Source organism: Dorea acetigenes (assembly GCF_025567385.1).
Classification (GTDB): domain Bacteria; phylum Bacillota; class Clostridia; order Lachnospirales; family Lachnospiraceae; genus Claveliimonas; species Claveliimonas acetigenes.
Genome location: NZ_JAOQJU010000031.1, coordinates 1 through 41,384, shown reverse-complemented (window position 1 = coordinate 41,384; position 41,384 = coordinate 1). Strand labels below are relative to the sequence as shown.

Genomic DNA, 41,384 nt, shown 5'->3' with positions numbered 1-41,384 from the left:
AACCTGCTGAGCTTTGCTCAGTTTGAAGCGGAATGGCGCTCCGTTCCTCTGGAACGGATGCGCAGTTCTTGCGGAATATGCATTTATTCTCCCTAATATTTTTCCATAAATTTCTTTATATTATTTACATAAGCGCCAAAAATATCAGTAATATATTGTTTATCAAAGATGTCAATAATATAATCCCATGAAATCTTCAAATATCCCAAATCATCTCTTACATGGTGATCTAAAACCACCTGCGGTGTTTGGCTTATCGCATATTCTTCTTTGAATGAATATCTTTTTTTTGTTACCTTAGACACATTCCCCTCCAGCATACAAGTAAACACTACTGGCATAATCGCTTTTCCTGCTCTACCTGAAGAAAGCATTTTTAATATATTGCTTCCTTCAAATTTTCTATATTGAACTAACCGCCACATCTGTTCTTGAGTTGCTCGAATAGCATCCAATAAAGAATCCGTTTTTTCTTGGTATGATATTACTGCATTGTTAGTAAATTCACCCAGTATCCCATTCACATCTTCATGCAATAACTGTCTATTAAACAATGTTACATTTATGGAAAGTCCTGGAGTTTCACTATATTGTGCCAGTGTTTTCATAAAAATTGTAGAAATTACTGCAGCAGGAGTAAAATGATAGTTTTTTATTTTCTGATATAATCGTTGTGTTTCTATAAAAGAAAAATCACATTCAATTCTATCAAATCTTACATTCTGCACTTCTGCAAATTTTTTCTGGTAATTCAGTTTGGGAAAGCTCGGCATATTTTTTACTTTTTCTTTCCAGTATTCTTCAGCTTCCAAATCTCCTTTATCTGTTTTTAATCTCATGTAATTCATAAAAGAGATTCGTGGAAATTTAACATCTTTTCCATAGTACAAACTGAAAATCTCGTTCAACAGTAATTTTGCACTCCATGCATCCAAAATAATACAATCAAAATCTACATGTAAAACACTTGTCTTTCCTGATGTTTTCCCAACGCAAAAATGGAACATGGGCCATTTATAATAATTATACCTATGATGACTTCTCTCTAGCCGCTTTTGCTCTCTATCATTCCCTTCATATAATGAATAAACTGGCACAGAATAATATGGCACATTATCTAAAAAACTCGCTTTCCCCTCATGTGTTACAATCAACCGTAATGCATCATTTTTAGAAATAACCAGATTTATCATTTGCTCAAGTCGTTCAACATCCAAAGATTCTATTGTATATTCGATGTAATAATGCGCATTTATATTTCCCAACTCACACCCAGCCGTTTGTCCCACAACATAAGCTGTTTGTATTGATGTTAATGGAATCACATTTTTTTCGATCATTCGAAAGAAATCTAAAATTTGACCTTTAGCCATTTTAAGAATCCTTAATGTTTCCGGTGCCAATTGTCTGTTTTTAGATCTGTATCGAATTTTCTCCCCTTCTCCCCAAATTTGAATGCCATTCTCTCTAAGTTGCTCCAAAAACTCCAAAATATCGGTATCATTATTAAATATGTATTTACTCATTACGTTTCCTCTAATATATATCTTTCGATTTTGCTGATAGTCGGATACTCAAATAACTTGCCGATATCCATAAAACACCCTATTTTCTCCGTCATTTGGTTAGTAATTTGTATTGCCTGTATCGAATTTCCACCTATTTCAAAAAAGTTATCATTTATATCAATATTTTCAATTTTTAAAACTTCTCTCCAAATTGCGAGTAATTGCTCCTGAAGTTGAGTAAGCTGTTTACAATTATTATTCTTTTTAAAAATAGGCTTTCTATTTTTTTCTGCAACAATCAAAATTTTATGAATATCCTTTTTCCCATTTGAATTAAGCGGAATAGCATTCGTTTTAATATATTCTGTTGGAATCATATAGATCGGAAGATCTTTTTTTAACATTTCCTTATAAAACTTGTCTATCCGGTCACGATACCTTTTTTCCTCTACTAATACAGCACATATGTCTTCTATCGCATTATCCCTTTTAAAAAAAACAAACGCTTCAGTTATACCTTGAATCCTTCGTAATGCAGCTTCAATTTCGCCCAATTCTACCCGATATCCATTGATTTTTACCTGATTATCCAATCTTCCAAGAAATTCAATATTACCTTCATTCCAATACCGTCCCATATCTCCAGTACAATACAATCGTTCCCCAGTTCTATCTAAAACAACAAACTTTTCTTCTGTTTTTTCATTATCGTTTAAATACCCCTGTGCAACGCCATCTCCGGCAATATAAAGTGTTCCCGGTACCCAGTCAGGGCAATCTTCCATATTCTGATCCAGAACATAATACTTCTGGTTTGCAAGCGGTTTCCCATACGGAATACTCTTCCAATCTTCCGGCACAATCTCTGGGATCTCGAAATGATTGGACCAAATACTGCCTTCTGTCGCTCCTCCAAGTGCAACAATCTCAACATTCTGAAACAGATTACGGATTCTCCCCGGAAGTGAAACCGGAACCCAGTCGCCACTCATCATTACCAACCGCAACGATTGTGAAGTTACCTGCCTTTGATATTCCTCATATTCTGCCAGCATTTCTACAAAAGCTGGCACGCTGTTCCATACGGTAATATTCTCATGATTCAACCAGTGAATCCAATGCGCTGGATCTTTTCCATATTCCTGATCCGGAAGAACCAATTTCCCACCTGCGCCTAAAACGCCAAAAACATCATAAACAGACAGGTCAAAATGAAGATTGGAGATTCCAAACGCCGTATCCTGTTCTGTAATCTGATAGCGTGCATTGATATCCAGTATTGTATTCACTGCATTATGGTGAGTAATCATTACTCCTTTCGGTATCCCGGTTGTTCCCGACGTATAGATTACATACGCAAGGTCTCCCGCCTTATTCTCCTGTGCTTTGTATTCAGAATCGGTTTTTAATCCAGACACAGAAATACAATCCCACTCGTGCAGCCATTCGGTATCCTGATCATACGCCTGATTCTGCACAAGAATGATTCTTGTTCCACTGTCACGGAGAATCTTTTCAACTCGTTCTCTCGGATTATGGATATCTATCGGAAGATATGCGGCTCCGGCAAACAGGATTCCATAAACAGCAACTACCTGCTCCCACCCTTTTTCCATAAATACAGCTACCGTCTCTTCTTTTTTTATTCCCATGCTCTTCAACTGCCCGGAAATGTAAAACGCCTCTTCTTTTATCTCCCGATAAGTCATCCGCCTGCTGCACGTTACCAGCGCCTCCTTATCCGGAAATTTGTCTGCCGCCTCCAAGAATAATCCATCCAACGTTTTCTCTTCAAATTCAGCCGCCGTTTCATTCGCCTGACGCCGTTTTTCTGAAATTTCCGCTGTTACCAGACTTGCCGTTTTTTCCTGCATGATCTCCGGATGAACTGCTAGCGTATGAAGCAGGCCGGTATATGCCCGGAACATCTCATCCAGCATTCCCGGATAAAATAATTCGTCCACGGAATCCCAAAACAGGCATAAACAGCCATCCATTTCAACCACCTGATGATCCAGCCACACCTGCGGCGTCTGTGAAATGTTATAGTTCAGTTTTCCAAGCCACTTTCCTTCATTCCACTGCTCCACGCCAAGGCCACTGGTAAACACTACCGGCATAATAGCGCCCCGCATATTTCCAGTCTTTTTCTTTAATTCGCGCTCCAGTTCAACCGCGCCATAAGCTGTATGCTCCAGATCTTCTGTAAGCTGCTTCTGAATTGCCTTTGTCCTTTCCGCAAAATTATTCCCTGCATTCTTTATCTCCAGCAATGTCAGTGTTGTAAAATCTCCAACCAGATTGTTCACTTCCGGATGCAATTGTTTCCGGTCAAACTGCGTCAGATTAAGTGTAAAATCCTTATTACTGCTCCACAAGCGGAGAGTCTCCGCATAAGCACTCATCAAAAGAACAGAAGGCGTTACCTCCAGTCTTCCCGCCGCGTCTTTTACAGACTGCCATTCTTTCTGTGACAGTTTTGCGCTCCGGCGACAGAAACGCTGCTCTGTAATCTGGCTTTCGTTCTTTGCAAGCGGCAGATCCGGTGCGTCCGCAAAAGTCTCCACCCGGTCTTCCCAATATTTTTTATCTTTCTCATAAGCAGAGGTAGACTTTATCTGCTCCAGTCCCAGCACGTAATCCCGGAAAGACAAAGTAATCGGCATTTCCGCTTTTTCATTTCGATATACTTCTGCCCACTCATTTAAGAGATGGAACATACTCCAGCCATCAAAGATAATATTATCAAAACTGATATGGATTCTATGCTTCTGGTCCTCTATTTTAGTGATTCGCACATCAAACAGAGGCCATTCATCTGTCTGAATTACCTGATGAGACATCTCTGCCCGTTTTTCATCCAATGCCTTTTCTTTTTCTGTCACTTCCAATTGTCGGATATCCGTCACGTCAATATGATACTGTGGAGTATTCTCCAGTATGCGCTGCATACCATCCGGCTGGATAATAACACGCATCATCCCATGCCTCTGTATCAACAGATTCCATGCCGCCTCTGCGCACTCAGTATCAAGGCCGTCTGCATCCAGTTCAAAATAACAGTGCGTTGCAACATTTCCCAATTCATACAATCCGCTTCTGCCAAGCCAGTAAGCATACTGCACATCGGTTAATGGGAACGGATGATATGCTTCCTCCAGATTCGGTTTGATCTGCAGTGTATCTTCTTTCTGTTCGGACTGTTCAATAGCTTTTGCTAGAGATTTTACGGTCAGATTTTCAAAAATCGTACTGATCGTTATTTTGCAGCCAAAGGTTTTCTGTACTTCCGAGATCAACCTTGTGGCAATCAGCGAGTCTCCCCCAAGGCTAAAATAATTATCTTCAATTCCGATATTTTCATATCCAAATAATTGTTTCCAGATATCTAAAAGCTTTTCTTCTGTTTCTGTCGTTGCCTTTGAAAATCGGATAACCGCAGTTTCTTCTTTAAAATCTTCCCGCAATTGCTTCCTGTTAATCTTCCCATTGGACAATGTTGGGAGCTGCTCCATGAAATGATAATTCTGTGGAACCATATACTCCGGCAGTTTTTCTGACAGATATTCCCTTAGTGCTCCATTATGATAGGACAGGACAGACGCCTGCTGTCTGCTGCAGCATATACATCTTCCATATCTCTCTGTCACAGCACAGTCTTCGCCCAATCCTGCCTCTGATAAACATTCTCTCCACAGCAGGCAATCTGGGGTAACCAGCCCTGCTTCTTTTCTCTTGTCCCGAATATCCGCAAAACCATTTTCCAAAAAAGCCGCTGTAAGTTCCTGAAGGTATGTCCTTACCACAAGGTCAGTCATCAGCAATATTCCGTTTGGCTTCAGTAATTCCGCTACTTTCTTTACCGCATCCGCAGCATCAATATTTCTATGTAAAGCATTTACCGATATCACAACGTCATAACTATGCAAGGACATCTGCTGCTTATCCATGCCTTCTTCCAGATTCAGCATCTCAAACTCGACTCTCTCATATCCCGCAAGTTCTTTCTCTGCTTCCTGCAGAAAATATTTTGAAGAATCCGCATAAGTATAAGCCACGCTTACATCTTCCAGTGCATTCAAAAACTGTCTTGTAATTGCAGTGTCCCTTGTACCAATTTCTATAATCTGGAGTGGCTCTTTTCTGCGTTCTTCTGCCAGAAGCCTTAATCCCTGCACCAGTCTTTCCACTGTTTCCTCGCAGCCCGGAATCCTCCGAAGCAGCATATTTGGAGCCAAAGCCGGCTCTTTCTGGTAGAATACGTCCAGCGGAACTTCATTCCCAGTAACCATATGCTTCAGATACGGCTTCAGTTTCTTAAAATACGTTTCCGTATCTCCAGCTTTTTCCGGTACAGCCACTTCCTTCCCGGTACGCGATAGTCTGCCGTCCTCTTCTCTCAGGATTCCTTCCTTCTTTAAAATTTCCAACCATCTTGCCACAGTATTCTTCTGTGTTTCCGTAATGCTCCCTTTTTCAAAAATTTCCTTCTGCGAAAGAACTTCCTTCTCTGATACAAAAATGCCTAACTCTATGAGTGTCTCCAGCATAAGCTGTACACATCTCTGGTCTGCATAGGCAAGGAAATTTTTGTATGCTGTCTTCCGTTCCTGCTGCATCTGCCAATTGCTGACATCATCCTTCAGTTCTTTCCAGCCCCCGCCAAAGATATCTGTGCCGTACAAATACGTTGTAACTTTAGAATCTTCCTGTAACGGCGCTCCGATATAAGCAGCCAGCGTTTTATTGCCATGACCATCACTAACTGTATCAACAACTGCATGAGCCACACCCGGAAACTCCTGAATCGCATGTTCAATTTCTCCCAATTCAATCCTGTGTCCGCGAATCTTTACCTGATGGTCTTTTCTTCCCAAAAATTCAATTGTCTCATCATCCCAGATTCTTCCGAGATCGCCGGTCCGATACCATCTTCCATACTGATCTGTGATAAATTTCTGCCCCGTAAGCGCAGAATCTCCCCTATATCCTTTTGCTACACCAAAACCGCCAATCCAGAGTTCGCCTTCTGCCCAGTAAGGGCAATCCCTTCCATACTCATCCACAACACGATATGCCTGATATCTGAGTGGCTTTCCATAAGGAATAGATTTCCAGTTTTTCGGCATCGGCAGGGTAACATTCTGATAATTGGACCAGATACTTGCCTCTGTAGCTCCTCCCATAGCGACAAACTGGCAATCCTCTGTCCATGCCGCAACCCTCTGCGGGAGATCCATCCCAATCCAATCTCCAGAAAGCATAACCGCCCTGATCGGCAGTTTCTGTTTCATGGATTCCGCCCGTATCAAAAGCATATCCAGAAGCACCGGCACTGAATTCCAAACGGTAATCTGATATTTCAACACTTGTTCCAGCCAGTAATCCGCATTCCTTCTCTCCTGCTCTGGAAGCAATACCAATGTTCCTCCTGCGCCTAAAATTCCAAAAACATCATATACCGACAGGTCAAAATCCATAGCTGATACAGCCAGCGCCCGATCTGCACTTGTCACATGGTACTTTTCATTAATATCCTGAACCGTATTCCATGCGCTTTCATGCGCAATCTCTACACCCTTCGGAACACCTGTAGAGCCTGACGTCATGATGATATAGGCGCTGTCCTTCGGCGACACCTCTGGCAGTCTCACATTTTCCTGTCCCTCTTCCATACCTTCCATCACAAGGATTTCCGTACCTTCCGGCCAGTCCAGTTTTTCGGATAATTCCAGATTCGTGACCACATAGCGGACTCCCGTCTTCTCATGGATTAACGCTCTCCGATCTTTAGGCTGGCTTAAGCTGACCGGAAGGTATGAATTTCCGGAAAGCAAAATTCCTAATGCCGCCTCGATCTGTTCTATCCCGCGCGGCAGGGTAAGTGCAACCGGGACTCCCTTAATATCCTTTTCTGAAATCCCTGCCGCCACTGCTGTCGCCCGTGCTTTTAATTTCCCATAGGAAACCGATCTTCCGCTTCCCGCATCAATAAGCGCAATATCTTCCGGGCAAACTTCCGCATGGTTCATAACAGCCCAATGCAGGCATTCCACACGCTCCGGCACTCCTGTACGCGCTGTATCTTCAATTTCTCTTTTTCTTTTTTCAGGAAGCACATCAAATCGCTGATTCCAGTCCTTCTTTCCCAATTCATGCAGAAGATTCTCAAAACACTCCAGCATATCCGGGATCATATTCTCCGGGAATAACTTATCCACGCTGTCCCATGTAAGCTGTACGCCATTTTCATCTTCATAACTCTGGAAGTCATTCCACACCTGCGGCGTTTGGGAAATCATATAGGAAAACTGCCCCAGTTCTTTCCGGAACGTATCATTTACCAACGGCGTTCCCAGATTGCAGGCAAAAACAACCGGCGCCACTGCCGATGCGTCTCCATACATCTGTGCAAGATCTCTCTGGACTTGCACGCCGGAATATGCCGTATACTTCATATCCTCATGGAGCTGCTTCTGGATCCTGTCTAGCAATTCTGCAAACGTCGGATTCCCTTCGCAGTCAATCTCCAGCAATAACAGTGTAGTGAAATCTGCTATCACGTCTTCCAATCCCTGCTGCTCTGTTTTCCGGTTAAAAAATGGAATATTAATAAGGAAACGATGATTCCTGCTCCACCGTTCCAAAACCGTCGCATATGCAGTAAGAAGAACCATTGCCGGAGTTGTCTGGTATTTTTTTGCCCGCATTTGCAAATGATCCCATTCTTCCTTTTCGATTCTCACAATCCTGCGGTTGAACACCGTTTTTTCCACTTCTTGCGGACGTTTTGCCAATGGAAGGTCAGGGCCTTTTGGCAAATGCTCTAAACGATTCTTCCAGTATTTTTCTGCGTTTTTCCGTTCCTCCCCTTCTTCCTGTTTCTGCCGTTCCAGATAGGAAGCAAAATTCCACCCTTTTGATTCTTTCGGCAGGTTTTCCCCTCGGTAAGCAGATGCCAAATCCCTCAATAAGATCTGCAGACTCTGTACATCAGCAACCAGAAGCGCCATATCCACATGAAGGCGTGCCTTATTTTCAGGAAAAAGCGTAAGCTCTATTCCTGCTACTTCGCCTTCCTCAATCTTTAACTTCCGATGGGATAAACGTTCTCTGACAGATACTGCCATTGCCTCTGCTTCCTCAGATGACATCCGGGAAAAATCATGAACCTTTATTTTTTCACAATACGGCTTATCCAGGATTTTCTGTGTTCCATCATCCAAAAAGCAGGCGCGCAGCATAGGATGATGATACTGCAGTACATTCCATGCTTTTTCCAGACGCTCCGGTTCTATGTTTTCCCCATCAAACTCCAAATATGCGTGACAGTCTATCCCTCCAAGATACTGTTCTTCATCCCTGCCAACCCAATATGCATACTGTACGTCTGTTAAAGGAAACGGCTGTTTCATATCCTTTTCCGGCGTTATCTTAGATTCTTGTGCCCGTTTTTTGCCCGCTTTTTTCTTCATGCTGCGCTGGATTAACGCCCACCAGCCTTCAAAGGTGGGATTTTCCATCAATGAACCGAAAGAAACCTTAACCCCCTGTTTTCTCCACTGGTTTACCAGACGCATGATCGTCAGGGATGAAAGCCCAAGCTCCAACAGATTTTCGGAATCTCCAAAATCTCTGGCTACCGGCAGTTTTTGTTTGATCTGTTCCTTTATCTCTATATATTCCATGCTACTGTCTCCTTCTACTTTTCCTGAGCCATCCGTTCTAATGCTTTCTTATCTATTTTCCCTACGCTGGTCAGCGGCCATGTTTCAACCCGTTCTATCTGATCTGGCATTTTATACGCCGCAACGCCTATTTCCCGCAGAAACCTGTGGATTTCCTGTAAATCGATCCCGGCTTCATCATCGGTTACAAGGAATGCGCATATCCGATTTCCAAGGGTTTCATCCGGAACGCCGACAACGGCTGCCTCTTTGATCTCCAGATGCCTGCAAAGGTAAGCTTCAATCTCTGAAGGCATGATCTTTTCTCCGGCGCGGTTAATCTGCTCTTTGATCCTCCCACCCAAACGCAGTCTTCCGTCTTTCGTCCACATAGCCTTATCGCCCGTCCGATAAAATCCGTCCGGCGTAAAGCTCTTTTTATTCGCTTCCTCCGCCATATAATAACCATCAATCGTATACGGGCCTCTGGATAATAATTCCCCAAAAACTCCTTCCGGTACGGTCTTATCCTCTTCATCCACAATCTTCACTTCATCCGCAGGAGACACCGGAGTTCCCTGGCATCTTGCGATCAGGGAACCTTCATCCTCCGGGCTAGTAAAGGACAGTAGCCCCTCCGCCGTACCAAATACCTGCATCAGTTTACACGGCCATTCTTCAATGATCTTATCCGCAAGGGAATCTTCCAGCATTGCGCCGCCCACCTGCAAAATCCGCAGGCTGGATATATCATAATCTTCATCCCATTCCAGCATTTCCATGCACACAGTAACCATAGCAGGAACCAATGCCGTTATCGTGACACCTTCCTCTGTAATTGCGTCAAGGATATCATCCGGGCTGGTCGCAGACGCAAGCACAACTTTTCCTCCCACGTCCAGCGTGCCTAAAAGCCCCGGGCAGCATAACGGGAAATTATGAGCTACCGGAAGAGACGCCAGATAAACGTCACTGCTATCCAGACGGCATCTCTTCGCGGACATGCGGGCATTATACATATAATCCGTATGGGTGCGCGGAATCAGTTTCGGAACCCCTGTCGTCCCGCCGGACAGCAAAAGCACCGCCGTTTCATACCCATCCACAGCCGGAAATGCTCCATTTTCTCCATACGTTTCCGCAATCATTCCACTGATATCCCCGGATTCGCTATCTACAAATATATGCCGGATACATGAATATTTCTCTTTCATCGCATTTGCCATCGGCACATATGAAAATCCCAGATATTTCTCCACCACAATATAAGCGGCCGGCTTTGCCAGTTCAATAATTCCTTCCAGTTCCGCCTCCCTGTGGGCCGGCAGCATCATGATTGGCACCGCCCCAATCTTGGAAAGCGCAAAAAACACGATCACAAAAGAAATCCTGTTCGGAAGCTGCACAAGCACTTTGTCTCCCTTTAAAATCCCTTTACGCAGAAAAGCTGCCGCAAGACAATCTGCTTTTTGCTTTAATTCCATATAACTGATCTCGTCTTCACTGTCCGTGACCGCAATTCTTTCTCCATATTTTTCCGCCCACCTATCAAGCTGTTCTCCAAATCCACATCTCTCCCAGCCTTCCAGATTCTCATATTTGCTCATATCTTTCTTATAACCCATTTTATCTGTCTCCTTTCTCATGCGCCGCCACATACGCAGCATATCCTTTGATCCTGACCGGATACAGAAACCAGTCCTGATCTTTCTTATCTTTTTCTGCAATTTTCTCGTTTCTGACAGAGAAGAAATCCATTCCTCTTCCTAATCCAATTCCAAGCGCCTTTACATATGCCTCTTTCGCCGCCCAGTACTGGAAAAACAGATCCGGTCCTTCATTTTTTACATCTTCCGCTTCTTCTGCAGTATAAAAATTTTCCGCTATCTCCCTATAGTCCGGGCACTCTGCCATCTCCTGCACATCTACTCCGATATCCATTCCGACAGCGAATACCGCCAGTATGAATTCACCCGAGTGCGAAATGTTAAAATCCACTGTCCGCTTTCCCGCAATCTTTTTATGATAAGGCTTACCCAGTTCATTGACAGAAAAATCAATCGTTTCCATATCTAAGTATCTTTTTAAGAGGATCCGCACGACAACCTTCCCGGCTATATAACGCATCCTGTCTTCAGGAAAACGGAATCTTCCGGCTTGCTCCAATTCCTGCCCACTCAGGATATATTCATGGTTCTTCCAGAAATCTGTCATTTCAGGCCAGCGGATACACCATATATGTATCTCATTTTCACGGATATAAAGTTTGTCTGCTGACAGAAATTCCTTTTCTCCGTATCGTTTAATCTCCATTTTTCATTCTCTAAAGCAGTCTCATGACCTCACTTATTACTTCGTCTTCACAATCCCTCAGATAAAAATGTCCTCCCGGAAATATCCGGTAGTTAAAATCATTGTCCGTATACTTTCCCCATTCCAAGATCGCACTCTCATCCGCTTCGTCGTCCTTTTCTCCGCCAAATGCAGAGATAGGTGTATGCAGCACTACTCCCGCTTTATCATAATACGTTTCATCCATGGTAAAATCCGCCCGCAGCATAGGCAGAAAGAAATCCAACAATTCCTGATTCTCTAGTATCTCTTTTGGCGTCCCTTCAAATCTTCCCAGTTCCCTCTTAAACGCTTCATCCGGAAGATGATAGATTGGATTTGGCTCCGGAATACTAGGAACCCGGCTGCCGGAAATAAACAGACATTTTGCAGTATATCCCGCTGCCTCCAACCGTTTTTCCAGCTCATAAGAGATCTTCCCACCCATACTGTGTCCCCATAAGGCATACGGTCCGTACACAACCTTTCTTACAGCCTCTTCCAGGTCATCTAACATAACCGACATATCTATATACGGTTTCTCCATGATCTGTTCTTCCCTTCCCGGAAGCTGAACTGGACATACCGTTACTTTCCCCTGCATCTTTTTCGCCCACTGGTTATAAGCAGAAGCACCGCCTCCCGCAAATGGCAGACAAAACAAGGTTATTTTCTCTTTACTAATATTTTCCGTATTTTTTATCAATTTCATATTCACTTTTATATTCCTCTGGCATAATGTTCTTTTTCTCTCTGTTTACCATCATTTTGTAATATGTTTTTCTCAATCACTTCTTATTTCTACCTGTAATTAGTTACATCTAACTCTTTGTCAAAAAAATTTTTGATCCATCCCAATATCAAACCGGACGCCAAAACAATATGCGCTACCATAATCCCGTTTACGATCAGGGAATATCCAATCACAGAAAAAACACCTGCTATCGCGCATTCAATAACTAAAATTACCCTCGCGCGCATCCCATAAACTTTTTTCTCTTTCGCATCCAACTTCTTGCTGCTGGCATCTACCGGCGCCATGATAAATATAACGCCAACCGCGACAAACCATATGATCCGCATTTGCCATATTACAGCCGGAGCAGACGCCAGATACAGACTGCATAGAAGGACAAGGATACCGGAAACAGCCATGCAGCCCCCTGCCTTTTCCAAATGAATCCCTCCGGCATACTGCCTTAAAACAGTAAAGGGCAATAAAAAGACTATCATCTCCATCCAATTCCCCGTTATGATGCCAAGTATGACGATGATAAGGTATATTACCACCCTGCCCAGCAGTACGCCGTAAGCATATTCATACAGCCTGCGGTCTTTCTCTTCAAGAATCCCATTCCTGCTTTGTAGTTCAAAAAGCCGACCAGCCATTTTTTTCCACACTAGAATTTCCTCATTTTCTTAACTTCTTCCGGCTCATCTTCCTGATAGTACAGCCAGTTGCACGCCAGATTTGCCGTATACGCCGTCAAGCAGAGTGCAAGACAGTTTACAGCTCCAAGCAGTTTGATTCCCATGTTTTTTCTGATTATTTTTTTCATAGTTACAAAGCCTCCTTTTTTCCGAAAGTTTACACAAAAATCGCCCTCTTTTCAATTACCGTGGCAAAAACGGTAACTTTTTGGGCGATTTTTGCACGTCCTTATTTGATTGTAAAGATCAGCTTAACAGAGAACTCCCGTTCTCCTGCCTCCACTCGCATAATTCCCGCATACTTTTTAACCAGTTTTCCAACCGTGTGCAGTCCGATCCCGTGACTGTCCGCGTCTCTTTAGGTGCTTATGTACCTGTCCTTGTCCTTTAACAGAGGGACGACATACCCATTGCAAAATTCCATGACAAGGAAATGCCCCGCATTTCCCATATACATCCTGCATTCCACATATCTGCCATCTTCTGTCTTTTCTGCCGCTTCCAGTGCGTTATCCAAAAGATTCCCTACGATCGAGATCAAATCCAACTCTTCCAGAAAATCCAGTCTGAGATCATTACCCAGAGTAATCCTATAGGATATATCCTTAGATTCTGCAAGAAATTTTCTTTCACATAGGATGCTGTTCAAGATCGGATGCTCACAATATACACTTTTTTGAAGATTCTGAATCCGGACGCCTAAATGTTCCATGATGTCCTTAACCTCTTGATTCTCTCCTTCTTCTATCAAGCCGGCTACTGTACAGATAAATTTATTTATATCGTGTAAGAATGCTCTGTTATCCTCATTAACCTTATTCATATACTGCAGATTGGCAATCTCCGCCCTGCTTTTCTGGTATAGCCGGTCCATCTTCTTCACTTCTTCTGATTTTTCTACAAACCTGTCAAATACTGTGAAAATGAAGATATTCGTCATTAACAGAAGCGAAGCTCCTACCGGAACCATAACCCTGTTCATTCCTTCAAAAGAAATATTTGAATAAAACACACATCCTAATATAATGATCGTAGCGGTTGGCAGCATGAGCAGCACAGTAAAAGTTTTATTCTCAATCGTCAGATAATCCCTTTTCCTTGTTACCTGATTAATGCATTTAATAAACAGAAATGTCATGGTACTCATCAGCAGGAGTGCTAATGTCTTTTCTATTTCAGTCCTGAAGCCCTCGGACGCACCAGTCACGCCATATGCATTCGTAAGTGCCGCAAAGAGAAATTCGGGAATAATTGCCAGCACATAATAGCAGCATACCGTAACCAGCTTCTTCCATATATTTCCCCGGAACACAACCATAGACGCAATCATATAGATTACCGGAATCATTACCATATTAAGTATTGAGGATTCCAGGCGGTTGGTTCCGAACATTGCCAGTGCTGCGATACAATATACGAGAAATTTTTCCCAGAATCTTTCTCTTCTGTATGGGAGTATGTTCTTTTCCAAGTCCTCCAACAGATACATCTGAAGAAGACAAATCAAATAATCTCTTATTATCATACCATGCCGTTCCTTTCCCCAAGAAATGTTATCAGTGCGTCGGCAAACTGTCCTTTTCTCGACCTCGAAACATTCAACTGGATTCCAAACGGCAGCAACGCAACGTTCTTTTCCAATCCTTCCACTTTTGCCAAATTCACAATATAGCTGTTGTGTGCATACTCAAATCCCCTTCCGGCCAGACACTCATACAGATCACTTAAAGATTCCTTGCAATGCATCTCTTCTATCTTTCCCTGTCTGGCAATGTATATCGTACAGCCCCTTTTCGCCAGACAGATATATAAAATGTCTTCCGTATGGATGCGCATTATCCTTCCCGCCGATGTAACTGTCACGGAAGAATCTCCACAGCACAATTTCACTTTTAATAAAATCATAGGTATTTCCTTTTTCAGACTTCTGTCATGCAGATCCTTCATGATGTACCGGAACGGTTGTCCAACATTAATGCTGTCAGGAGTCGGTTCAAAACAGCCGGAGCAGAACACCAATATCGCTGCTTCATTATATTCCCTCAGCTTCAGTACTGTTTTATTTCCATCCAATCCAGGCATACGCATATCCATAAAAATCAGATCATGCAAAATATCCGCATCTTCCAATAATTCTTTTCCTGATTCATATTCATAAAACCGTATCTCATTCGAAGACAGAATCCCTTCCGTTTCTATGACCGTCTTTATTTTCTCCCTGTATTCTTTATCATCGTCGCAAATTGCTATTTTACACATATTCATCCTCCAGTGTTAGTTTCTTCTAACCCTTTCCCATAAAAAAACCATCTTGCAGAATCTGAATCCTAAGATTATTTGCCTGTTCCTATAACTCCGGTTCCAAATCTGCAAAGATGGGATCTTCAAAAAATTCCTGTATTGTAATATCCAATCCATCGCATATCTTTTTAATTGTAACTACGCCAGCATTCCTGCTTTGTCCATACAAAATATTTTTCAGTGTTGAAGGCGGGACGCCTGAGCGCACCGCCGCTTCATTCACTGTGATATCTTTCTGCTTAATCAGATCGTTTAACCGATATATGACCGCTGTTTTTATATCCACGGTATCGACCACCTTTTTTTCTTCTATTTTATATAAATCGGCTTTAAAAGGTCGCCCATATATAGTCTTTTTGATCTATGCACGATATTTTTTTAACAGTTTTTCTTATTCTAGCAGAAATCCGCTAAATTTCTATATTTTATTAGATACATGAAACCCTGTGAGAACATTTCTGATCCTACGCAGGGTTTTCCACTTTGTTATAAAATTTTTATATTTTGCAGTATGCTGGATCGGAGTTATCATTCAACTTTCCTTCTGCTGCCGATTGTAAAAACATATTTTTACGAATAAATATTCAGCAGTTCTTCCGGAGAAAGCAGTGTAATCCAAAAGGAAAGAAAATCCTTTTTATTCCTTGTCACAATCGCATCACACTGATTCTCCTTCGTACAAGTTGCAAGTAGGCAGTCTTCAAAATCAGATACTCTCTGCAAATAAGCAGGCAGCACATCTTCGTTCGTCACTGTCAGCACTTTTGCTATGTCCAAAACGGAGCCAAGTGCCTTTCTATAAATTTATACCGTTCTTACATCCCGATCAGCTCCTCTCTCCAGCTCATCTTTTCCCTGCTTTTCTTGGATTTTTCTCTTATTGATTTCCAGTCGTTCATGAATAGATGGCTTCTTTGCCTTCGTAGTTGCTTTATTCTTTTCTGTTTGCATACTCGAAACTACCTTTTTCACAGCTTTGTCATTATCCCCTTTTGTCACATTCGCTGCTCTTGACGCTTCTACTCTGCTGTCCTGCTTTTCTGCAACCTGCCGTTCCTGCTTTTCCTGCACACTTTTTTCTTCCAGACTGCAAAAGCTCTGCAAATATGGCAGCACATGGTTCTGCATATCGGTCAGATCTTCCATACACTTCTGAAACTCTTCATTTCCCTTGTTTTTCAGATAACCAATCCAGCTTTCATCCGTAAGTTTCAGTTCATTTTGGAGTTTCAGCTGACTTAAAATACCGCCATTTCCTGTTCCAATATCTATTTTCCCTTTGAAATGTTGCATCATTTTATCGCCTTTTTCCGCATAATATATAGTAAAAAACATCTGGGCTGTTACCATCGGCTCATCCGTCCTCGGATTACGGTCTGCGTACCATTCCTTATCCTTCTGTGCAGTACGGGAATCCAGATCTGAGAGCTTCTGACAGCGTGGTTCCATCAGCTCTCGCTTTTCACAGTAATTCACATACACCATCGGCTCTGTTTCTTTGGATATATCTGGTTCGTAGGATTTCAGCCGTTCCAGCAAAACACCTGCCCACACGGACTGCTCACAGTCTTCTTCAATCACATCCTTCAGAAAGGAAATATAAGAACCAACATTTCCACTTTGCAGATCCAGCATGACTTCCTGTATGGTATCCTGCCCTGGCTCTACATGGTCCCGATAGTCATACGGATCGAAGTCTTCCGCAATCTCATCCAATGCTGCTGCCAGTTCTTCTGTTGTCATTTTTTTCGGATACATTGCCTCACGCACATCCTGAATCGGGATATATTTATAATCAGGCAATGCTTTATGAATCTTCTCCAAACCTTCACGCACCACCGGCTGATCTTTTAAAAACCGCACATTATCCAAGAAGTCGCCGTGTATCGTTGTTCCCATTACAATTAACAGTTCTGTTTCATCAAACAAGCTATCCTCCGGATCACGATAAATAATCCCCATTCCACTGCCTTTATAAGCGTTTTCCGGATCTTCTCTGTACTTCTCATAGATTGCTGCGATTTCTTTCACATCTGTGCTTTTCTCATAAGCTCCCATATCATGAATTTCATCACATTCTGCGGCATAATATTCCAGATAAGCTTCTTTCTTAGGCGGCATATTATTGAGTACATTATCAATCATGTTATAATTGGCCTCTTCCAGTTCCTCCACCTTTGCCAATGGCTTATATTCGCCCTGGCTTTTCTGAATCTCTGCCATTACAACTTCATCCATTTCTTCTACTTTCTCCATCAACCGATCATAATCTCCACGGATGCGTTCTCCAGTCCAGCCTTCGTCTTCCAAAAGTTCCTCCGCCGCTTCTTCAATAGAAATTTCATCATTCTCATAAACGCCACCATCCATCAAGCGGAAATCTTCATCGTAAAAGGAATAATCATATCCTTCTTCTGTTCTCTGAATAGCAAAGTAACGTTCTCCTACCTCATATGCCAGTTCACTAAGGACCTGTTCTTCCAGATTCAGGAAAGAATCTAGCTGTTCAAAACTGATACTGTCTACAAAATGAGCAGTTACTTTTTCCCCGTCATTCAGAACTACGATATCACTGACAGACAGGGAATGCCCACGGAAATCTTCCGGTCTATCAATGTTGAACCTTTCAAAAATATCATCCAGTGACATATTTCCTGATAATTCACCAACATAGACCAGCTTGTAATCTTCTTTTTTTATCTTCATACCATGACTTTCAATAAAACTCATATTCATAAAAGCATAGTTTTCGCCCGGTGAATCATCCCGGATCTGATAAATACCAAATACCCTTCTTGTTCCTAACAACAGGTTTGCTTCTTTCAATGACTGAATCTGTGGATATTTCTGCATTTCCCATTCCAGGTTACGGAAACGCTCCAGTTCTGTCATAGACATCTGATAATGCTCTGGTCCTCGTTCAATTTCCATACGTTCTGTGACATACATCGGTGATGAAAAATTAGTGATCAGATAGATATCTGCTCCGGCATCGTATAATTTCAGTGCTTCTTCCTGCTCAATGACACTCATAGGCTCCTGAAATGCTCCTAAATTTTCTTCTGCATAATCCAGGTTGTTATCCTTTATCCGTTCCCACATCTGCGATTCCATTCCAAACAAACCATCGTATGCCTGTATCATTTCTTTACTCGCATATTCATCTTTACTGTCATCACTGCCAAGGCAATAAATTTTAGAACCCATTCTGTGATAATCAAGAGCTGCTTCTTTTCTAAGCGGTACCATATCTTCTGCTGTATATCCATAGTCACGTAATTCCAGCTTACCTATGGTTGGATCCGGCAGTTCCTGAATATCCATTCTTGCGTCATCCAGCAAATCCTCTACACCTTCTTGATCTGCCTGACTCACTGCATCTGCCAGATTTCTTACCAAAGTTCTAACTTTCTCTTCCTCGCCGATCAGATTCGCATATTCAAAAATCTGTTCTTTTACATCTGTTGAAAATTCTATATCTCTACGCTCTGCCTGAGCGATCCGTTCCTGCGTATATTCCTGCATTTTCTGTGTTTCTCTACCTATTATCCTGTTTCTTGCCATATAAGTTCCTCCTGTATTCTGAAAGATGGCATAACCCACAGAACATTCTTTCTGCCAGATTATGCCATCTTCCTTGTTATCTTATTCCAGACCGAAATCCCGTTTTCTGTTTTCCTTGCCAGTTTCACTTTCCCGCTGACTCTTTTCTTTATAAATCTGCAGTTTTTCATGGATAGAACCACGTGCCGGTCTTTCTTCTTTCTCATCTGATTCAGATACCTCTGCTTCTGCATCTTCACGTTCATCCATATTAAGCAATGCATTTAGCTCTGACAGTCGCTCCAGTTTCTGGTTCAACTCCTCTTCTTTTGGAAATGGCTTTCCAACCTCTTCTTTTGCATTTGCAAGCTGTTCATATACTGTTTCCAGTCTTTGTTGTGCTTCTGAAAGCTTCTCTGGATAACTGTCCAACAGATTGTTGATACGGGTAATATTTCCAAGTGCATCTGCTCCAAGATGAACTTTCGAGACAGCCTCATGTTTGACAGATAGAATAAATTCTTTACTCCATCCATCAAACTGAATCCTCATATTGAATCCCTGATAGTTTCCGATATCCATCGCAGCATCTACAGCTTTAATATCTTTACATACCGCCAGAAGTGCTGCTCCTGCCTCTTTCTTTTCTGTGAACACTTTGCCACCAATCTCCATAGTAAACTGCTCTGGATCTGTGATTTTATGCTCAGAATAATGAGCGATGTCTGCCTTGTAGCTGTCAATGATTTCTGTCAGTTTTGCAATCTGTTGTGGAAAATTCCTTGCAATATCATCTTCCAGGCGGTACTGATTATTCATGTGGTTAGCTTTTAAAAGCTTTAATTTCGCCACATCAACATCCAATGCCATCTTCTCTTTTACCGCCGGATTTCCGGTTGCAAGTGCCTTGACCTCTGCATAGGAAAGTGCCGCTTCGTCCACATCTTCACAGCTTCGCACAGGTGCTTTACTGGTCATAATCTGAGAAATGAATTTCTGCTTATTCTCGATCAGCTGCCACATGTAGCTGTCGAATGTGGATTCTGTTACATATCGGAAGATATGAACTTTTTTATTATGATTTCCCTGGCGGATAATACGCCCTTCTCTCTGTTCCAAGTCAGATGGTTTCCAGCCAATATCCAGATGGTGCAACGCAATCAGACGATCCTGCACGTTGGTCCCGGCACCCATCTTTGCTGTTGAGCCAATCAAAAAACGAACCTGCCCGGATTTCACTTTTCCAAACAGCTCCGTCTTTTTTGCTTCTGTATTTGCATCATGAATAAAAGCAATCTCTTTTTCTGGTACACCTTTTTCCATCAGCTTGCGTTTCAGGTCATCGTAGACATTAAAACTGCCATCGCCTTTCGGTGTGCTCAAATCACAAAAAATCAGCTGTGCCGATTTCTGTGCTGCTGTGTCTTTCCAGATCTCATAGCTTTTCTCTGCACAGACTGATATTTTGCTTTCCGGATTGTCTGGCAATAATTCGTTCACCAAACGCTGATCCAAAGCTAATTTTCTTCCATCATTGGTGATTTTCAGCATATTATCAACAGAGGCATCTACCCCGCCGTTTCTGACAACTTCTGCACGTTCCCCCAGACTTTCTACGATTTCTTTCTGCTGTTCTGTTGGTTTCAGCACCACTGTTTCATATTCTACTTCCGGCACAGGAAGCTTTAACTGATCGGAAGTTTTGATATCTGCAATCTCCTTGAACATATTCATCAACTCCGGAATATTATAAAACCGTGCAAATCTTGACTTTGCACGGTAGCCTGTTCCTTCCGGTGCAAGCTCAATGCTTGTGACTACCTCGCCAAAGGTGGAGGCCCAGGAATCAAACAGTCCAAGGCCCATATTTTGTAATTTTCTGTTCTGCAGATACCGTTGCATAACATATAATTCCGTCATGCTGTTGCTGATCGGTGTGCCCGTAGCAAAGGTAATGCCTTTTCCTCCGGTAATCTCGTCCAGATACTGACATTTATTAAACATATCTGCCGACTTCTGTGCTTCATTCTGTGCAATCCCGGCTACGTTTCTCATTTTTGTATAAAGAAACGCATTTTTATAGCTGTGTGCTTCATCTACATACAAGTGATCCACTCCCAGTTCTTCAAACGTAACTACCTGATCTTTTTTCTCTTTCTGATTCAGTTTTTCCAGCCTTGTCTGCAGTGTCTTTCTGGTCTTTTCAATCTGTTTGACGGTATAACGTCCGCCATCCTGTTCATACCTTGCACTCTGAATTGCCATTTCCAAATCATCAATCTGCTTCCGTAACATGGCTTCCTGACGTTCATCAGAGATTGGAATACGCTCAAACTGGGAATGTCCAATGATAATAGCATCATAATTTCCCATAGCGATTCTGGCACAGAACTTCTTTCGATTTGCCGGTTCAAAATCTTTCTTCGTTGCCACCAGAATATTGGCACCCGGATATAACTGCAGGAATTCTGCACCCCACTGCTCCGTCAAATGGTTTGGAACGACAAAGAGGTTTTTCTGAGATAATCCCAGGCGTTTGCTCTCCATTGCCGCCGCTACCATTTCGTAGGTCTTTCCAGCTCCTACTACATGAGCAAGAAGCACATTCTCTCCATAAAGCTGATGTGCGACAGCGTTTTTCTGATGTGGGCGAAGTTCAATTTCCGGATTCATTCCTGGGAAAGTCAAATGACTGCCATCGTATTCACGGGGACGGATGCTGTTAAATCGTTCATTGTACACTTTTACCAGCCTCTCTCGTCTCTGCTGGTCTTTAAAAATCCAGTCCTTAAATGCTGCTTTCATGGCATCCTGCTTCTGTGATGCCAGCATGGTTTCTTTCTTATTAAGGACACGGATCTCATCACCATTTTCATTGACACTCTTATCATAGATGCGTACATCTTTCAGGTTCAGGGTATCTTCCAGAATCTTATAGGCATTTGCTCTCTCAGTTCCATACGTTGCATAGGCAAACGCATTTTGGGGACTGTCGGCATTCTTTCCTGTAATCCTCCACTCACCATTTACCTCAGAGAATTTCACCTGTATTTCTTTCTGAAGCAGATACCATGGTGTATGCAATGTTTCTTGCATAAAATCCTGATAATCCGAAGGTTCAATCCAGGTAGCTCCAATACGCACTTCAATCTCCGATGCTTCCAGATCTCTCGGCTGAACTGCCTCTAGTGCACGCACATTCGATGTGAATTCCGGATGATTCTCTGCAAAAGTTCTCGCAGTGTTTAATTTATCCCTGACATTTCCTGACAGATATTCATCTCCACTTTCCCACTGGTCTGTCAGTGGATTCTTAAAAATAACTCCGACCAGTTCTTCTGTGATTTTCTCTTCACTCTTTCCGGTCAGCTCTGCCATATAAGGAAGGTCTACCTTTGCTCTTTCGTTAAGAGACAATGCAAGTGCTTCTGTTGCTGTCTCCACGCTTGTCACAGCAACCGCCTTTTTAATGGTTCGCTTAGTAAACATGTCTGCTTTCCGTTTTAGCGTTCCATCTTCATTCAAGTCTTCCAGTGAACACAGCAGACAATAAGAAGAGTCATCAGAAAACGCCCGTTTGTTGGCATTACTTCCAATGACTCCATACTTCGCCGTGTAGGTATCATATACCTGATTCAGTTTTTCCTGCTGTTTCTGGATTTCTTCATCTGTGACGATTTCCTCCATCTGCATAGCGATCAGTTCTCGGACAGTATCACGGATTGAAACCATCCCTTTTACACGTTCTGCAGTGGCGGCAGGCATTTTCACCTGATTCATCAAAGAGTTGACACGATAATATACCTGATCATCTACCACCGTATAGCTGTAATTTCTAACATTCGGATCAGCCGGAATACTCTCTGGCATCTCATCCAGTTCTGTTTCCACATCTACTGCCGGTACCATGCTTCCCTTAATTTGTTTCACAGCTTCTTGTAACTGTAATTCCAAATCAGCTCCTTCCATTGGAGCACATGTTGTTTCCATACCATACGGACCGGACACTTCTTTCATCTCACCCAGAATCATTTCCGGATGCTGAACAAAATACTGATTGACCGTAATTCCATTGACATCACTATCCAGATTTATCCATTCCGGCATTTCTTTCGTAAGGCTTTCCCTCTTTTGGAAAAACAAGATATCAGCACTGACTTCTGTTCCCGCATTTGCCTTAAAAGCTGTGTTCGGCAGTCGGATTGCTCCCAACAGATCTGCCCGCTCTGCCAGATATTTCCGGACTTCCGGTGACGCCTTATCCATAGTTCCCTTTGTTGTGATCAATGCCGCCACACCACCTGGACGTAACTGATCTATCGTCTTGGCGAGAAAGTAATCATGGATCATGAAATTGTAGCGATCATACTGACGGTCATTGACCTTGTATGCACCAAATGGCACATTTCCAATCGCCACATCAAAAAAATCATTAGGATAATCTGTCTTCTCAAAACCTTTGATCTGAATATTGGCATCTGGATAGAGTAGCTTTGCAATTCTACCGCTGATACTGTCCAGTTCCACACCATAGAGTTTGGACTGATTTAGATTCTCTGGAAGCATTCCAAAGAAGTTCCCGACTCCCATAGACGGCTCCAGGATATTTCCTTTTGTAAATCCCAGATTCTCCAACACCTGATACATACTTTCAATCACAATCGGCTGTGTATAATGAGCATTTAACGTGGAAGCTCTGGCTGCAGCATATTCCTCTGGTGTAAGAACCGTCTTTAATTCCAGATATTCTGTCTCCCATGCAGCTTTTGTCTCATCAAATGCATCTGCAAGACCTCCCCAGCCGACGTACCTGGATAAGATTTTCTGTTCCTCTGATGTCGCATTGCGGTTCTCATCCTCACATTTCTTTAACAACTGGATAGCCATGATATTGGCTCGGAATTTCTCCTTCGGTGTTCCCTGTCCAAGTTCATCATCTGTGATACGGAAGTTCGTTGCTTGAATCGGTTCTGCTATTCCGTTAATCTCTTCCAAAGATTCTTTTTCTTCCGATACCTCAGCTTCTCCCGATAATTCTTTTTCTTTTTTATCATAATCTGTCCACACACGTTGAGAAATAGCAGTAAAATACGAGGACTCTTCCTCCATAATTTCTTCCCTGATTTCCCGTAATTCATCTAAGGTATCCGCATTTACAGTTTTGTTGTGATAATGATAATAAAGTACTTCTTGTCCGAGTTTTACATCCAGACGTTCCAATTCTTGTGTTGACATTCGATTCCAAATATCATCTTTTTCCGTATGAATCGTGAAACCTTCTCCATCATCATGATATTCTAATGTGTATTGAAGTCGATTCACTTCTCCCTTAACTTTGCAATCAAAATCATGGATTCTTGTTCTGGTACCGGACATATATTCTGAATCAACTAATCTCAAATCAGTTATATCTTCCGCTGTCAAAGTATCCTGCTCCAGCTGTTCTCCTAACATCTGCTGTGCTTCTTCCAAATCTGCCAGTCTCTGTGCTTCCTGCCGCTCTTCATACTTTTCCAATTCTTCCGGTGATAAGAAATCATCGGTGCGGATCAGCTGACGGACACGTTCTGCAACCTTATTCCATTTTAATAGAATTTCTACTTCTGGACTGCCAATCTTTCCTTTCGCAAGTTTTAATCCTTTTGCATCATGTGAGGCATCAGATTCATACGCTCCCGGTATCCCAGGTGATGCACCACCTGTTCCATACTCATTTTTCAGGAACTCTGCTGCATCTTTCATATCATGATGCTCCATGAAATACTCATAGATCCGGTTGCGCCCTCCGGCTGTAATGCCGCCTCTTCTAAGGACAGCATCTATTTCATCTTGTGTAATAAAGGAAAGTGCCGGACGTTCGACCGTAAATTTCTGGTCTACCCAGGAACGCTCCCTCTGAAGATCCTGAAAGCGTTGGAGATATTCCGGATTATGCTGAATCTCCCAGCGGTGATAATCTCCCGGATTCTCATCCATATATTTCTGCAGCCATTCAAAACGATAGACAATCGCATCTGCTTCCTCTTGATCTGTCCATGCTCCACTCACTACATCCTGCCAGTCTGAATATGATTGTTTCTTTTCCCAGTTTCTGCAAGTATCCCGAAAATGAAGTGCAAGAAGATTGGTCATTTCTTCCTGCTCCTGTTCAATGGCATTATTGGAGATAAGATTATCAACGTAATTTCCCTCCTCATACATATCCCGAATCCTGTCAGCTGCTTCTTCCCACGTAACGATACGGTCAAAGTTTCTTCTTGCAGAGTCACCTCTCCGGATACGAATACCATCGTTGTCGTACCAGATACTAATTTTCTGACCATCTATGGTAAATCCTTTTCCTCCAGTACCATATTCATCTTTCAGGAAGCTTTGCATTTCTTCATTATCCAGACCTTCAATCAATCTTGCAGTAATGTGAAACAGTGTATTTTTCTGTCCGCTTCCTGTTCGGAGAATATCGTCTACCACTTCATCAGAAATAAGGAAAGCGGCTGGCTGTTCTAATGCAGCTGCCGCTTTCCTTATTTCTCCTAACTGTTCCTCTTGTGTTGGGAACAGACTTAACTGTAAATAATCTCCTGAATCACCAGCTCCTCTGCCTGTGCCTTGATCTGGTTCATGTGTCTGGTCCATGCCATCCCGTCTGCCATTTTGTCCGGTGCCGGATCTTTCTCCAGAAGTTCGTTCATCAGGTCGTCTACTCTCTGTCTTGCCTGGCTGTCGATCTCCATCAGATGACTGTCCAGACGGTTCTGCAGTGTCAGAATGTTGAACCTGGCTACTTTGTGATTTCTCAGATACTCTTTCCGCATCATTCCGTACTTGCCGATGGTTCCTCTCGTCTCTTCCAGGCTGATATCCGGAATCTGATACTCTCCGTTCTGGCTGTAACTGATCTCTCTCATAGTCTGTTTCCTCCTTTTTTTCTTCTCTATCTTCTGTGTTATCTATATTGCTTTCACGAATTAACGTGCTAAATTCATTATAAGCTACTTCTTTTTCTTTTGCAACCATTTTCAGGTCATTTTCCAGATCATTCAGAACATATCGTCCAATCTGCATCAGGACTGGTCTGCTGATCTCGTTGACTGCACTTCCCAGATGTCCTAATACTTTCAGCTGATTGAAGTCCGTTATATGCCGAAAATCCTCTGCATCCAGATATTCCTGTACATCCAGTCCACACCTGTTTAGTAATACATACCAAACACTATTGGTCATCAGTTCCCTGAATTCTACTTCCTGATTCTGTTCGTCCAGTTCTTCCAAAAATGTCCCTGTTACATCCAGTCTCAGTTCTTCTAATGCATCTGGAAGCCATTCCTGCATACTCTCCTTCGCTGCCTGATGCAGACTTTCAGCAAGTCCTCCTTCTGTATCTTCCAGTGATAACTGCTCCTGCAGATAATCTGCAACCAGTTGTTCACCTTCCATTGGAAGATTCCATAACTGTGGATCTTTTCCCAGATTCCGCACTTTATAAGTGTCCTGCACATCAAATACATACCGAAGTTTTGTTTTCGGTCCGGAAGTATTGTCAATCAAGGCAATCCCCTTAGATCCCTTTTTGATCCATCGGTACATCTTCTGATTCCAGATTTCCATGGATGCTACGGCAGTTGCTTCCGGTCGCTGTGCATAAATTAAAAGCTGTTCTGGAAAAGTGTATTTGTACAGTTTGGATGCAGTGTTTAGGAACCGCATCCATTCCTGCGGACTGGCAGCTACATCTTTTGCCACCTCTTCCGTCAGCTGTTCCATTGCATATAATTTATTTGCCATGTGCTACTCCTTTTCATAAAATCAGGGACTGCTTGGCACAGTCCCCTTAATATCATCGTTGTTTCTCTTTATAATGCTGTGGCAAGCTCTTTTGACTTATTCTTTGGCACTTTGTCTGCCTCTTTTGCCTTGATCTCTGCCTTGGCTTTCTCCAATCTTCCATGGATTCCACCTTTTACTTCTGCTTTTTCAGCTGCTTTTTCTTTTTCCAGACGTGCTTCCCTACGCTCAGCATTTTCCATTACTGCGGTCTTTTTATCACAGAACTGAACCTTATCAGAAAGCTGTTCCTGTCTTTCCACCTGTGTCTCATTGACTTCCTGTACAATCGCATTTAATTCTGGAACCTGAAAAATTCCGTTATCAGGGAGAATCAACACTTCATGAACGGAAGATGGGATGACAAAGTAATCACTTCCCAGGCATTCCCCAATCTGTTTACGAATATCTTCCTGCAGTAACAAGGAAGCTCCATTCATCTTAGCTTTGTTTGTCAGACAGAACATTGGGTTTTCCATGGCTTCCATATCCATTTTTTCATTCAGCAGGTTTTCTGGTTCTTCACCAAAAATCATAGATTTGATAATCTCATTCATATCCATAAGTGTGACACCACGTTTTCGGTCTGCCATCATCGCATCCGCTTGAATCTGTTCGGCAGATACTCCCCACTCGTTCATCAGAGAAACAGTTACCGGAATACTGCTGATCCCTTCTCCATTTTCCTCCAGATTTACTGCATAATAAGCTGCAAAATCTCCGTGTTCTGTGACTACTTTATCTGCAAGAAGATCGGTATTCCATTCCTTATCACAAATTCTCATCTGTAATTTGTCCTTCATCTTTTCATAATCCAGAATATCTGGAACTCCCATATCAAAAAATTCTGCTTTTCCCTGTGCCTCAATACGCATATCAGCCACATCGCTAACACAAGAGTCTACATCTTTTCCATGGATATATTCCTGGTAGAGGAAATCCAGATAGACTGTCGGTACGATTCTCTGATCTCCATTCGGAATCGTAATACCTGTCAGCTTCAAACCATTGTTTTTTTCTACTTCCTGCAGTTTAATTTCTGCGTCCTTATAAGACTCTGGCAGATACTCCTTTACATTGTTTTTGACATATTCATAAAATTCTTTTCTGTTCATCATACGCTTTTACCCCTTTCTGATCATGTGATGGTTCATTCTTTTTCTGCTGACCATCTGCTCAGCTTTCTTCTGATAAGCCATCATTCTCTTTAAAGTTTTCTCCTGGTTTTTTCGTGCTTCCTGTCTTTTTTCCATTGCTTTCATCATAGTTTTCTGTTCCTTTCTGTGTTTTTTTGTATGAAAAAGGGAGCCTCACATAGAAGCTCCCAATCATAACCGTTGGTTTTAATTTCCTTATTTGCTTTTTCTTTTTCTGCTGATATAAAGTCCTGCCATACCTCCTGTGGAGATTACCAGAAGCAGGATCGGCAGCCAGATATTCGTACTGTCACCTGTTTTCGGTGCGTTTGATACCTTTGTCTCTTCATGGGACTGTGGTATATCCGGTGTGTTCGGTGTTTCTGGAACTTCCGGTTTCTCATTTGTCAGATTAAAGGTAACTTCTACAACCGGTGTACTGTCATCTGCATAGGCAAATGTCACTTCATGCTTGGTCTGATCCAGTGTGTATCCGTCCAGTGTCTTTGTTTCCACCAGATAATACTTGATAGCGGTATCATATTTGCCGTTCTTAAATGTGGCAATCTCATACAGCTTACTTTCTGCATGACCGGCAGCATCTGTCTTTAAGGTTTCCAGAACTTTTCCTTTGCTGTCACGAAGTTCAAATTCTACCCCTTTCAGTGGTTCTCCTGATGATTTATCTGTCTTATTGAGAATCACTTTTCCCTTGGCAGTATCATCTTTCATAGCCACTTTCTGGATTTCTCCGGTATCTTTCACCTCAAATGTCACATCGGCTGTCAGAAGATATCCTTTCGATGCCTGCTCTTCACGTAAGGTATATTTACCGATTGGCAGTTTTTCAATATAGTGTGCTTCCTCTGTGGAAGTCCAGCTCTCTACTACCTGATCATCCTTATCGAGAATCGTCAGTTTCGCACCCGGAATCTCAGTTTCTCTTGTGATATCCGTCTTACTGATCTGCACTTTTGTCACATCATCTTTCATCTCTACTTTCTGAATCTCAGCTGTATTTTCTACTGTAAAGGTAATACTTTCTGCAGTGACATATCCATCTGCCGGTTTTGTCTCTGTCATGGTGTATTCCTTACCAACAACCAGTTCTTTGATCACATGGGATTCTTCCGTAGAAGTCCATTCATCCACTGTATTGCCATCTGAATCCGTCACTTTCAGGTGTGCACCTGGAAGTTCTTTACCTGTTGTCAGGTCTGTTTTGGTCAGCTCCACTGTGGTTGGCTGATTCTCAAAAGTAAAGTCGTAGCTTACTTCTGCCTGGTCTTCTCCGGCATATTCAAAGGTAAATTCCTGTACTTCTTCTGTTGTAACAAATCCGTCCGGCGCAAAGATCTCTTTCACATAGTATTTTCCATCTACCGGAAGATCTGCCGTAAAAGTAATCTGTCCTTTTTCATCCGTTACCCTCTGCTCAATCAGACTGTCTTTCTCAAGGAGTACCTCGCCCTTTACATTTTTGATATCTTCACTGGTATAAAGACCGAAGACACCACCTGCAAGAACACGTTCTGTATCTTTTTCTTTCTTCAGAACCGTAACCTTTACTTTCTGACGGGCATTCTGCCATTTCTCATCATAAGTAATGACTGGTGTGTCCTGATCACGGTAGGAAAGATCAACATATCTCGGCTCTTTGTCCAGCACATAACCATGGGCAGTTTTTACTTCCTTCACATAGTACTTGCCAGCCGGTAGATTTCCCATCTGTGCAATACCATTGGAATCCGTAGTAATGGTTCCTACTTTTGCATCTGCTTTGAAATAATCTTCACTGACACCATCTGCCGCTTTGATATCTTCCGCAGCAAATACATCGAAAGTTACATCTGTAAGACTTCCAGTTACATATTCAAAGAGATGCTCCACAGTACCTTTTACATTGTCCAAAAGTGTCACTTTATCCAGAAATTCTCCATTTTTGTTGATAATCAGAAGTCCTGTTGGAACTTCATCTTTCATCTCTACTTTCTGAATCTCGGCAGTATCTTCCAGTGTGAACTTCACATCCGTCGCTTTCAGATATCCATACGGTGCCATTTCCTCTCGAAGGGTGTATTCTTTACCCACAGTCAGTCGTTTGATCACATGTGGCTGATCTTTTACAGAAGTCCACTGATCCACAACATTTCCTTCTTTATCAAGAACGGTGAGTTTTGCCCCATCCAGTTCCACACCTGTTGTTACATCAGATTTTGTGATTTCAACTGTTGTCGGCTGGTTCTTTTTCACTGTTTTCAGTTTTACTGTCTTCACATCCTGCCCCTGGTAAGAAGCATCCAGATTCAGAACTTCATCAGAGGATACAAATCCCGCCGGTGCTTTTAACTCTTTCACATAATACTGTCCAAGCGGCAGATCCAGCGTACATGCTGCAAGACCATCGTTATCAGAAGTCATTTCCTGCAGAAGTGTATCTGCCTTTACAATGATCTCACCTTTCTCATTCTTCAGATCTTCTGTGTTATAGATGCCAAAGACAGCTCCTGCTACGGTTGCACCATTTTCTGCATCCTGTTTTTCTACCTGGATTGCAACTTTCTGGCGGTCATCGCCAACCATCACTTCCTGTTCGATCACAGGTGTATCCTGATCCGCATAGACAAATGAGACATCCGATCTGTCATGGTTCAGGACAAATCCTTCCGGTGCAGTCTTTTCTACCACATAGTAAGAACCAAGCGGCAGGTTATCAGCAACTGCTTTTCCGTCTTCCCCGGTCATTACCGTTGTTACCAGTGCATCTTTTGCATAGATCAGCTGTCTGTTTCCGTTTTCATCTTTCTGATAATCCGGTGTATAGATATTTTCAGCTGCATAGACATGAAATGATGCACCCTTCAGGTATCTTTCTTCATAAACAAAATCCTTTTTAAATCCGGTCAGCATCTCACCTTTTTTATAGATCGTCAGCTTTCCTTTTACCGGATGGTTCTCGTAGTCTACCGTAATAATGGCATCTCCGCTCTCAGAATCCATCTGGTATGCTGTATTTGCATCCACCGCAATCTCTACATAGTTCTTATTGATTGTGTACCCTTCCGGTGCGTTGACTTCCTCAATCCGGTAATGTCCGATCTTCAGATTCTTCGGCATGATCAGATATCCCTGACTGTCCGTAAAATAGGACTTGTGAGTAGTTGTCACTGGGTAAGTTGTTACCTGCTCCACATACTTCTTGTTGTCCAGGTCATATACCTTAAATTCTGTTCCGGCAATCAATACGGATTTCTTTGTTTCATCATCTTTTTTCACGATTTTCAGTTTTGCCTTAAACTCTTCATCCAGAAGCACTCGCCAGATCTGCGGCTCGTTTGGATGATGTTCTGTGATATTCACTTCAAAATCATCGACTGGCTTGTAATTGTGCGGTGTTGTAGTTTCACACACGATATAGCTTCCAAATGGTAATGGAATACTGCAGGCATACCCTTTTTCATCTGTAAAAATCTCAGTTGCTCCGTTTTCTCCACTCACTACTGGTTTGGCAGAATCAAAATCATAGCTTCCATCTGCTTTCTTTGTAAGGGAAGATTTCAGATAAACTGTAAATCCGGCTCCGGATAACAGCTCTGCATCGGTCTTTCCATTATTGGCTGCTTTGATGATCTGGAATGGCTGCTTGATGACCTGCTCACTGGAAGTGCACTCTCTTTTTACTTCTGCTGTCATATCTCCTTCATAACTGCACACAAGATCATGCTCTTCTGTATCTGCCAGGTATCCGGTCGGCGGTGTGATCTCTTTGACATAATATTTGCCAAGATATAAACCTTTTACAGAAGCCTGTCCTTTGTCATCTGTTGTAAGAGAAGCTACCTGTTCTCCTGCTTTATAAATAGTTCCGGTTGCTCCGTCCGGATGCACGATATCTTCACGGGCATACAGTCCATAAACTGCACTTTTCAATGTGGCATCTCCCTGCGGTACTGCTTTTCCTGTCTCTTTATCCACTTTATAAAGATTGATCTTTGCTGTCACACGGTCATTGCTGAAAGTATGGGCAAAAGATACGGTTGCTTCTTTATCATTAGTGTAAGAAAACTTGAACGTATACACATCTTCTGTATTTCGTACATAGCCTTCCGGTGCCTGATCTTCTTTTACAGAATAGGAGTATCCAATCGGCAGGTCTGCTGTGAATTTGGCAGTTCCGTCTGCACCAGTAGTTGCTTTCTCAATCAGCGTTCCTTTTTTCACAACAACGGTTCCGTCTGCATTTCTGATATCATCGGATGCATACAGAGCAAAAATACCGCCTTTCAGTGGTTTCTTGGTGTCTTTATCCTGTTTTACTACGGAAACATCTGCTTTCTGTCTCTCGTTGTTAAAAGTCACATCTGCAAATACAACTTCTTTGTTCTGACCAGCATAAGTTAGAGTCACTGACTTTTCTTCGCTGCCGTTATAGAAAGAGTCCGGTGCTTTTGTTTCTTTTACCACGTAGGTTCCAAGATGCAGGTTTTTCAGTGTGACAGAACCATTCTCACCTGTTGTCAGGTTTTCTTTTACAAGGTCACCTTTGCTGTACACTTTTGTGCCATAAGCTGTTACGATGTCTGCCCCGGCATACACGTTATACACTGCATTTTTCTGTCTGCGGTTTTCATACTGAAATACCGTTCCATTTTCACTGACATCTGCTCCGGTCAGAACCTGTCCTTCTTTGTAAATGGTAAGCTCTGCCAGCTGTTCTTTATTTTCCACGGTTACAGCTGAGGTCTTACTTGCTACCAGTTTTACATTTGTTGCCGTTGCATTTACTACATATCCCTGTGGTGCTGTGATCTCTTTCAGATAAACAGTATCCTGTGTCTTGATGATCGTAACAGAAGATTTTCCATTCTTATCTGTTGCCGGCATCTGAGTGATCAGCTTTGTACAAGCCTCATCGCTGTATACACCGAATACTGCACCTGCAAGATTCACATCCGCTGTATCGTCTTTCTTTACGATTTCGATCGTAGCCTGTTCAATCCAGGACACCTTTAAGCTTACATATTTTTCATCAGCAACACCTTCTCCAAATACAAATGCCAGATCCTGAACACTTGCATTCGTAGTCAGTTTATATGCTGAATAATCTTTTGTAATACTACCCTTCATTTTTGCAGAAAAAGTAGCATTTACATCTTTTGTCTGTGTCAGAGGCGCTGAAAGATAAAACGTGGTTCCTCCTCCAATTGTTACGCTTGCACCTGCCGCACTTACATTTCCAGTAGATACATTATGGAGCTTTACTCCTTTTGGTAAGTCCATTGTGATTTTCTGCTGGGAAGATGCGTTGAACTGAATGTTCTCCGTTCTCTGGATATTTCCATCTACATAAGCTTTTACATTCGGTTTGGAAAATGACATCGCTATATCTGGTATTTCCGGCTTATTTACACAATAATTATAGAGTTCTTTTGCCAAAGCCTCACCTGTAGCATTTGTTCCATAGAATGCATCACTGCTTCCATTGGCATATGATGCAGCCATGTGAATAATGATGAATCTTTTTCCTTCTGAAAAATCCGTGTGTTTATTCGCAAAAAAGCTTTCACTTCCTGCGGCATCTGTACCATAGTAACACACTTTTGCTAACGCCTGATTGTCTCCAATCTTTGTGATTGTATAATTTCCAGATCCTGGTCCTGGTTTTGCTGGCTGTACACAATACGCAGTTGCTCTGACGCTTCCGTAGCTGATATAGTACGGCTCTGTCAGATAGGTTCCAAGATTATAATCTGCATATCTATACAGAGGTCCTTTTTCGATTGTTACCTGCTGTGTACTTCTTGCTGAATAAGCCGAAACTGCTTCAAATGTTGCAATCTCTCCTTCTTCCATAGCATCAAGATCCACACCTTCGTCTCCTGCCTGTTCCAAAACATCATGAAGCTCTAACCCTGATTCTTCATCATAGGTATCCTGATTCTGTGCCTGCTCTACCAAATCATCAAATTCATCAGCGTCAATATCGGTAATCTCCGAGTCTGATTCTGACTCCTCCGCTTCTTCTGTCTGCTGTTCACTGCCAGCTGTTTCGGACTCAGTCACTGCTTCACTCCCTGCCGCCTCTGTCTGTACTTCTGTTTCTTTATCACGCACAATCAGTTTTCGGCTGATCTGGTACTTCGGATGCTCCTGATTTACCGGTTCCACATAATAGACCGCTTTGTAAGTGTCCGCATGATCTGTCGTAAAATCCTCATCCTTGTCGTTCTTTGCTTCCTCAAATGTGACTTTGACCTTGTTATCATCCTTGATTTCCAGTCCTGTGTAGTCTGATTTCACATCAAATACACTGCCTGTTTCGATTTCATAATCTTTGGCAGTCACCACCTCATCTTCATCCAGAAGGTCTTTCACTTCCTCATAAAGTGGAGGTTTTTTCTCTGGCTGGATCTCCGCTGCATATGCAGTCATCGGAGATAACACTGTACTAAGCATTGTCATGCCTGCCAGCAAGCCAGATACTACTTTTCTAAAATTACCTTTTTTCTTCATGCTAAGGTCCTCTCTTTCATAATATTTGTATTAAAACAGACAGTCCTTAGACTGCCTGCAATACACTGCTTATCGTTGCGGGAAACTCAGATTGAACTGCACATTTCCCTCGCCGGGATCAACCATCTCCACTGTTGCTTCATACTGTCTCCCTGTTTTTCTGGATACCAGATCCTTATAATGGATTTTTCCTTTAGACAGGAACTTCTTTGCTGCCGCCTTATCCATCTTTTTCCCCTGGCTTGCAAGGAATTTATCATTCTTCCATAAGGCAAAAGCACAGTTCCGGTCAGAACAGTAAAAGTTTACTTTTCCTTCCCTGACATCAGCTCCACAGCGGGGACATTTGCCAATGACTTCTCCTTTTGCTTTTCCCTGAAACTGCTCTTTCTTTTCTTCTGAAATCCCCTGATATCTGGCAACCAGTTCCTGCATCAGCTCTGTAATCCCATTTAGGAATTCATCTGCTGTCTCTGTATTCTGGGCAATGTGATTCAATGCCATTTCCCACTCTGCTGTCATCTTCGGAGATTTAATCTCATCCGGCAGAACCGTAATCAGGACATTGCCATCATCTGTCGGCACCAGATTTTTCTTTTCCCTTTTCACAAAACCAGACTGAATCAGTTTTTCAATGATTGCTGCCCTTGTTGCCGGTGTGCCAAGTCCTTTCTTTTCTGTATCTTCGGTCAGTTCTTCATTCCCTGCACGTTCCATCGCAGAAAGCAGGGTATCTTCTGTGTACTGTTTCGGTGGCTGTGTAAAATGCTCCGATACAAAAGAATCACAAAGACCGTAATGCTTGCCATCCCAGATATCCAGCTCCGGCTCTTCTTTTTCACTCTTTACGCCAAAGAACTGTTTCAATTTATTTTCGATCGACTTGAATCCTTCCTGCTTTGTTTTCTTTGCTGAGAGATAAAACGTATGATAATTACAGGTAATCTGGCATTTATGGCTTTCATAAATATAAGGATCTGCGGTTGCTGTCAGTACCCTGGCACTGATCAGATACAAAATCTTGCAGTTTCGTTCTTTCAGTTTACCTATATCTGCCTTTGCTACTTCCACGGTCGGGATAATTGCATGGTGATCAGATACTTTCTTTGAATTTAATACCTTACTCACGTCCGGCTGATATTCCAGCCCTTCGGCATAGGGCATTTTCCCAAGTAACATCTGAATCAGAGTTTCTGTGCTTTCTCCCATCTCATCTGTCAGATACTGGCTGTCTGTTCTCGGATAAGTGACAAGTTTCTGCTCATACATCTCTTGCACGGCATCCAATGTCTGTTGAGCGGTATAGCCAAACATTCTGTTTGCTTCCCTCTGCAGAGTGGTCAAATCATAAAGCTTCGGAGGACGGACCGTTTTCTCTTTCACATCATCCTTCTCCACTTCGCACATCCGCTCTAGGCAGTCCTCAGCCACTTTATCTGCATCCTCTTTTTTCTGAAAATGCTCCGTGACTGCATCCATATCATCAAACTTGATATGAGCCATATAATATTTTTCTTTGGTAAATTCCTTGATCTTCTGATTTCGATCCACGATCATGGCAAGTGTTGGTGTCTGTACTCTTCCAACTTTCAGATTCTGGTTATACAGAACGGAAAAAAGACGGCTCGCATTGATTCCCACCAGCCAGTCAGCCTTTGCCCTGCAAAGTGCTGACTGATAGAGACTGTCATAACACGAACCGTCTTTTAATGACGCAAATCCATCTTTAATTGCCTGTTCTTCCATAGATGAAATCCAGAGCCGCTTCATCGGCTTTTTGCATCCTGCCTGCTCATACACCAGGCGAAAGATTAACTCTCCTTCACGTCCTGCATCAGTAGCACAGATCACTTCATCTACATTGGAATCTCTCATCAGTTTTTTCAAGATTCCGTACTGCTTCTTTGTTCCATCCAAAACCTTGTGTCTCCAGCATTCCGGCACAATCGGCAGATCTTCATATCTCCATTTTTTATATTTTTCATCGTATTCCGATGCATCGCATAATCCAACTAGATGTCCTATGCACCAGGAAACGATATAACCGTTTCCCTCCACGTAGCCATCTTTTCTTGTTCTGGCTCCCAGTACCGAAGCCAGTGCCATCGCAACCGATGGCTTTTCTGCAATCACTAATTTCATTTACTCCTACTCCTCTTCTTCATCTTCCAGTACATCATCATTGAAATCTTCATCTCTCAGGATTTCCGGTTCTGCACTTTCTTCCTGCTCATCTGCATCGTCTACTTCCCGTTTTTCTGACTCTGAATCTTCGGATTCATCTTCATCCTCTTCCATCTCATCCTCGTCATCATATTCATGCTTTGGTTTATAGACTTTGAAGTAATATCCTCCTGCCGCAGCTCCGACTGCAACCAGTACGATCAAAAGATACGTTCCAAATGAACTTTTATCTTCCGGCATCTGGATGTCATCCTCTACCTTATCTTTCTCGGATGACTCTGTCGTTTCCGGTTTTTCTTCCTCTGCTTTTTTCTCTGGTTCTGCATAAACAGTATCTACTTCCGGAAGTGTCACTGAATTAGAAAGTGTGAAGTTCATCAGATCTTTCTCACTGACTTCGGTAAGGAAATACACATTATCCTGAGATTTTGAATTATCAATAATCAGATAGAAAATCTTACCACTCTTTGTTGAAATGGTATAAAACTCTTTTGTTCCTTCCGTAGCTGTTTTTGTAACGGATTCTGCCGTCTCGCCTTCTTTATTAAGCTGTTTCTCAATACCTGTTACTGTCCGATCATCCACGGTCCCTTTTGCATCTGTCGGCTCAGAAGCCTGTGCATCCTGCGGAAGCGGAGAAGTCGTTGTTTTCTCAGTTCCCGTTGCATCTGCACTGGTCGTAGTTGCCATTGCACCATTGCTGTCACTGGAAGTTTTCTGTTTCTCTGCCTGCTTCTTTGCCCATTCATAGTAAGGATTCTGCAACACATACTTTTCAGAAGTATTTCCAGCACCGTCTGTTACCGTAATCTCAATCTGTTTTGTAGTAAAATCTTTCTGTGTCAGCTGCACTCTCAGCATTCCATCCTTCAAGTCTGTATAAGTGGTGCCATTGACTGTTACCGCAGTAATCCCGGATACTGTATCATTCCCCTGAATCGTCAGCACACCATCTGTCAGGGACGCAGAGAGTGTCGGCTTTTCCGTGTCATAACACTTAATAGAGCGATTCTGCTCATAGACCTTCCCCTCACCATCTGTCACACGCACATACACTGTCTGATTTCCAGTGATCGTGATACTTCCGCTTCCGGTTACATCCTGCCAGCTTCCATCTTTTCCTGCTTTTGCTTCAATCTTTGCTATTGAGAAACCTTCCGACATATGGCTGGCATCCACCGTAACAGCAATGGTTGTTTCTCCCTGTTTCCAGCCATCCGGTTTCTCAATCGTGATTGCAGGTGCGGTATTCTCAGCTGCATAAGCAGTCTGTGTCTGGAGCAAAGGTGTTGTCAGGCAAAGAAATGTCGTTGCTGCAAGCAAGCTCTTTTTTACCCTGCTTTTAGTAATTGTTCTCTTCTTCTGTTTCATTTTTTCCAGATTCATCATCGGCTTTTGTTTCCTCCTTCTGTATCTCTACCCTGCCGGGCAGTTCATTTTTCATTCTCTTTTTGAAAGCTTCCAATTCCGGAATACTCATATCCATCGCACGGATAATTCTTACAATTTCCAGATTTTCCGCTTCTGTTTTTGCAATCTCCGCAGCCTTGAAACGCTTTAAGTCTGCTTCATATCTGGCTTTGGATGCTTCCATTTTTTCCTTGGCTTTCTCATAGTCAGCCGTTGCTTTTTCAAGACTTTTCATCTCTTCTCCTTTCCGGGCGGCTGTTACACCGCCCTTTTTCTTTACCAGCGTCCGAATCCATAAAAATGGCTTTGCCAATATGGTGAATTGATGGACGTGTACTGCACCGGATGACCGCAATGGATCATCTGACCATTGCCTACATAGATTCCAATATGCGTTACCGGAACTCCTGCATCATAAGTGCCTGTAAAAAAGATCAAATCTCCCGGCTGTGCTTCTGACTGAGATACCGGCGTGCAAATATCATACAGTCCCTGTGCAGTCAATCTTCCTGTATTCCTTACACCAGAGTTTGTCAGACAGTAACTTACAAATCCAGAACAATCAAATCCACTTGGAGAATATCCACCCCACACATACGGTGTTCCCAGATATCTCGCTGCTTCGTTCAACAAACGCTGTGCCGCTTCACTGGTGTATTCATTGCCGCCAAAGCCTGCCCCTTCTCCAGTTTCCAGATAAAAGATAGGGTTTAAGCGCTCTCCATTTTTCAGAAGTTCAATATGAAGATGGCTTCCTGTGGAATTTCCAGTATTTCCTACAAGACCAATTTCATCATCTTTCGTGACGGATGCACCTTCTGATACACTCCGGCTGCTTAAATGTGCATACCGCAGTTCATAGCCTTTACTGTCCTTGATCACAACATAATTGCCATAGCTGTCGTTATAAGCAGAAGTTGTAACCGTTCCGGTCAGCCCTGCCATTACTTTAGTTCCCTCCGGTGCTCCGATATCCATACCATTATGAAGCTGATTTGCTCCTGAAATTGGATGAATCCGGTATCCATAATAGCTTGTTACACTGGAATACCAGTTAAAATCAACCGGTGTCGCAAACATCTGTAAATTACCTTTCGTATCGTTATAGGCACTGAACAGTTCTTTCTGAAAAAATCCCAGCCTGTCCTGACAGATCGACATCAGATTTCCACTGTTTAAGGTGACATTCAGCACATCTACGTCTCTTGTCCTGGTCACTTCCACTTCCTGGCTTCCATTATCCTCTGCCAGATAGCATTCCCAGGTCTTATGACCATGTGCGGATGCTGCCGCATGACTGTCATAATAGACATCAAACTGTACACCGTATCTTGCGAAAGCTCCGGTATCTTCTACCGTATATTCGACACCATTCATGACCACCTTTGTTCCCATTGGAACAAACGGATTGGAAGCATCTACTGCTAAGGTATGATTGGCTGTTGGATATGCTCCACTGGCAGTCGGTCCTCCACTCCAAATACCACAACAGATTGGACAGTTACAATATCCGCTTGTTACAACCTGTCCCAACGATTCTCCAACTCTTACTGTTGCTGTCTCTGTCACAGTTTCATTGACTGCTTCAGTAGTCAGATGATATTGCTCTGTAAACAATGCATCCAGTTCAGGCTTGACCTGTTCAAAAGTAAACTCCTCATACTTTGCTGACAGATAACTGATCAGGATAAACGGATCATGCTCAATAGGTCCGATGTTATATCGGTATTCCTCATGTCCCGGTTCTTCAGACTCCATGTTGTTAATCCTCTCCTGCAGATTAGCTTCCAGCTGTGTATAATACAGTTCCGCTTCCCGGATTGCTTGATCCGATGACAGATAACTGGTTCCCGTGTAAGTGATCACATTTTGTAAAAACACTGCAGAGCATGACGTGACATTCGTTATAATCAGAAACATCAATCCGATCAGAACTGCCACACTGATATACACCTTCCGGTTTTCTTTAAAGAAATTGGTGACTTTGCCGCCAATCTTCTTGATATAATCAATCGTACCTTTTGTAGCTGTACCTACGGTCTGTTCACTTCGCTTTGCTTTGGCATAATCCCGTTTGATCTGTTGCTTCTGAATCTGTTTTTTTAGCTTCTTCTGCTCCTGACGGGCTGCCGCCTGTGTCTGTTTCTCTGCCTGTCTCTCCAGTCTGCTTCTCTTTCTGGAAGCCCTCTGTTTCCTTCGTCTGGCACTTCTCTGTTCCAGCCGGTAAATACCTTCGCAGCCTTCTTCCAACTTATAGGCACCTTCTACTGCCGCATTATCGTCTTCATTTTTACTGATCTCACGGTGCAATGCTGCGGAAGTTGCACTTCCTGCTTTCTTAACAACAAAAGCTTTTTCTGTTTTCACAGATTCCCCTTCCCCAAACTTCAGGCGGGATTTCTTCTTTCCAGAACCCTCTCCTTCATTTGCCTGATAAACCTGTGCCTTCTTGGAATGCTGCTTTGCTTCCTTTTTCTTTCTTGCTTCCTCATAAGAAAACTTTTTGGCTTTTTCCTTCTGTTTCTGATGACGGAAATTGACTCCATCCGTATCCATCTGGTTCAATTTCTCCATATCTTTGTCATTTTTCACAGAAGCACCAGTTTCCTCATAAGCAAACTTCAAACGTTGTTTTTGTTTTGGCTTTTTGCTGCCACCTGTCTGATTTCTCCGGCTGTCTCCTCTGTTTTCTGATAGATCAGCACGTTTTTCTTTCAGTCTCCCTGACTGTCCGGCTTCGGATTTTTCTGCAAGTCTGGATTCTTTTCCGACTTCAGCACGGATTCTTTTTCTATTTTGCTGTTTACTACTCTGTCCCAAATCCTCACTTTGCTTCTCTGTCCGTATCAGTTCCGGTGCATCCCTGGATTTTTGCACAGAGGGTCGAATATTTTTCCCACTCCGTTCAGACTGGCGGGGAGACTTATCCACAAGGTTTTCTTCTTTTTCCCCCTGTTTTCTTCCCATCTGCACATCACCGACACGGTTACTGACACGAACAGAAGATTTATCTGTCAGGTTTTCTTCCACCAGCCCATCCTTGGTCATCTTCTGGACTTTCTTGTCCCTGACTTTCATTCTCTGTTCTGCCACTACTTACTCCTCCTTCTTCGGATACCCTTTCCCTGCCTGTAATAAGCAGAGAAAAGCGATGCCGAAAACAGCACCGCCACTAAAAGTTAATACATATGAAATTGCTCGTAACATTGTTTTCTCCTTTGATTTAACCTGCTTCGGAAGTCTCCTCTAAGCGGGTTGTCATGATTTTATAGAGGGAATTCTTCGGGAATCTGTCTACAAATGGGATAATGACATTTCCATAGAACAAAAGTCCTTCCCCCTCATTACTGTTGGTTACATAGGACAGCTGGGTTGGTGAGATATTCAGCTGTTTTGCCAGAATCTGCCTGTCTCCGGAAGCCTGATTGAGCATATAAATGAAATCAGAGTTTTATAGTGATAGGTAAGCCTCTGATATCATCTCGGGCTTTTCCCCCACTCCACACCGTGCATGCGACTTTCACCGCACACGGCGT

General features: G+C 42.7%; 19 protein-coding genes and 2 pseudogenes. All 21 read right to left on the bottom strand.

Annotation, left to right across the window (positions count from 1 at the left end; genetic code table 11):
* Positions 1–92: 92 nt before the first annotated feature.
* A complete protein-coding gene (locus OCV99_RS15835) occupies positions 93–1,526 on the bottom strand; it encodes a condensation domain-containing protein (RefSeq protein WP_055650120.1) in 1,434 nt (477 codons plus the stop codon).
* Positions 1,526–9,196, bottom strand: a complete 7,671-nt coding sequence (locus OCV99_RS15830; protein ID WP_148492872.1) for a non-ribosomal peptide synthetase — start codon at positions 9,194–9,196, stop codon at positions 1,526–1,528. Before OCV99_RS15830 ends, OCV99_RS15835 begins: the two co-directional genes overlap by 1 nt.
* Positions 9,197–9,210: 14 nt before the next feature.
* Complete coding sequence (locus OCV99_RS15825; protein ID WP_055650136.1) at positions 9,211–10,800, bottom strand: (2,3-dihydroxybenzoyl)adenylate synthase; 1,590 nt, start codon at positions 10,798–10,800, stop codon at positions 9,211–9,213.
* Position 10,801: 1 nt separating this feature from the next.
* On the bottom strand, positions 10,802–11,488 hold the full coding sequence (locus tag OCV99_RS15820) for a 4'-phosphopantetheinyl transferase family protein (RefSeq protein WP_055650137.1): 687 nt from the start codon (positions 11,486–11,488) through the stop codon (positions 10,802–10,804).
* Between the two features lie 10 nt (positions 11,489–11,498).
* Complete coding sequence (locus OCV99_RS15815) at positions 11,499–12,218, bottom strand: thioesterase II family protein (RefSeq protein WP_179961961.1); 720 nt, start codon at positions 12,216–12,218, stop codon at positions 11,499–11,501.
* 89 nt (positions 12,219–12,307) lie between these two features.
* On the bottom strand, positions 12,308–12,907 hold the full coding sequence (locus tag OCV99_RS15810) for an accessory gene regulator ArgB-like protein (protein WP_055650139.1): 600 nt from the start codon (positions 12,905–12,907) through the stop codon (positions 12,308–12,310).
* On the bottom strand, positions 12,907–13,065 hold the full coding sequence (locus tag OCV99_RS15805) for a cyclic lactone autoinducer peptide (protein ID WP_055650140.1): 159 nt from the start codon (positions 13,063–13,065) through the stop codon (positions 12,907–12,909). The genes OCV99_RS15810 and OCV99_RS15805 overlap by 1 nt, the downstream gene beginning before the upstream one ends.
* A 101-nt stretch (positions 13,066–13,166) precedes the next feature.
* A pseudogene (locus tag OCV99_RS18430) lies at positions 13,167–14,075 on the bottom strand (sensor histidine kinase).
* Between the two features lie 383 nt (positions 14,076–14,458).
* Positions 14,459–15,196: a LytR/AlgR family response regulator transcription factor gene (locus tag OCV99_RS15795; protein ID WP_008688094.1), complete on the bottom strand. Its 738-nt coding sequence runs from the start codon at positions 15,194–15,196 to the stop codon at positions 14,459–14,461.
* 88 nt (positions 15,197–15,284) lie between these two features.
* Entirely contained in the window at positions 15,285–15,524 is a 240-nt protein-coding gene (locus tag OCV99_RS15790; protein ID WP_008688092.1) for a helix-turn-helix domain-containing protein, read from the bottom strand.
* 284 nt (positions 15,525–15,808) lie between these two features.
* Complete coding sequence (locus tag OCV99_RS15785) at positions 15,809–16,015, bottom strand: PIN domain-containing protein (protein WP_024728263.1); 207 nt, start codon at positions 16,013–16,015, stop codon at positions 15,809–15,811.
* Positions 16,016–16,042: 27 nt separating this feature from the next.
* Entirely contained in the window at positions 16,043–18,802 is a 2,760-nt protein-coding gene (locus tag OCV99_RS15780; RefSeq protein ID WP_055650142.1) for a YodL domain-containing protein, read from the bottom strand.
* Between the two features lie 81 nt (positions 18,803–18,883).
* Positions 18,884–26,566, bottom strand: a complete 7,683-nt coding sequence (locus OCV99_RS15775; RefSeq protein ID WP_148492873.1) for a DEAD/DEAH box helicase family protein — start codon at positions 26,564–26,566, stop codon at positions 18,884–18,886.
* A gap of 68 nt (positions 26,567–26,634) precedes the next feature.
* Complete coding sequence (locus OCV99_RS15770; RefSeq protein ID WP_055650146.1) at positions 26,635–27,723, bottom strand: DUF5688 family protein; 1,089 nt, start codon at positions 27,721–27,723, stop codon at positions 26,635–26,637.
* Positions 27,724–27,729: 6 nt separating this feature from the next.
* On the bottom strand, positions 27,730–27,870 hold the full coding sequence (locus OCV99_RS15765) for a hypothetical protein (protein WP_005344203.1): 141 nt from the start codon (positions 27,868–27,870) through the stop codon (positions 27,730–27,732).
* Positions 27,871–27,957: 87 nt separating this feature from the next.
* On the bottom strand, positions 27,958–34,254 hold the full coding sequence (locus tag OCV99_RS15760) for a SpaA isopeptide-forming pilin-related protein (protein ID WP_055650147.1): 6,297 nt from the start codon (positions 34,252–34,254) through the stop codon (positions 27,958–27,960).
* A 69-nt stretch (positions 34,255–34,323) separates the two neighbouring features.
* A complete protein-coding gene (locus OCV99_RS15755) occupies positions 34,324–36,396 on the bottom strand; it encodes a DNA topoisomerase 3 (protein WP_055650148.1) in 2,073 nt (690 codons plus the stop codon).
* A gap of 6 nt (positions 36,397–36,402) precedes the next feature.
* Positions 36,403–37,827 carry a CD1107 family mobile element protein gene (locus tag OCV99_RS15750; RefSeq protein WP_331490774.1) on the bottom strand — a complete coding sequence of 475 codons (1,425 nt, stop codon included), beginning with the start codon at positions 37,825–37,827 and terminating at the stop codon, positions 36,403–36,405.
* On the bottom strand, positions 37,781–38,083 hold the full coding sequence (locus OCV99_RS15745) for a DUF4315 family protein (protein ID WP_008688068.1): 303 nt from the start codon (positions 38,081–38,083) through the stop codon (positions 37,781–37,783). The genes OCV99_RS15750 and OCV99_RS15745 overlap by 47 nt, the downstream gene beginning before the upstream one ends.
* Positions 38,084–38,124: 41 nt before the next feature.
* A complete protein-coding gene (locus OCV99_RS15740; RefSeq protein WP_055650165.1) occupies positions 38,125–40,926 on the bottom strand; it encodes a CD1108 family mobile element protein in 2,802 nt (933 codons plus the stop codon).
* Between the two features lie 145 nt (positions 40,927–41,071).
* Positions 41,072–41,299 (bottom strand): annotated as a pseudogene (locus OCV99_RS15735) (conjugal transfer protein TraE); the annotation flags it as partial.
* Positions 41,300–41,384 lie beyond the last annotated feature (85 nt).

Excerpts from the sequence above, each read along its gene's own strand:
- OCV99_RS15835 (WP_055650120.1), bottom strand. The coding sequence starts at position 1,526 with ATGAGTAAATACATATTTAATAATGATACCGATATTTTGGAGTTTTTG.
- OCV99_RS15830 (WP_148492872.1), bottom strand. The coding sequence starts at position 9,196 with ATGGAATATATAGAGATAAAGGAACAGATCAAACAAAAACTGCCGGTA.
- OCV99_RS15825 (WP_055650136.1), bottom strand. The coding sequence starts at position 10,800 with ATGGGTTATAAGAAAGATATGAGCAAATATGAGAATCTGGAAGGCTGG.
- OCV99_RS15820 (WP_055650137.1), bottom strand. The coding sequence starts at position 11,488 with ATGGAGATTAAACGATACGGAGAAAAGGAATTTCTGTCAGCAGACAAA.
- OCV99_RS15815 (WP_179961961.1), bottom strand. The coding sequence starts at position 12,218 with ATGAAATTGATAAAAAATACGGAAAATATTAGTAAAGAGAAAATAACC.
- OCV99_RS15805 (WP_055650140.1), bottom strand. The coding sequence starts at position 13,065 with ATGAAAAAAATAATCAGAAAAAACATGGGAATCAAACTGCTTGGAGCT.
- OCV99_RS15795 (WP_008688094.1), bottom strand. The coding sequence starts at position 15,196 with ATGTGTAAAATAGCAATTTGCGACGATGATAAAGAATACAGGGAGAAA.
- OCV99_RS15780 (WP_055650142.1), bottom strand. The coding sequence starts at position 18,802 with ATGGCAAGAAACAGGATAATAGGTAGAGAAACACAGAAAATGCAGGAA.
- OCV99_RS15775 (WP_148492873.1), bottom strand. The coding sequence starts at position 26,566 with ATGGCAAATAAATTATATGCAATGGAACAGCTGACGGAAGAGGTGGCA.
- OCV99_RS15770 (WP_055650146.1), bottom strand. The coding sequence starts at position 27,723 with ATGATGAACAGAAAAGAATTTTATGAATATGTCAAAAACAATGTAAAG.
- OCV99_RS15765 (WP_005344203.1), bottom strand. The coding sequence starts at position 27,870 with ATGATGAAAGCAATGGAAAAAAGACAGGAAGCACGAAAAAACCAGGAG.
- OCV99_RS15760 (WP_055650147.1), bottom strand. The coding sequence starts at position 34,254 with ATGAAGAAAAAAGGTAATTTTAGAAAAGTAGTATCTGGCTTGCTGGCA.
- OCV99_RS15755 (WP_055650148.1), bottom strand. The coding sequence starts at position 36,396 with ATGAAATTAGTGATTGCAGAAAAGCCATCGGTTGCGATGGCACTGGCT.
- OCV99_RS15750 (WP_331490774.1), bottom strand. The coding sequence starts at position 37,827 with ATGATGAATCTGGAAAAAATGAAACAGAAGAAGAGAACAATTACTAAA.
- OCV99_RS15745 (WP_008688068.1), bottom strand. The coding sequence starts at position 38,083 with ATGAAAAGTCTTGAAAAAGCAACGGCTGACTATGAGAAAGCCAAGGAA.
- OCV99_RS15740 (WP_055650165.1), bottom strand. The coding sequence starts at position 40,926 with ATGAAAGTCAGGGACAAGAAAGTCCAGAAGATGACCAAGGATGGGCTG.